This window comes from Roseovarius indicus (assembly GCF_008728195.1).
GTDB classification, from domain to species: domain Bacteria; phylum Pseudomonadota; class Alphaproteobacteria; order Rhodobacterales; family Rhodobacteraceae; genus Roseovarius; species Roseovarius indicus.
In genome coordinates, this window is the sequence record NZ_CP031598.1 from 4,025,529 (window position 1) to 4,080,194 (window position 54,666).

At 65.6% G+C, this 54,666-nt stretch carries 57 protein-coding genes (1 of these 57 cut by a window edge); 25 read left to right on the forward strand and 32 right to left on the reverse strand.

Annotated features, from left to right (window positions below):
* Position 1: 1 nt before the first annotated feature.
* The gene (locus RIdsm_RS19475; RefSeq protein WP_057818045.1) at positions 2–517 is read left to right on the forward strand and encodes an NADAR family protein; all 516 of its coding nucleotides are present in this window, start codon (positions 2–4) and stop codon (positions 515–517) included.
* A 12-nt stretch (positions 518–529) separates the two neighbouring features.
* Positions 530–2,731, forward strand: coding sequence for a 3-hydroxyacyl-CoA dehydrogenase NAD-binding domain-containing protein (locus tag RIdsm_RS19480; RefSeq protein ID WP_057818047.1), 2,202 nt, complete (start codon positions 530–532; stop codon positions 2,729–2,731).
* Between the two features lie 79 nt (positions 2,732–2,810).
* Here the strand turns inward: RIdsm_RS19480 and RIdsm_RS19485 are convergent, their stop codons facing one another.
* Both RIdsm_RS19485 and RIdsm_RS19490 read right to left on the reverse strand, forming a co-directional pair.
* Positions 2,811–3,485, reverse strand: coding sequence for a Hint domain-containing protein (locus RIdsm_RS19485; protein ID WP_057818049.1), 675 nt, complete (start codon positions 3,483–3,485; stop codon positions 2,811–2,813).
* Between the two features lie 174 nt (positions 3,486–3,659).
* The gene (locus RIdsm_RS19490; RefSeq protein WP_057818051.1) at positions 3,660–4,307 is read right to left on the reverse strand and encodes a sulfotransferase family protein; all 648 of its coding nucleotides are present in this window, start codon (positions 4,305–4,307) and stop codon (positions 3,660–3,662) included.
* Positions 4,308–4,495: 188 nt separating this feature from the next.
* Here RIdsm_RS19490 and RIdsm_RS19495 point away from each other — a divergent pair, with 188 nt between their 5' ends.
* Both RIdsm_RS19495 and RIdsm_RS19500 read left to right on the forward strand, forming a co-directional pair.
* Positions 4,496–6,133 (forward strand): AMP-binding protein, encoded by a 1,638-nt coding sequence (locus tag RIdsm_RS19495; RefSeq protein ID WP_057818053.1) that lies wholly within the window; start codon positions 4,496–4,498, stop codon positions 6,131–6,133.
* 411 nt (positions 6,134–6,544) lie between these two features.
* Positions 6,545–7,570 (forward strand): hypothetical protein, encoded by a 1,026-nt coding sequence (locus tag RIdsm_RS19500; protein ID WP_057818055.1) that lies wholly within the window; start codon positions 6,545–6,547, stop codon positions 7,568–7,570.
* 544 nt (positions 7,571–8,114) lie between these two features.
* Here RIdsm_RS19500 and RIdsm_RS30785 read toward each other — a convergent pair.
* From RIdsm_RS30785 to RIdsm_RS19525, 5 genes are all read right to left on the reverse strand, one after another.
* A complete protein-coding gene (locus RIdsm_RS30785) occupies positions 8,115–9,389 on the reverse strand; it encodes an SPOR domain-containing protein (protein ID WP_074940572.1) in 1,275 nt (424 codons plus the stop codon).
* Positions 9,390–9,452: 63 nt separating this feature from the next.
* A complete protein-coding gene (gene upp / locus RIdsm_RS19510; RefSeq protein WP_057818059.1) occupies positions 9,453–10,085 on the reverse strand; it encodes a uracil phosphoribosyltransferase in 633 nt (210 codons plus the stop codon).
* 74 nt (positions 10,086–10,159) lie between these two features.
* Positions 10,160–11,356, reverse strand: coding sequence for a phosphopentomutase (locus RIdsm_RS19515; RefSeq protein ID WP_057818061.1), 1,197 nt, complete (start codon positions 11,354–11,356; stop codon positions 10,160–10,162).
* Positions 11,356–12,660 carry a thymidine phosphorylase gene (locus RIdsm_RS19520; protein ID WP_057818063.1) on the reverse strand — a complete coding sequence of 435 codons (1,305 nt, stop codon included), beginning with the start codon at positions 12,658–12,660 and terminating at the stop codon, positions 11,356–11,358. The genes RIdsm_RS19515 and RIdsm_RS19520 overlap by 1 nt, the downstream gene beginning before the upstream one ends.
* Before the next feature lie 4 nt (positions 12,661–12,664).
* On the reverse strand, positions 12,665–13,057 hold the full coding sequence (locus RIdsm_RS19525; RefSeq protein ID WP_057818064.1) for a cytidine deaminase: 393 nt from the start codon (positions 13,055–13,057) through the stop codon (positions 12,665–12,667).
* Between the two features lie 155 nt (positions 13,058–13,212).
* Here RIdsm_RS19525 and RIdsm_RS19530 point away from each other — a divergent pair, with 155 nt between their 5' ends.
* Together RIdsm_RS19530 and RIdsm_RS19535 are read left to right on the forward strand one after the other, a co-directional pair.
* On the forward strand, positions 13,213–15,492 hold the full coding sequence (locus RIdsm_RS19530) for an NADP-dependent malic enzyme (RefSeq protein ID WP_057818066.1): 2,280 nt from the start codon (positions 13,213–13,215) through the stop codon (positions 15,490–15,492).
* A gap of 547 nt (positions 15,493–16,039) precedes the next feature.
* Positions 16,040–17,932 (forward strand): propionyl-CoA synthetase, encoded by a 1,893-nt coding sequence (locus RIdsm_RS19535; protein WP_057818068.1) that lies wholly within the window; start codon positions 16,040–16,042, stop codon positions 17,930–17,932.
* A 67-nt stretch (positions 17,933–17,999) separates the two neighbouring features.
* On the opposite strand, the gene RIdsm_RS19540 is transcribed toward RIdsm_RS19535, so the two are convergent.
* The 5 genes from RIdsm_RS19540 to RIdsm_RS19560 all read right to left on the reverse strand — a co-directional run bounded on the left by RIdsm_RS19540 (position 18,000) and on the right by RIdsm_RS19560 (position 20,819).
* Positions 18,000–18,197: a CsbD family protein gene (locus tag RIdsm_RS19540; protein ID WP_057818069.1), complete on the reverse strand. Its 198-nt coding sequence runs from the start codon at positions 18,195–18,197 to the stop codon at positions 18,000–18,002.
* 178 nt (positions 18,198–18,375) lie between these two features.
* Entirely contained in the window at positions 18,376–18,738 is a 363-nt protein-coding gene (locus RIdsm_RS19545) for a curlin repeat-containing protein (protein ID WP_057818071.1), read from the reverse strand.
* A gap of 46 nt (positions 18,739–18,784) precedes the next feature.
* Positions 18,785–19,198 carry a curli-like amyloid fiber formation chaperone CsgH gene (gene csgH, locus RIdsm_RS19550; protein ID WP_057818073.1) on the reverse strand — a complete coding sequence of 138 codons (414 nt, stop codon included), beginning with the start codon at positions 19,196–19,198 and terminating at the stop codon, positions 18,785–18,787.
* A 79-nt stretch (positions 19,199–19,277) separates the two neighbouring features.
* On the reverse strand, positions 19,278–19,784 hold the full coding sequence (locus RIdsm_RS19555) for a hypothetical protein (protein WP_057818075.1): 507 nt from the start codon (positions 19,782–19,784) through the stop codon (positions 19,278–19,280).
* Positions 19,785–20,051: 267 nt separating this feature from the next.
* Positions 20,052–20,819 (reverse strand): NAD kinase, encoded by a 768-nt coding sequence (locus RIdsm_RS19560; RefSeq protein WP_057818077.1) that lies wholly within the window; start codon positions 20,817–20,819, stop codon positions 20,052–20,054.
* A gap of 168 nt (positions 20,820–20,987) precedes the next feature.
* Here RIdsm_RS19560 and glyA point away from each other — a divergent pair, with 168 nt between their 5' ends.
* Together glyA and RIdsm_RS19570 are read left to right on the forward strand one after the other, a co-directional pair.
* Positions 20,988–22,295 (forward strand): serine hydroxymethyltransferase, encoded by a 1,308-nt coding sequence (gene glyA, locus RIdsm_RS19565; protein ID WP_057818079.1) that lies wholly within the window; start codon positions 20,988–20,990, stop codon positions 22,293–22,295.
* A gap of 69 nt (positions 22,296–22,364) precedes the next feature.
* Positions 22,365–23,255, forward strand: coding sequence for a DUF817 domain-containing protein (locus tag RIdsm_RS19570; protein ID WP_074940575.1), 891 nt, complete (start codon positions 22,365–22,367; stop codon positions 23,253–23,255).
* On the opposite strand, the gene RIdsm_RS19575 is transcribed toward RIdsm_RS19570, so the two are convergent.
* Positions 23,194–23,568 (reverse strand): hypothetical protein, encoded by a 375-nt coding sequence (locus tag RIdsm_RS19575; RefSeq protein ID WP_057818081.1) that lies wholly within the window; start codon positions 23,566–23,568, stop codon positions 23,194–23,196. The two genes, RIdsm_RS19570 and RIdsm_RS19575, sit on opposite strands and share 62 nt — an antisense overlap.
* A gap of 77 nt (positions 23,569–23,645) precedes the next feature.
* On the opposite strand from RIdsm_RS19575, the gene RIdsm_RS19580 reads away from it, so the two are divergent.
* Entirely contained in the window at positions 23,646–24,401 is a 756-nt protein-coding gene (locus RIdsm_RS19580) for an alpha/beta fold hydrolase (protein WP_057818083.1), read from the forward strand.
* A gap of 411 nt (positions 24,402–24,812) precedes the next feature.
* Here RIdsm_RS19580 and RIdsm_RS19585 read toward each other — a convergent pair whose 3' ends face one another.
* Positions 24,813–25,055 carry a hypothetical protein gene (locus tag RIdsm_RS19585; protein ID WP_057818085.1) on the reverse strand — a complete coding sequence of 81 codons (243 nt, stop codon included), beginning with the start codon at positions 25,053–25,055 and terminating at the stop codon, positions 24,813–24,815.
* Positions 25,056–25,954: 899 nt separating this feature from the next.
* On the reverse strand, positions 25,955–26,137 hold the full coding sequence (locus tag RIdsm_RS19590) for a hypothetical protein (protein WP_057818087.1): 183 nt from the start codon (positions 26,135–26,137) through the stop codon (positions 25,955–25,957).
* Between the two features lie 378 nt (positions 26,138–26,515).
* Here RIdsm_RS19590 and RIdsm_RS30230 point away from each other — a divergent pair, with 378 nt between their 5' ends.
* Positions 26,516–26,659 carry a hypothetical protein gene (locus tag RIdsm_RS30230; RefSeq protein WP_160325867.1) on the forward strand — a complete coding sequence of 48 codons (144 nt, stop codon included), beginning with the start codon at positions 26,516–26,518 and terminating at the stop codon, positions 26,657–26,659.
* Positions 26,660–26,748: 89 nt separating this feature from the next.
* On the opposite strand, the gene lepA is transcribed toward RIdsm_RS30230, so the two are convergent.
* Positions 26,749–28,548, reverse strand: a complete 1,800-nt coding sequence (gene lepA / locus RIdsm_RS19600; RefSeq protein WP_057818089.1) for a translation elongation factor 4 — start codon at positions 28,546–28,548, stop codon at positions 26,749–26,751.
* A 148-nt stretch (positions 28,549–28,696) separates the two neighbouring features.
* On the opposite strand from lepA, the gene RIdsm_RS19605 reads away from it, so the two are divergent.
* Both RIdsm_RS19605 and RIdsm_RS19610 read left to right on the forward strand, forming a co-directional pair.
* Positions 28,697–29,095 carry a DUF2177 family protein gene (locus tag RIdsm_RS19605; protein ID WP_057818090.1) on the forward strand — a complete coding sequence of 133 codons (399 nt, stop codon included), beginning with the start codon at positions 28,697–28,699 and terminating at the stop codon, positions 29,093–29,095.
* A gap of 68 nt (positions 29,096–29,163) precedes the next feature.
* The gene (locus RIdsm_RS19610; protein WP_057818093.1) at positions 29,164–29,442 is read left to right on the forward strand and encodes an acylphosphatase; all 279 of its coding nucleotides are present in this window, start codon (positions 29,164–29,166) and stop codon (positions 29,440–29,442) included.
* A gap of 27 nt (positions 29,443–29,469) precedes the next feature.
* Here RIdsm_RS19610 and RIdsm_RS19615 read toward each other — a convergent pair whose 3' ends face one another.
* Positions 29,470–30,375: a LysR family transcriptional regulator gene (locus tag RIdsm_RS19615; protein WP_057818095.1), complete on the reverse strand. Its 906-nt coding sequence runs from the start codon at positions 30,373–30,375 to the stop codon at positions 29,470–29,472.
* A gap of 126 nt (positions 30,376–30,501) precedes the next feature.
* On the opposite strand from RIdsm_RS19615, the gene RIdsm_RS19620 reads away from it, so the two are divergent.
* Positions 30,502–30,870: a hypothetical protein gene (locus tag RIdsm_RS19620; RefSeq protein WP_057818098.1), complete on the forward strand. Its 369-nt coding sequence runs from the start codon at positions 30,502–30,504 to the stop codon at positions 30,868–30,870.
* An 11-nt stretch (positions 30,871–30,881) separates the two neighbouring features.
* Entirely contained in the window at positions 30,882–31,529 is a 648-nt protein-coding gene (locus RIdsm_RS19625) for a class I SAM-dependent methyltransferase (protein ID WP_057818100.1), read from the forward strand.
* A gap of 22 nt (positions 31,530–31,551) precedes the next feature.
* Here RIdsm_RS19625 and RIdsm_RS19630 read toward each other — a convergent pair whose 3' ends face one another.
* Positions 31,552–32,007 carry an Lrp/AsnC family transcriptional regulator gene (locus tag RIdsm_RS19630; protein ID WP_057818102.1) on the reverse strand — a complete coding sequence of 152 codons (456 nt, stop codon included), beginning with the start codon at positions 32,005–32,007 and terminating at the stop codon, positions 31,552–31,554.
* Between the two features lie 126 nt (positions 32,008–32,133).
* Here RIdsm_RS19630 and RIdsm_RS19635 point away from each other — a divergent pair, with 126 nt between their 5' ends.
* From RIdsm_RS19635 to RIdsm_RS19650, 4 genes are all read left to right on the forward strand, one after another.
* Positions 32,134–33,183, forward strand: coding sequence for a Glu/Leu/Phe/Val family dehydrogenase (locus RIdsm_RS19635; protein WP_057818104.1), 1,050 nt, complete (start codon positions 32,134–32,136; stop codon positions 33,181–33,183).
* Between the two features lie 79 nt (positions 33,184–33,262).
* Entirely contained in the window at positions 33,263–33,829 is a 567-nt protein-coding gene (locus RIdsm_RS19640; protein ID WP_057818105.1) for a hypothetical protein, read from the forward strand.
* Between the two features lie 165 nt (positions 33,830–33,994).
* Positions 33,995–34,342 carry a hypothetical protein gene (locus RIdsm_RS19645; RefSeq protein WP_057818249.1) on the forward strand — a complete coding sequence of 116 codons (348 nt, stop codon included), beginning with the start codon at positions 33,995–33,997 and terminating at the stop codon, positions 34,340–34,342.
* Positions 34,343–34,358: 16 nt separating this feature from the next.
* Positions 34,359–35,072 (forward strand): class I SAM-dependent methyltransferase, encoded by a 714-nt coding sequence (locus tag RIdsm_RS19650; protein ID WP_057818107.1) that lies wholly within the window; start codon positions 34,359–34,361, stop codon positions 35,070–35,072.
* 3 nt (positions 35,073–35,075) lie between these two features.
* Here RIdsm_RS19650 and RIdsm_RS19655 read toward each other — a convergent pair whose 3' ends face one another.
* Entirely contained in the window at positions 35,076–35,861 is a 786-nt protein-coding gene (locus RIdsm_RS19655; RefSeq protein WP_057818251.1) for an ABC transporter permease, read from the reverse strand.
* Between the two features lie 148 nt (positions 35,862–36,009).
* Here RIdsm_RS19655 and RIdsm_RS19660 point away from each other — a divergent pair, with 148 nt between their 5' ends.
* Positions 36,010–36,606 carry a GcrA family cell cycle regulator gene (locus tag RIdsm_RS19660; RefSeq protein ID WP_057818109.1) on the forward strand — a complete coding sequence of 199 codons (597 nt, stop codon included), beginning with the start codon at positions 36,010–36,012 and terminating at the stop codon, positions 36,604–36,606.
* Between the two features lie 53 nt (positions 36,607–36,659).
* Here the strand turns inward: RIdsm_RS19660 and RIdsm_RS19665 are convergent, their stop codons facing one another.
* The 4 genes from RIdsm_RS19665 to RIdsm_RS19680 form a co-directional block, all read right to left on the reverse strand.
* Positions 36,660–37,484 carry an MBL fold metallo-hydrolase gene (locus RIdsm_RS19665; protein WP_057818111.1) on the reverse strand — a complete coding sequence of 275 codons (825 nt, stop codon included), beginning with the start codon at positions 37,482–37,484 and terminating at the stop codon, positions 36,660–36,662.
* Positions 37,485–37,598: 114 nt separating this feature from the next.
* A complete protein-coding gene (locus RIdsm_RS19670; protein ID WP_236553354.1) occupies positions 37,599–38,108 on the reverse strand; it encodes a YHS domain-containing (seleno)protein in 510 nt (169 codons plus the stop codon).
* Positions 38,109–38,161: 53 nt separating this feature from the next.
* Entirely contained in the window at positions 38,162–39,025 is an 864-nt protein-coding gene (locus tag RIdsm_RS19675) for a cysteine hydrolase family protein (protein ID WP_057818113.1), read from the reverse strand.
* A gap of 167 nt (positions 39,026–39,192) precedes the next feature.
* On the reverse strand, positions 39,193–39,657 hold the full coding sequence (locus RIdsm_RS19680) for a nuclear transport factor 2 family protein (protein WP_057818115.1): 465 nt from the start codon (positions 39,655–39,657) through the stop codon (positions 39,193–39,195).
* 266 nt (positions 39,658–39,923) lie between these two features.
* Here RIdsm_RS19680 and RIdsm_RS19685 point away from each other — a divergent pair, with 266 nt between their 5' ends.
* Entirely contained in the window at positions 39,924–40,487 is a 564-nt protein-coding gene (locus RIdsm_RS19685; RefSeq protein WP_057818117.1) for a TetR/AcrR family transcriptional regulator, read from the forward strand.
* Between the two features lie 102 nt (positions 40,488–40,589).
* Here RIdsm_RS19685 and RIdsm_RS19690 read toward each other — a convergent pair whose 3' ends face one another.
* The 9 genes from RIdsm_RS19690 to coxB form a co-directional block, all read right to left on the reverse strand.
* The gene (locus tag RIdsm_RS19690) at positions 40,590–41,174 is read right to left on the reverse strand and encodes a GNAT family N-acetyltransferase (protein ID WP_057818119.1); all 585 of its coding nucleotides are present in this window, start codon (positions 41,172–41,174) and stop codon (positions 40,590–40,592) included.
* Complete coding sequence (locus RIdsm_RS19695; protein WP_057818121.1) at positions 41,174–42,436, reverse strand: M16 family metallopeptidase; 1,263 nt, start codon at positions 42,434–42,436, stop codon at positions 41,174–41,176. The genes RIdsm_RS19690 and RIdsm_RS19695 overlap by 1 nt, the downstream gene beginning before the upstream one ends.
* Positions 42,433–43,821 (reverse strand): threonine synthase, encoded by a 1,389-nt coding sequence (thrC, locus tag RIdsm_RS19700; protein ID WP_057818123.1) that lies wholly within the window; start codon positions 43,819–43,821, stop codon positions 42,433–42,435. The genes RIdsm_RS19695 and thrC overlap by 4 nt, the downstream gene beginning before the upstream one ends.
* Positions 43,818–44,501: an SURF1 family protein gene (locus tag RIdsm_RS19705; protein ID WP_057818125.1), complete on the reverse strand. Its 684-nt coding sequence runs from the start codon at positions 44,499–44,501 to the stop codon at positions 43,818–43,820. The genes thrC and RIdsm_RS19705 overlap by 4 nt, the downstream gene beginning before the upstream one ends.
* A gap of 89 nt (positions 44,502–44,590) precedes the next feature.
* Positions 44,591–45,397 (reverse strand): cytochrome c oxidase subunit 3, encoded by an 807-nt coding sequence (locus RIdsm_RS19710; RefSeq protein WP_057818127.1) that lies wholly within the window; start codon positions 45,395–45,397, stop codon positions 44,591–44,593.
* 27 nt (positions 45,398–45,424) lie between these two features.
* A complete protein-coding gene (locus RIdsm_RS19715) occupies positions 45,425–46,006 on the reverse strand; it encodes a cytochrome c oxidase assembly protein (protein ID WP_057818129.1) in 582 nt (193 codons plus the stop codon).
* Entirely contained in the window at positions 46,006–46,167 is a 162-nt protein-coding gene (locus RIdsm_RS30235) for a hypothetical protein (RefSeq protein WP_057818131.1), read from the reverse strand. Before RIdsm_RS30235 ends, RIdsm_RS19715 begins: the two co-directional genes overlap by 1 nt.
* Entirely contained in the window at positions 46,167–47,108 is a 942-nt protein-coding gene (gene cyoE, locus RIdsm_RS19720; protein WP_057818132.1) for a heme o synthase, read from the reverse strand. The genes RIdsm_RS30235 and cyoE overlap by 1 nt, the downstream gene beginning before the upstream one ends.
* A 77-nt stretch (positions 47,109–47,185) precedes the next feature.
* Positions 47,186–48,031, reverse strand: coding sequence for a cytochrome c oxidase subunit II (gene coxB, locus RIdsm_RS19725; protein ID WP_057818134.1), 846 nt, complete (start codon positions 48,029–48,031; stop codon positions 47,186–47,188).
* A 189-nt stretch (positions 48,032–48,220) separates the two neighbouring features.
* Between coxB and tldD the strand changes: the two genes are divergently transcribed.
* The 5 genes from tldD to topA all read left to right on the forward strand — a co-directional run.
* Positions 48,221–49,642 (forward strand): metalloprotease TldD, encoded by a 1,422-nt coding sequence (gene tldD, locus RIdsm_RS19730; protein WP_057818135.1) that lies wholly within the window; start codon positions 48,221–48,223, stop codon positions 49,640–49,642.
* Between the two features lie 180 nt (positions 49,643–49,822).
* Entirely contained in the window at positions 49,823–50,644 is an 822-nt protein-coding gene (locus tag RIdsm_RS19735) for a class I SAM-dependent methyltransferase (RefSeq protein WP_057818254.1), read from the forward strand.
* Between the two features lie 138 nt (positions 50,645–50,782).
* A complete protein-coding gene (gene dprA, locus RIdsm_RS19740; RefSeq protein ID WP_074940578.1) occupies positions 50,783–52,000 on the forward strand; it encodes a DNA-processing protein DprA in 1,218 nt (405 codons plus the stop codon).
* A gap of 150 nt (positions 52,001–52,150) precedes the next feature.
* The gene (locus tag RIdsm_RS19745; RefSeq protein WP_057818137.1) at positions 52,151–54,130 is read left to right on the forward strand and encodes an acyltransferase family protein; all 1,980 of its coding nucleotides are present in this window, start codon (positions 52,151–52,153) and stop codon (positions 54,128–54,130) included.
* Between the two features lie 114 nt (positions 54,131–54,244).
* Positions 54,245–54,666 carry the beginning of a type I DNA topoisomerase gene (gene topA / locus RIdsm_RS19750; RefSeq protein ID WP_057818139.1) on the forward strand. 2,131 nt of this gene lie beyond the right edge of the window, so 422 of the gene's 2,553 nt are visible here — the first part of the coding sequence; it begins with the start codon at positions 54,245–54,247; its stop codon lies beyond the right edge, outside the window.

Here is a 54,666-nt window from a genome sequence, read left to right on the forward strand (position 1 = left end):
TTTGACCACCCCGCAGGGATATCACTTCTTCTGGTCAGGGCCGTTCAGCCAATGGCAGCCCTGCCGGATTTCCCTGTGGGAGGTCGAATTCAACTGCGCTGAACAGGCGATGATGTACGGCAAGGCCCTGATGTTCAATGACCGGGACACCGCGAGCCAGATTCTCGCCGCACAGGACCCGGGCAAGCAAAAGGCGCTCGGCCGCACGGTAAAGGGCTTTGACGAGGCGACATGGGCCAATGGCCGCTATGCCCTCGTCCGGGAGATCAACCTCGCCAAGTTCGACCAGAACAAGGGCCTCCGGCGCAAGCTCTTCCAGACCGCGCCGAAGCCCCTGGCCGAAGCCAGCCCGATGGACGTGATCTGGGGCATCGGCCTCGACGCCGACACCGCCGCGCAAACCCCCGTGGCCGACTGGCCCGGCCAGAACCTCTTGGGCCGGATCCTGACCGAGATCCGCGACGAACTTTCAACCCGGCACCCGGCCGAAGCAGCGGCCTGCATGGCTGGTGAATAGGAGACAGACCAAATGACTGATTTCACGATGGAAAAAGGCGCCGATGGCGTCGCCGTCATCACCTGGGACACCGAAGGCAAGTCCATGAACGTGATGACCATGGAAGCCTGGCCCGTGCTCGACGGGCTGATCGACGACGCGCTGGCCGATGACGCGGTCAAGGGCATCGTCATCACCTCGGGCAAGGACGGCACCTTTGCCGGCGGCATGGACCTCAACGTCATCTCGAAAATGAAGGACATGGCGGGCGACGAGCCGGCCAAGGGCCTCTTCGAGGGGCTGATGAACATGCACGGGATCCTGCGCAAGATCGAGCGCGCGGGGATGGACGACAAGAACAAGGGCGGCAAGCCCATCGCCGCCGCCCTCCCCGGCACGGCGCTCGGTATCGGCCTCGAAATCCCGCTTGCCTGCCACCGCATCTTCGCCGCCGACAACCCAAAGGCCAAGATCGGCCTGCCGGAGATCATGGTCGGCATCTTCCCCGGTGCGGGCGGCACCACGCGGCTGGTGCGGAAGCTGGGCGCGATGGCGGCGAGCCCGCTGTTGTTGCAGGGCAAGCTGAACGACCCCAAGAAAGCCAAATCCGCCGGCGTCGTCGACGAGGTCGTGGCCCCGGAGGAACTGCTCGACAAGGCCAAGGAATGGGTCCTCTCCGAGCCGCAGATCGTCAAGCCGTGGGACGAGAAGGGCTACAAAATGCCCGGCGGCGCCCCCTACCACCCGGCGGGCTTCATGACCTTCGTCGGCGCCTCGGCCATGGTGAACAAGGAAACGCAAGGCGCCTTCCCCGCCGCCAAGGCCCTCCTCTCCGCCGTCTATGAAGGCGCGCTCGTGCCCTTCGACACCGCTCTGAAGATCGAGGCGCGCTGGTTCACCAATGTCCTGATGAACCCGTCCTCCTCGGCCATGATCCGCTCGCTCTTCGTCAACAAGGAAGCGCTGGAAAAAGGCGCCAACCGCCCCGACGTGCCGGATCAGAAGGTCAAGAAGGTCGGCGTGCTCGGCGCCGGCATGATGGGCGCGGGCATCACCCTCGTCTCGGCCATGGCCGGCATGCAGGTCGTGCTGATCGACCAGAAACAGGAAGCGGCCGACAAGGGCAAATCCTACACCGCCGACTACATGGACAAGGGCATCAAGCGCGGCAAGGCGACCGAAGAGAAGAAGACCGCCGCCCTCGACCTCATCACCGCCACCACCGATTACGCGGCGCTCGACGGCTGCGACCTGATCATCGAGGCGGTGTTCGAAGATCCGAAGGTGAAGGCCGAGGTCACCAAGCAGGCGCTGGCCAACGTGGGCGAGGATTGCATCTTCGCCACTAACACCTCGACCCTGCCGATCACCGAGCTGGCCAAGGCGTCGGACACCCCCGACCAGTTCATCGGCATCCACTTCTTCTCGCCCGTCGAAAAGATGATGCTGGTCGAGATCATCAAGGGGAAAGAGACCGGCCCCCGTGCCGTGGCCAAGGCGCTCGACTATGTCCGCCAGATCCGCAAGACCCCGATCGCGGTGAACGATGCGCGCTTCTTCTACTGCAACCGCTGCATCATCCCCTACATCAACGAGGGCATCCGCATGGTGGCCGAGGGCGTCGCCCCCGCGCTCATCGACAACGCGGCGCGCCAGCTGGGCTTCCCCGTGGGGCCGCTGCAACTCGTCGATGAAACCTCCATCGACCTCGGCGCCAAGATCGCCCGCGCCACCAAGGCGGCGATGGGCGACGACTACCCCGACGAGGCCGTCGACGAGGTCATCTTCTGGATGGAAGGCGAAGGGCGCCTGGGCCGCAAATCCAAGGCGGGCTTCTACGACTACGACGAGAAGGGCAAACGCCAGGGCTACTGGCCCGGTCTGGCCGAGAAATACCCCCGCGCCGCCGAACAGCCCGACCTCATCGAGGTGCAGCATCGCCTGATGTTCGCCCAGGTGCTCGAAGCGGTCCGCGCGCTGGAGGAAGGCGTGCTGGAAGACATCCGCGAAGGCGATGTCGGCGCCATCCTCGCCTGGGGCTTCGCCCCCTGGTCGGGCGGCCCGTTCTCGTGGCTCGACATCATCGGGGCGCCTTACGCCGCCGAGCGTTGCGACCAGCTGACCGAGAAATTCGGCCCCCGCTTCACCACCCCCGACCTGCTGCGCGAGCTGGCCGAGAAGAACCAGACCTTCTACGCCCGCTTCGGCACCGCGTCGGAAGACGAAGCCGCCTGATCCGTCAGGCCACCCGAGACAACGAAAAACCGCGCAAGGCCCTCGCCTTGCGCGGTTTCTCTTGTCCGGCCCGAGAAACTCAGGCCGGCAGGCCCGCCATGCAACCCTCGGTCTCGGCTCCGGCGGCCTCCGCCGCCTCGGCCTCGATCCGTGTGGCAAGGAAACGCGCCTCGTCCAGTGGCAGGATCGCGTAAAGCGGATCCTGCGGCGCGTCCCAGACCGCCGTGACCATGTCGCGCGAGGACGGGCACAGGAACAGCAAGCCGTTCCGTGCAAACACCACCTGCTCGGTTGCAAAATGCAGGCGGACGACCTCGAAGCCATCCTGCGGGGGCACCCGGCGGCTCTCGGTCAACTCGTCCATCGCTTCGGCGGGAATGAGGGAGAACGGATCTCCGTAAAGGTCTTCGGCGGTATCGCTCTCCACCATGATCGTCTGTTGCGGCAGAAGGTGCATCACCTCGCGGTTGCCCAGCGCCCCTTCCGACACCTCGATCGGCCAGAAACATTCGGGGCACGGGCCCGCCTCCTGCCAGAACGGGTGCCGCGTCACCTGCGTCACCGCCTGCAGCCCGGCATCGAAGGTCAGAACCCTGTCGCCCGCAACCACCGCCTCCACCGGGCGCCAGCCCATCGCCGTGGCGACCGACGTGCCCGACACGAGGCCCGACATGACCGGCCCGGCCTCCTCTGTCCGCGGGGCGGTCGCCCCGGCCGTGCTTTCCTGATTGAGCGCAGTGATGCTTCCGAACATGTGCTTCTTCCAATCATGGTGCCGGTGGTTCGCCGGCTGCGGTGTCATGGTTAATGATCGGGCCACACCTGAGGCGCTCGTTTGCCGGAAATGGGGCGGAAATGAGGCATTGTCCCATCAGGCGCGACAATCGCCCGGCAACATGATCACAAGAACTTAAACAGAAACGATATTTCAGGAAAACGCGTAGCCGAACCGCGCGATATCCTCGCCACAGAGCTCTTCCACCAGCGCCGAATCAGCCGCCGAATAATACTCCTGGTACGCCTCGCCCCGCTCCGACGCATTGAAATGCGGCAACGCCAGCCGGAACCCGAGATGCGCCCACAAAGGCGCGGCATCCGCCTCGAACGCCTCCAGCCGGATGAACCGGTCACACCGCTCCCCGCCCTCCGGCACCTGCACGTAGCTCCCGTATGGGTTGGCCTTCAGGCTCGCCCGCGTCTGCGGATGGTTCAGGAACGCGCTGAACTCCAGCGCCTTCGCCAGCCCCACCGCCGGATGATCGAACGCCTGCCCCCGCAGCCAGTGATAATAGCTCACCACCCGGTCCCACGGGTTCCGGACCAGCGTCACGACAAAAGCCTCCGCGATGAACGCCCGGCTCACCAGCCCGTCGATATCCCGCAAGGTCGAGTGCTTCCAAAGCCGCCCGGCCGAGGCCACGCCCTTCACCCGCCCCCGCCGCTTCCTTGCCTTCGGCGTATCCCCGATCAACAGGTCATCCTTCATCGCCCGCCCCTCCAGCGCCAGCGCCAGAGAGGTGCCCCCGGTCTTGGGGATATGGACGAAGATGTAATTGCGCCCGGGCGAGATGATCATGCGCGATACGCTACCGAAGGCCGACCGACAGTGGAAGCCGAACGCTCCCCCGCCCGGCACAAAGCCGCGCCAACGGCGCGGCGCCGGGCAGCGCCCAAAGCCGGCTTCCCCAAACCAAACCCTTTGCTTTGCCGCCTCAAATCGGCAATATCCCTGGTCTGACACCTGCAGCGAAGGAGGAGCGCGCCATGGGATGGATGAAGGACGAAACCGGCCTCGAGAAGAACGCGGCGAACTTTGTGCCGCTCACACCGCTGTCGCACCTGCGCCGGGCCGCCCGTCTCTTCCCCGATGACGAGGCGCTCGTCTACAAGAGTTTCCGCAAGACCTATACCGAGTATTACGAGCGCTGCACCCGCCTCGCCTCGGCCCTGACCAAGCTGGGCGTCGAGCCGGGCGACGTCGTCGCCACCCTCCTGCCCAACATCCCCGCCCATGCCGAGGCGCATTTCGGCGTCCCGGCCTGCGGCGCCGTGCTCAACGCCATCAACACCCGGCTCGAATCCGACACCGTCTCCTACATCTTCGGCCATGGCGAGGCGAAGATCGCCCTCATCGACAGCGCCCTCATCCCCGTCGCCCTCGAAGCCATCGAGAAGATGGACGGCCCCGGCCCGAAGATCATCGAGGTCCCCGACCCTGTCGCCGGCATCCCCGCCAGCGGCGACCACATGACCTACGACGACCTCCTCGCCACCGGCGAACCCACCTTCGACTGGGTCATGCCGCAGGACGAATGGGAAAGCCTCGCGCTCAACTACACCTCCGGCACCACCGGCCGGCCCAAGGGCGTCGTCTACCACCACCGCGGCGCCTACCTCATGACCATGGGCACCGCCGTCAGCTGGCCCATCCCCCGCGGCGCCAAGTACCTCACCATCGTGCCGCTCTTCCATTGCAACAACTGGAACCACACCTGGGCCGCGCCCATGGTCGGCGGCACCGTCATCTGCTGCCGCGACATCACGGCGAAGAACATCTACGACGCCATCGCCGACGAAGGAGTCACCCATTTCGGCGCCGCGCCCATCGTGCTCAACACCATCGTCAATTCCAAACCCGCCGACCGGCGCGAGTTCGACCACATCGTCGAGGTCTTCACCGCCGGCGCCCCGCCCCCCGCCGCTACGCTGGCCGCGATCGAACCGCTGGGCTTCAACGTCACGCAGGTCTACGGCCTCACCGAAACCTACGGCCACGTCACCGAATGCGTCTGGCAAAACCGCTGGAACGACGAGCCCGACGAGGAACGCTACGCCATCAAGGCCCGCACCGGCGTGCTCATGCCGATGATGGAGGACATCACGGCGATGGAAGCCGAAAGCATGTCGCAAATCCCGATGGACGGCACGACCCAGGGCGAGATCATGATCCGCGGCAACTCGGTCATGAAAGGCTATCTCAAGAACCCCGAGGCCACCGGGGAATCCTTCCGCGGCGGCTATTTCCACTCCGGCGATATCGCCCTCCAGCACCCCGACGGCTACCTCCGCATCGCCGACCGCGCGAAAGACATCATCATCTCCGGCGGCGAGAACATCAGCTCGATCGAGGTCGAAGGCGTGCTGATGAAACACCCCGCCGTCCTCCTTTGCGCCGTCGTCGCCAAACCCGACGAGAAGTGGGGCGAAGTCCCCTGCGCCTTCGTCGAGGTCAAGGAAGACGCCACCGTCACCGAGGAAGACCTCATCGCCTTCACCCGCGAGCGGCTGGCCGGGTTCAAGACGCCCAAGAAGGTGATCTTCCGCGAACTGCCCAAAACCTCGACCGGCAAGATCCAGAAGTTTGAACTGCGGCAGGCGCTGAAGGAAGGGCTGGCGGAGTAGACCCGGCCCCTTCGGATCCCCGCCCGGAATAAAGTCGCGCCAAAGGTGCGCCATGGTTAGGCGGCACGCCTCTGGCGTGACGGGCACCGCCCGGCCGTTTCATCGCCCCGGCCCCTCCCACCGCCAGAGATCCCGGATCAAGCCCGGGACGCGGGGCATCCCGACACGCTGTTGCGCCCCACCCCACATCTTGCGCGTTGCGCACCGCGCGCCACATGAACCCGCACCCCCACGGACATCAATACCGACGCGATACCGACAAAATACCGACGTGATACCGACGTCGCATTCCCTTCAAATCCTCGCCGTTAACCATCGAATCACCGACACCGCCGATGTCAGCGGGCAATTGCCGCCCGCCATCCCCCCGTGCTAAGGTCTTCTGAAAAGGCAGAGCAGGCCCATAACGCCATGACGGCACTCAAGGAATACCAGCGGCTGGAAGCCTCGGGCCTGTGGCGCCCCACCCCCGATGCCCAGCGCACCGAGGTCATCGTCTCGATCGGCGATGCCACGCTGGTGATCAGCGACATGCAGGAACGCCCCCTGACCCACTGGTCGCTTGCCGCCGTCGAACGCGCCAACCCCGGAAAACGCCCCGCCATCTACCACCCCGATGGCGACCCGGGCGAAACCCTCGAACTCGCCGATGACGAGAAGGACATGATCGCCGCCATCGAAAAGCTCTGCACGGCGATCGAACGCCGCCGGCCCCATCCCGGCCGGCTGCGCCTCTTCATCTTCCTGGCGGTCCTCGCCGTGGTCGCGGCCGGCGCGGTCTTCTGGCTGCCACAGGCCGTGCGCCGGCATGCCGTCACCGTCGTGCCCCAGGTCAAGCGGGCCGAGATCGGCGCCGCCCTCTTCCGCCATATCCAGCAGGAAACCGGGCCGCCCTGTTCCACCCCCGAAGGCCGCGCCGCCCTCGATAACCTGGCCCGCCGCATCCCCGGGCCCAGGGGCCCCGGCCATCTCGAGGTCATGCGCGACGGCGTCGAGGGCACCGTCGACCTGCCCGGCTCCACCATCCTGATCGGCCGCCCGCTGGTCGAAAGCTACGACGAGCCCGATGTCGTCGCCGGCTACCTCGTCGCCGAACGGCTGCGGGCCCGCCAGACAGACCCGCTGGCCCAGCTGCTCGAGGCCAGCTCGGTCTGGGCCAGCTTCCGCCTTCTCACCACCGGCGAGATGGATGAGGGCACGCTGAAGGCCTATGCCGAGACGCTGCTCACCCGGCCCGACATGCCGCTCGACACCGAAACCCTGCTCGAGGGGTTCACCTCATGGTCGGTCCGCGCCACGCCCTATGCCTATGCGCGCGACAAGACCGGCGAGACGACCGTCGGCCTGATCGAGGCCGACCCCTTCGCCGCCGAAGCCCCGCCCGCCCTGCTGAGCGATTCCGACTGGCTCAGGCTGCAGGCGATCTGCGGCGGCTAGACCGAAGCCGCGGCCACGGTATCCGCGCGGAATGCAACCCGCCGCCAAAGCCCCCAGCCCTTTGCATCCCTTGGTGTAAACGAAAGGTTTTCAAGCGAGAAGCGCAGTGTCCGTTCCGAGCCCATTGCGGACATATCCGTGAAGCGCCTGCGCGGAATCAAGGGCGAAGCCCGCCGCGCATCGACGGGCCGTCCCGACGGCACGGCGATTTGGCGGTTGGAGCGCCACGTACGAAGGATGGATGTACTTGGCGGGTATAAAGCGGCAGCTGACAACGTTGGTTCGCCGCACCACGGCCCGTCGATGCGCGGCTTTTCACCGTCGGAACGCAATGACCACTGAGTCTCGCCGAGCCGACTGTCAAAGCAGAAGGCTCCCGAAGATCTCTTCGGAAGACGTCCCTGGACATACCGTCAAGCTCACAAGAAGTTCCTCCTCGACTTGCAACACGAAACGCAAAGGGATGGCCCGAGCCCTCATGGTCTCGACAAAAAAGGCGGCACCGTCTCCGGTACCGCCTTCCGATCTCTCAAAGACGTGGCGCTTACTTCCGCAGGCTCGCCTGCGAGAAGCCCATGCCGCGCACCCGCGCCAGGCCGCTGTCGAGCTGACCTTGCGTCTCGAACGGGCCGGCCATGACCAGCGTGTAGGTCTTGCCCTTGTGGGTCACCTTGCCCATCCGCGCCGGCAGGCCGGAATTGGCCAGCTTCTGCGCCGTCCGCTTGGCGTGGTCGGGGTCGCTGAAGTTGCCCAGTTCCACGTAGCGATGGCTCGCCGCGCGCGTCTCGACCTTGGGCGTCGCGGCGACGGTCGTCGCCGGTTTCGGCGCGGCCTTCGGCGTCTGCCCCCGGGTCGACACCGCTACCTTCGGCTTGGCCTGCTGCTGGGCAAAACTCATCGCCACCGGGTACTGGTACTGCACGGCGACATCCGCCTGCGTCACCACCGGCCCCACCTTCGGCTCGATCAGGCGGCGCGGCGTGGTCTTGGTCCAGCGCTGCTCCATCTGCGCCTTGCCGGCAAAGGTCTGATGCGCCCGGCGGGTGTTCAGCCGGTCATCCTCCCATACCGAGACATAACCCTCGGGCACATAGACCCCCTCGGTGCTGGCCTTCTGGTTGGCGTAGACATGTTTGGGCGCCACCCGCGTCGCGCCGGCATAGGTGCCGCCGGTGCGATAGGTCGCCGACACGTTCCCCGGCACGGCGCCCGGCTGATAGATCGTGGCATTGGCACTCGCCGTCGCCCGCTCGGTCACGTGCGGCGCGCTCTGCGGTCCGCAGCGGATCGTGTAGCGGGTCGTCGAGTTGATGTATTGCTGCGACATCGGGCTCATGTTGGCACAGTTCGAATCGACCACCCGCCGCGGCTTGGCCGCAGGCTTGGGCGCGGTCGCCACAACCGGCGCCGTGGCCGGCTTGGGCGCCACCGGCTGCGGCGGCGGGGCCGAGCGGTAGAGCGTCGTCGTCGTGCTCGCCGGGGCGGGCTTGCGCGCCGGCTGGGCCTTGGCCGCGGGGGCCGGTTGCGTCACCGGGGCGGTTGCCCGCGGCGCCTGCGCCGCAGCAATCTGTGTTCCCGACAACGTCGGTTGCATCCCGCAGACCTGTTGTCGTCCGCGCGTGACCCGTGGCACCCAGTTCACCGCGCCGTCAACGCCGGCCCGGATGAACACGCATCCGGTGCTGTCGACATATTGACGACCCGTGTAAGAGGCCGGCGGAAATTCCGCCGGAACCGATTTCTTGATCTGCGCCTGGGCGATGCCAGACCCGCAGGACACGACGATGGCAGCCGTCGCCAGCACACTTGCTAATCTCATATTACCCCCAGAGTAACTGGGTTGAGATTGCCTTACAAAACCGTGTTAGTAAACATCTTTCCCTTATTGCGTGCCGAACATGCGGTCGCCCGCATCCCCGAGCCCCGGCAGAATATACCCGTGCTCGTTCAGCCGCTCGTCCAGCGCGGCGGTCACGATCGGCACGTCCGGATGCGCCTCCTTCATCCGTGCAACCCCTTCCGGAGCGGCCAAAAGGCAAAGGAATCGGATGTCTTTGGCCCCGGCCTGCTTCACCAGGTCCACCGCGGCGGCCGAGGAATTGCCGGTCGCCAGCATCGGATCGACGACGATCGAAAGCCGCTCGCCCAGAAGTTCCGGCACCTTGAAATAATATTGAACGGGTTGCAGCGTTTCCTCATCGCGGTACAGCCCGACGAATCCGACCCTGGCCGAGGGAATCAGTTCCAGCATTCCGTCCAGCAGCCCGTTCCCGGCCCGCAGGATCGAGATCAGCGCCAGCTTGCGCCCGTCCAGCACCGGCGCGTCCATCTCCTCCAGCGGCGTCTCGATCCGCCGCGTCGTCATCGGCAGCTCATGCGTCACCTCGTAGGCCAGAAGCTGGCTGATCTCGCGCAGCAACTGCCGGAAGACAGCGGTCGAGGTGGTCTTCTCCCGCATCAGGGTCAGCTTGTGCTGCACAAGCGGGTGCGTCACGACGGTCAGGTGCTCTTTCATCTCCGGTCCCTCTCTGGCTGTCTGCGGGGCCTTTTCCCGCAATCTCGGCCCAAGGGCAACGCCAGATGCCGCCGTCAGGCCTTCGCCGGGGTCAGAAAACTCTGCCCCGGGCCGCACTCCTCCAGCCCCAGGTAGGTCGCCACGCTCGCCGCCACGTCGACGAACGCCACCTGCCCAAGCTCGCCCTTGCCCCGGCCCGCCACCATAACGGGCACCCGCTCGCGGGTGTGGTCCGTCCCGGCCCAGGTCGGGTCATTGCCATGATCGGCGGTGATCAGCATCACGTCGCCATCCCGCAGGGTCGGCAGCAGCGCCCCGATCTCCCCGTCGAACCATTCCAGCGCGGCGGCATAGCCGTCCACATCCCGCCGATGGCCGTAAAGCGCGTCGAACTCCACGAAATTGGCAAAGGTCAGGCTCCCCTCTTCCGCTTTCTCCAGCGCGCCTGCCAGATGCCCCATCAGCTCGGCATCCGTCCCGCGCACCACGTCGTCGATCCCCTGCATCGAGAAGATGTCGCCGATCTTGCCGATCGCATGCACCCGGCCCCCGGCATCCTTCACCCAGTCGCACAGCGTCCGCCCCGGCGGCGCCATCGCATAATCATGCCGGTTGCCCGTCCGCCGGAACCCCGTCTCCGCATTGCCCACGAAGGGCCGGGAAATCACCCGCCCCACTCGCATCTCGTGCAGCATCGGCGCGACCGCCTCGCACAGCGCCTGCAACCGCGCCAGCCCGAAATGCTCTTCATGCGCGGCGATCTGGAACACGCTGTCGGCCGAGGTATAGCAGATGGGCCAGCCCGTCCGCACATGCTCGGCGCCCAGCTCTTCCATGATCACGGTGCCCGACCCATGGCGATTACCCAGGATCCCTTCGGTGCCCGCCGCGCGCATCACTGCCGCGGTCACCTCCTCGGGAAAGGCCGGCTCCTCATCCGGGAAGTAATGCCAGTCGAACGGCACCGGCAGCCCCGCCAACTCCCAATGCCCCGAGGTCGTATCCTTCCCCTTCGACACCTCGCTCGCCGCGCCCCAAAGGCCCTGCGGCGCGGCCCCCAGCCCCGGCGCCATCGTGCCCGAGGCCAGCTCCACCGCCGCCCCCAGCCCCAGCGCATCCAGCGCGGGCATCTTCAGCCCCGACCTGGCCTGCGCGATATGGGCGACCGTGTTGGCCCCCGTATCCGGCGCGCCGGCGTTGAAGAAATCGCCCGCATCCGCCGCCCCGCCGATGCCGACGGAATCCATCACGATCAGGAACACCCGCGCCATCAGCCGACCCTCTCATGCACCAGCGGCGGCACCTCCGGCGCGCTCGCGCCGATGGTGATCGCCCGGCGCAGCATCGCCTCCGCCCGATCGGCATGTTCGGCCCGCGCGGCATGGATGCGCAGCACGGGCTGCCCCTCCGCCACCTCCGCGCCCAGCGGCAGGATATCCGACAGCCCCACGCTCGGCTCGATCACGTCGCTTTCCACCTGCCGCCCGCCGCCCAGCTCGATCACGGCAAGGCCCATCGTCTCGCCATCCATCGCGGCGATGTAGCCCGCCTGGTCTGCCTTGAACTCCCGGATCACAGTCGCCTCCGGCAAGAACCACGCCCAGCGCTCGACAAAGCCCAGCGGCCCGCCCATCGCGCCCACCATCTTCCCGAACCGCTCGGCCGCGCGTCCATCGGCCAGCACGGCGCGTATCTTCGCCTCGCCCGCCTCGGCATCCGTCGCCAGCCCAGCACCGGCCAGCGCCATGCCGCCCAGCACGGCGGTCAGCCGCCCCAGCGGCCCCTCCTCCTGCCCGGTCAGCACCCGCATCGCACAGGCCACTTCCAGCCCGTTGCCCAGCGCCGGGGCCAGCGGCTGGTTCATGTCGGAAATCACCGCGCTCGTCTGGCACCCGGCGGCGTTCGAGGTCTCCACCAGCGCCTCTGCCAGCGCGCGGCCGTCCTCTTTACGCTTCATAAAGGCGCCTGTGCCACACTTCACGTCAAGCACAAGGCCATCCAGCCCGGCGGCCAGCTTCTTCGACAGGATCGACGCGGTGATCAGGTCGAGACTTTCCACCGTCGCGGTCACGTCGCGGATGGCGTAAAGCCGGCGGTCCGCCGGGGCCACCTGCCCCGTCGCGCTGACAATCGCGCACCCCGCGGCGTTAACGATTTGGTAAAGTTGTGCCTCGCTCAGATCGGTGCGCAGCCCCGGTATCGCCTCCAGCTTGTCGAGCGTCCCGCCGGTATGGCCCAGCCCCCGGCCCGAGATCATCGGCACATAGCCCCCGCAAGCCGCCAGCGCCGGCGCCAATACCAGGCTCACGCAATCGCCCACCCCGCCGGTCGAGTGCTTGTCGATCACCGGCCCATCAAGCGCCCATTTCAACGTATCGCCACTGTCCCGCATCGCCAGCGTCAGCGCCGTCCGTTCCTCCGGCCTCAACCCCTTCAACAGCACCGCCATCGCAAACGCCCCGGCCTGCGCGTCGCTCACATGCCCGCTCGCCAAACCGTTGGCGAACCACGCCATCTCCTCCGCCGAGGCGCCCCGCCCGTCGCGCAGGGCCGCAATGATCGCACGTGCATCCAAGGGCTCAGTCTTTCGCCATGTGGCTCTGATCGAACGCCAGCGGCAGCAACTCCGCCAGCGTCACGGTCTTCTCGACCCCGGCCACCGTCGCCAGCGTCACCGGCACCTCCGCCCCGCCAAACTCCGCCAGCTTCTGCCGGCAGCCCCCGCAGGGCGTCACCGGCGCCGGGCTATCGGCGATCACCGCCACCTCGGCGATCTCGCCCTCGCCCGCCGCCACCATCGCGGCAATCGCGCCGGCCTCGGCGCATGTCCCCTCCGGATAGGCCACGTTCTCGACATTGCAGCCCACGAACACCTGCCCCGACCGGCTCCGAATGGCCGCCCCCACCTTGAACCCCGAATAGGGCGCATAGGCCCGTTCGCGCACCTTCGCGGCATCCTCGATCAATGACATCTGGCAACCTCTCCCATACCGCCGGCCAGATAAAGATTGCGCGCCATGAGCCCGATATGCAAGCTAGCCACGCGCAAATTGCCGCGTCGGAAGGCATCTTCTTGCACGCCGCAGAAAATGGTTTAGCACTAAACCAGATCGCGGGAGGGACCAGAATGACCGACACCCCCAAGGACACCCAGAACCAGGCGGCGCTCGCCTATCACCAGTTCCCCAAACCCGGCAAGCTGGAGATCCGCGCCACCAAGCCGCTGGCCAACGGCCGCGACCTGTCGCTGGCCTACTCCCCCGGCGTGGCCGAGGCCTGCCTCGAGATCAAGGCCGACGAGAAGGCCGCCAGCCTCTACACCGCCCGCGCCAACCTGGTCGGCGTGGTCTCCAACGGCACCGCCGTCCTCGGCCTCGGCAACATCGGCGCGCTCGCCTCCAAGCCGGTGATGGAAGGCAAGGCGGTCCTCTTCAAGAAATTCGCCAATATCGACTGCTTCGACATCGAGGTGAAAGAATCCGACCCCGAGCGCCTCGCCGAAATCGTCTGCGCCCTCGAACCGACCTTCGGCGCCATCAACCTCGAAGACATCAAGGCCCCCGACTGTTTCATCGTCGAGAAGATCTGCCGCGAGCGGATGAACATCCCCGTCTTCCACGACGACCAGCACGGCACCGCCATCGTCGTCGGCGCCGCCGCCCGCAACGCCCTCCATGTCGCCGGCAAATCCTTCGAGGAGATCAAGATCGTCTCCACCGGCGGCGGCGCGGCCGGCATTGCCTGCCTCAACCTCCTGCTCAAACTGGGGGTGAAACGCGAAAACGTCTGGCTCTGCGACATCCACGGCCTCGTCTACGAGGGCCGCGAAGAGGACATGAACCCGCAGAAGGCCGCCTTCGCCCAGCCCTCCAACCTGCGCACCCTCGACGACGTGATGGACGGCGCCGACCTCTTCCTCGGCCTCTCCGGCCCCAACGTGCTCAAGCCCGAGCATGTGGCGAAAATGGCCGACCGCCCGATCATCTTCGCGCTGGCCAACCCCACACCCGAGATCATGCCCGACGTCGCCCGCGAGGTCGCCCCCAAGGCCATCATCGCCACCGGCCGCAGCGACTTCCCCAACCAGGTCAACAACGTCCTCTGCTTCCCCTTCATCTTCCGCGGCGCGCTCGACGTGGGCGCAACCGAGATCAACGACGAGATGCAGATCGCCTGCGTCGAGGGCATCGCCGAACTTGCCCGCCACACCACCTCGGCCGAGGCCGCGGCGGCCTACAAGGGCGAGCAGCTCACCTTCGGCGCCGACTACCTGATCCCCAAACCCTTCGACCCGCGCCTCTCGGGCATCGTCTCCACCTCCGTCGCCCGCGCCGCGATGGAAACCGGCGTCGCCGCCCGCCCGCTCGACGATCTCGACGCCTACAAGCACCGGCTCGATGCCAGCGTCTACAAGTCCGCCCTGCTCATGCGCCCCGTGTTCGAGGCCGCCCGCACCGCTTCCCGCCGCATCGTCTTTGCCGAGGGTGAAGACGAGCGCGTCCTCCGCGCCGCCCAGGCCATCCTCGAGGAAACCACCGAACAGCCCATCCTCATCGGCCGCCCCGAGGTCATCACCACCCGCTGCGAACGCCTCGGCCTCGAAATCCGGCCCGAGCGTGACTTCAACATCGTCAACCCCGAGAACGACCCCCGCTACCGCGACTACTGGGGCAGCTACCACGCCATCATGAAACGCCGCGGCGTCTCGCCCGATCTCGCCAAGGCGATCATGCGCACCAACACCACCGCCATCGGCGCGGTCATGGTCCACCGGGAAGAGGCCGACAGCCTGATCTGCGGCACCTTCGGTGAATACCGCTGGCACCTGAACTACATCTCGCAGGTGCTCTGCTCCGATGGCTGCCGCCCGCAGGGCGCGCTGTCGATGATCATCATGGAAGACGGCCCGCTCTTCATCGCCGACACCCATGTCAACATCTTCCCCTCGCCCGAACAGCTGGCCGAAATCGCCCTCGGCGCCGCCCGCCATGTGCGGCGCTTCGGGATCGAGCCGAAAATCGCCTTCTGCTCGCAATCGCAATTCGGCAACCAGGGCAGCGATTCCGGCACCCGCCTGCGCGAGGCGCTCGACCTGCTCGACAGCAAGCCCCGCGATTTCGCCTATGAAGGCGAAATGAACGTCGACACCGCGCTCGACGCCGACCTGCGCGAACGCCTCCTGCCCGACAACCGGCTCGAAGGCGCGGCCAACATCCTGATCTTCTCGAATTCCGATGCCGCCTCGGGCGTGCGCAACATCCTGAAAGCCAAGGCCGGCGGGCTCGAGGTTGGCCCGATCCTCATGGGCGTCGGCAACCGCGCGCATATCGTCACCTCGGGCGTCACGGCGCGTGGTCTGCTCAACATGGCGGCCATCGCCGGCACGCCGGTGGCGCATTACGGATAAATCCCGAAAAACAAATGCCGCAGCGCAAGGGCTGCGCTGCGGCGTCGGGATGGGGAACTGGGGGTCTTACTTGTTGGTCGGTTTGGTGCCGGGTTTCGCCGGCTTTTGCTTCTTGTCGCCCATGGCAACAGCATCCTGTGATGATCGGTCCGGCACCACGCCGGGCCGTATCTGAACGATAGGCCCGCCCGCCCCCCGAATCTGAGATGTTTTCGACATGGCCCATGTCGGAAATCTCTCTGAGCGGAAAAGCTCCGTACGCTGTCCGCCCTTTCCCGCAACGGCACCCGCATCGTGGTAACTTGGTCCAACGCGGCGCCCCGTCCGCCGCCACATGATTCGCTGCCTCGATTCTGCAAATTTTTGCAAACATCATGCGAAAAGTCGGCCGGGTTGAAAATTTTTAAGACTTTGCAAAAGTTTGCAAACAATTTCGGCCGAAAACTGCAAATCCTGTGCGGTAATCTGCCACGTATCTCATCGTCACTCTTGCCGCAGCGGCAGCGTGTCCCTTAACACGGATACCAACGGAGCGGAGGAGAATACGATGGGATACAAAGAGGTCTATGACAGCTGGAAACAGGACCCCGAAGGGTTCTGGATGCAGGCCGCCGAAGGCATCGACTGGGAGGAGAAACCGTCGAAGGCACTCTTCGACGAGAACGCCCCGCTATACGAATGGTTCTGCGACGGCAAGGTCAACACCTGCTTCAACGCGCTCGACCGCCACGTCGCCGCCGGCAACGGCGACCGCACGGCGATCATCTATGACAGCCCGATCACCGACACCAAGGAAGAGATCAGCTACGCCCAGCTGCTCGACCGCGTCGCCTCGCTGGCCGGCGCCTTGCAGAAACAGGGCGTCGAAAAGGGCGACCGCGTCATCATCTACATGCCGATGGTGCCCCAGGCGCTCGAGGCGATGCTGGCCTGTGCCCGGCTTGGCGCCATCCACTCGGTCGTCTTCGGGGGCTTCGCCGCCAACGAGCTCGCCGTCCGCATCGACGATGCCAAGCCCAAGGCGATCATCGCCGCCTCCTGCGGGCTCGAGCCGGGCCGCGTGGTGCAGTACAAGCCTCTCTATGACGGCGCCATCGAGCTGGCCAAGCACAAGCCCGACTTCTGCGTCATCTACCAGCGCGAACAGAACCCGGTCGAACTGACCGAGGGCCGCGACCATGACTGGTACGGCTTCCAGGAAGGCGTCGAACCCGCCGACTGCGTGCCCGTAGAGGGCAACCACCCGGCCTATATCCTCTATACCTCCGGCACCACCGGCGCCCCCAAGGGCGTCGTCCGCCCCACCGGCGGGCACCTCGTGGCGCTGAACTGGACCATGAAGAACGTCTACAATGTCGACCCCGGCGACGTGTTCTGGGCCGCCTCCGACGTAGGCTGGGTCGTGGGCCACAGCTATATCTGCTACGCGCCCCTCGTCCACGGTAACACCACCATCGTCTTCGAGGGCAAACCCGTCGGCACCCCCGACGCCGGCACCTTCTGGCGGGTGATCTCCGAGCACAACGTGCGCAGCTTCTTCACCGCCCCCACCGCCTTCCGCGCCATCAAGCGCGACGATCCCAAGGGCGAATTCGTCAAGCAATACGACCTCAGCTGCCTGCGCGCGCTCTACCTCGCCGGCGAACGCGCCGACCCCGACACGCTCAACTGGGCGGCCGATCAACTGGGTGTGCCGGTCGTCGACCACTGGTGGCAAACCGAAACCGGCTGGCCCATCACCGGCATCCCCGTCGGCATCGAGAAGATGGAGATCAAGATCGGCTCCTCCGGCGTGCCCTTCCCGGGCTACGACATCGACATCCTCGACGAGACCGGCCAGCCCCAGGCGCCGGGCACCCTTGGCGCCGTGGCGATCAAGCTGCCGCTGCCCCCGGGCACCCTGCCGACCCTCTGGAACGCCGAGGACCGCTTCCGCAAGTCCTACCTCAATACCTACAAAGGGTATTACGAAACCGGCGATGCGGGGATGATCGACGAAGACGGCTATCTCTACATCATGGCCCGCACCGACGACGTCATCAACGTCGCGGGCCACCGCCTGTCGACCGGCGGCATGGAAGAGGTGCTGGCCAGCCACCCCGACGTGGCCGAATGCGCCGTGATCGGCGTCACCGACCAGCTCAAGGGCCAGCTTCCGGTGGGCTTCGTGTGCCTCACCAAGGGCGTGAACCGCCCGCACGAGGAAATCACCGCCGAATGCGTCAAGCTGGTCCGCGACCAGATCGGCCCGGTGGCGGCCTTCAAGCTGTGCGTGGTCGTGGATCGCCTGCCCAAGACCCGCTCGGGCAAGATCCTGCGTGCCACCATGGTGAAAATCGCCGACGGGCAGGAATTCAAGCTGCCCGCCACCATCGACGATCCGGCCATCCTCGACGAGATCAAGGATGCGCTCGGCACCATCGGCTACGCCAGGGCCTGAGACAAACAAAAGGCGGCCCCGCGGGGCCGCCGAAACTCGTAAAAGATACCTCTGTCGCGTCTGAAATTCAGACCTGCTTGGCGAACTCGTCCGCTTCGCGCTCGGCTTCTTCCTTGGCGTAGCCGTAACGCTCCTGAAGCTTGCCGACGAGCTGCTGACGCTGGCCAGCCGCTTCGTCGAGCTCGTCATTGGTCAGCTCGCCCCAGCGTTCCTGTGCCTGGCCTTTGAGCTGCTTCCAGTTACCTTCGATTTGATCCCAGTTCATGGCTTTCCTCCATTGCGTTGATGATCGCTGCGTCTTGAAGGCCAACGTCATCTCTGGCGGAAAGGTTCCGCCCGATCCGGGTCATTCCGGCGGCGCGCGGCGGCTTTCGGCGCAAAGGGCCCGGAAGGGTGCGAAACCGTACAGGAAATTCAGGGTTTCATCGGCAAGGCCAAGCCTTTCACCACGTCACGACAAGCGCGCCGCCCGGCCCTTCACCGTGCTGGTCGACCACCACGTCGGTGTCGTTGCCGCGCTGAATGACGGTCGCCCGCTTGTTGTTGCCCCGCTGCCGGACGGTCGCACCGTTGTTGTTGCCGGTCTGCGTGACATTGGCGCGGCTGCCCTGTGCCGTCCAGCGGCTGCCCGAGCTTTTCCCCCAGCCCGAGGCCTGGCCACTCTGCGCCCAGCCCGTGTTCTGGCGGGCCTGCCCGTACATCTGATTGTAGTTGGTGATCCCGACCGTGCGGTCGCTGGGGTCGGCGGTGGCGATGCCGGCGCAAAGCGCAAGACCGGCGGCGAGGGGAAGCATGAAACGGGGCATGGGGTATCTCCTGCTGGGTATCTGTTCGAGGGCCGTGGTATTCAGGTCAAAGCTCGGTCGCGTCCGCCGCCGGGCGGCAGCGCAGGCGCTGGCCGTTCACGGTCAGCTCCAGGTCGGCGGTGTAAGACTGGGCGGTGCCGCCCATCGTGGCCTCGCCGAGGGTGACAGTGCGGCCGGCCCCGACGGTGAACTCACCGCCCTGGTCGATCACCGACTGCCCGCCGCTGCTGGTCTGGCGGATGCTGAGGGCATATTCGCCCGACACGTCACGCTCTGCGGTGACCTTGCCGGTGATCTGAACCGTGTCGCCCAGGTCGCGGGTGACGACGGCGCATCTCAGGCCGTCGGCCGTGGCATAGGCGGTTTCGTGGGCCTCACCCTGTCCGACAAAGGCGCCGAAGGCAGTGGCCGATCCGGCGGCCAGTATGGCGAGGGCGGCTGTGGGAAGCTTGCGTTTCATCCTGTTGTTCCTTTCCGGGTTGGTGGGCCGGGCCCGCGCCGGGGAATGGCGCGCGCCCTGCCTTGTGTGACCTGAGGGGTCAGTCCTGAACGATCACCGAGACGTTGCCGCGGCCGGTCTGGCGCGAGGTCGCGTGGTTGCCGTTGCCGGTCTGGATCACGCCGACGGCGTTGCAGTTACCCGACTGGTCGACGTCCGCCGTGTGGTTGCGCCCGAACTGGGCGACGCCGGCGATGTTGCAACGGCCCGACTGGGTGGTGATGGAGTTGTTGTAACGCCCCTGCTGCCCGGTCACCGAGCGGTTGTTGCGCCCGATCTGGCCGGTCACCGCGTCGTTCATGCGGCCGGATTGTTCGACCGAAACGCTGTTCCGGCGACCGTCCTGCGTGTGGATCGACAGGTTGCTGCGGCCACGCTGGGTGACGCTCAGGCGGTTGTAGTTGCCGCCCTGCGATGCGCCGATGCTGTGGTCGCGGCCATACTGGCTGATCGACACGCGGTTGCTGTCCGCGAAGGAGGTCGTGGCCGCGCCGAGGCCGATCAGAAGGGCGAGAGCGGCGGTCTTGATTTGATATGCGTTGGTCATTGTCCGTGTCCTTTCAGACGAAGCGTTTGAATTTCTGGCGGGCCAGCGCTGTGCCGCGTTGGCCTGTGACAAACGATGGGGCCGGTGGGCCGAGACAGGCAATAACCGGGGGCGGACATGGGATAACCATGCCATTGCTATCCGATAACAATGGGTAAAATTCAGATTTTTCAGTGGGTTGCCGAAAGGCGCCGATTTGGCCGCCTCGGCAGAAAAAAGGGCGCGCCCCTTGCGGCCCGCCCCTGCCCACTCCGGTGAGGGCCGGAATTACTCGAACTGTTCGCGGATCAGGCGCTCTTCCAGCCCGTGACCGGGGTCGAAAAGGATTCGGTGCGCGATGCTCGGCTCCGACCGGATCACCACCCAGACCACGTTTTCCACCCAAAGGCTGTCGGCATCGGCCATCACCGGCCGCTTCTTGGCATCCAGCACGTCGAACCGCACTTCGGCCGACTTGGGCAGAAGCGCCCCGCGCCAGCGCCGCGGCCGGAATGCCGCCACCGCCGTCAGCGCCAGCACATCCGACCCGATCGGCAGAATCGGCCCGTGGGCGGAATAGTTGTAGGCGGTCGACCCCGCCGGCGTCGCCAGCAGCGCGCCGTCACAGACCAGCTCGGCCAGCCGCAGCCGCCCGTCGATGGTGATCTTCAGCTTCGCCGCCTGCGGCCCCGCCCGCAACAGCGAGACCTCGTTGATCGCCAGCGCCTTGTGCAGCTTGCCATCGACGGTCTTGGCGGTCATCGACAGCGGGTTTAGCACCTCTTCCTGCGCCTCCGCCAGCCGGCCCATCAGGTCACTCTCGCTGTATTCGTTCATCAGAAAGCCGACAGTCCCCCGGTTCATCCCGTAGACCGGCGCGTCGAGGTTCTGGGTCCGGTGCAGCGTGTGCAGCATGAACCCGTCCCCACCAAGCGCCACGATCACGTCGGCCTCGGCCTCGTCGGTCTGCCCGAACCGCTGGATCAGGGCCGCGCGCGCCGTCTGGGCGACCGGCACATCGCTGGCGACAAAGGCGATCTTGAAATCCTTGGCCATGAGATAGGTTTCCGATGCGCCTTTTTATTGGCTCTTACGATACGCGTGTCTCCGGTGTTGCGCGGAATATGCCGGTACTGCAAGGGGTTTTGTCGCTTTACCACCTTTCAACCAAACCCCGTTTCCGATAGGAAATCACGCCAAGTGCAATCGGACGGAGTCAACACCATGCCGCACGACGGAAACCAGCCCTTTGAGGGCAAAGACTTTTTCACCCAGTCCCTCGCCGAGCGCGACCCCGAGATCGCCAAGGCCATAGAATCGGAACTCGGCCGCCAGCGCGACGAGATCGAGCTGATCGCGTCCGAGAACATCGTTTCGGCCGCCGTGATGGAGGCGCAGGGCTCGGTCCTGACCAACAAATACGCCGAAGGCTACCCGGGCCGCCGCTACTATGGCGGTTGCCAGTATGTCGATATCGCCGAAAACCTAGCCATCGAACGGGCCAAGCAACTCTTCAACTGCGGCTTCGCCAACGTGCAGCCCAACTCCGGCTCCCAGGCCAACCAGGGCGTCAACCAGGCGCTGCTGCAGCCGGGCGACACCATCCTGGGCATGAACCTCGCCTCGGGCGGCCACCTCACCCACGGGGCGGCCCCCAACCAGTCGGGCAAATGGTTCAACGCCGTGCAATACGGCGTCCGCCAGCAGGACAATCTGATCGACTACGACCAGGTCGAGGAACTGGCGAAAGAGCACAAGCCGAAGATGATCATCGCCGGCGGCTCGGCCATCCCGCGGGTCATCGACTTCGCCCGCTTCCGCGAGATCGCCGACATGGTCGGCGCCTACCTGCATGTCGACATGGCCCACTTCGCCGGCCTCGTCGCCGCAGGCGAGCACCCCTCGCCCTTCCCGCATGCCCACATCGCCACCACGACCACGCACAAAACCCTGCGCGGCCCCCGTGGCGGCATGATCCTCACCAATGACGAGGACATCGCCAAGAAGGTCAACTCGGCCATCTTCCCCGGCATCCAGGGCGGCCCGCTGATGCACGTCATCGCCGCCAAGGCCGTGGCCTTCGGCGAGGCGCTCCAACCCGAGTTCAAGACCTACATCAAGCAGGTCCGCGCCAATGCCGACGCGCTGGCCGACCAGCTGATCAAGGGCGGTCTGGATATCGTCACCGGCGGCACCGACACCCACGTCATGCTCGTCGACCTGCGCCCCAAGAAAGTCACCGGCAACATCACCGATGCCGCGCTTGGCCGGGCCCATATCACCACCAACAAGAACGGCATCCCGTTCGATCCGGAAAAGCCCACCGTGACCAGCGGCATCCGCCTCGGCACCCCCGCCGGCACGACCCGCGGCTTCAAGGAGGACGAGTTCCGTCAGATCGCCGACTGGATCGTCGAAGTGGTCGACGGGCTGGCCGCCAACGGCCCTGACGGCAACGAGGCCGTCGAGGCGAAGGTGAAAGGCGAAGTCATGGCCATGTGCCAGCGCTTCCCGCTCTACCCCAACCTCTGATCCGGGTTTATCCCCGCTAACCGGGCCGCGGCGCTGGACATACCGGCGCCGCGGCCTTCTTATGTCGCCATGACGACAACCCGCCGGATAGAGCGCCATCTCGGCGACTGGATGCGCGCCCGCCTGCCCGGCTGGGCGGCCGAGCTTGTGATGTTCCTGCTCAAGATGGGCTGGTCCGGCCTCTTCGGCCTGTCGCTTCTGGTGGCGATCATCGGCACCAAGCTGATCTGGTCCGACGCCATCCCGCTCTTCCGCTACGATCTCCTCGTCATCGTGGCCCTCGGCCTTCAGGCCCTCTTCCTCGCCCTCAAGCTCGAAACATGGGAAGAGGCCCGCGTCATCGCCCTCTTCCACCTCACCGGCACGGCGATGGAGTTCTTCAAGGTCCACGCCGGATCATGGAGCTACCCGGAACCCGGTTTCTTCAAGATCCTCGGCGTGCCGCTCTTCTCGGGCTTCATGTATGCCAGCGTCGGCAGCTTCATGGCCCGCACGATCCGCGTCTTCGACATGCGCTTCGCCCCCTACCCGCCCTACTGGATGACCATGTGGCTCGCCGTGGGCATCTACGTGAATTTCTTCGCCCACCACTTCCTGCCCGATATCCGCGTCATCCTCTTTGTCGCAACCGTGGCTCTCTTCCTGCGCACGCGCATCTGGTACCGCATCGGCGACAACCTCTACTGGATGCCCCTGCCGCTGGCGGCGTTCCTGTCGGCAATCTTCCTGTGGGTGGCCGAGAATATCGGCACGATGACCGGCACATGGGTCTATTCCGGCCAGGCACGGCTCGAACTGGTCAGCTTCGGCAAGCTCGGCTCGTGGTACCTGCTCCTTTACGTGGCCTTCGTCACGGTCACGCTGGTCGTCCGCCGCCCGCTCTCGCCCGTTCCGCTGGTCAGAGAGGACCTTGCCACCGCACCAGAGCCACGACCAGCCCGCCCAGAAGCAGCAGGTTGAACACCACAACCGCCAGCCATGTCAGCAGCGCGTTGCGCCGCGCCTCGGCCCGGTCGAACCGTTTCAGATGCCCGGTGATGGTGTCGAAGGCCCGATCGGTTTCCACCGGGTCGGCCAGCCGCGCAAGCTTGGGATGACCAAGCAACCGCTCCGTCTCGATCAGCGTCTTGCCCGCCCGGCGCTGTGCTTTCGGCAACCGCCGCCCTGCACGCGAAAGCCGGGCCTTGAGGCTCTTGCCCCGCACGCCCAGCCGCGCCTGCAGCATCTCGCTAAGGCCCTCGGCCCGCTGGTGAAACTTTGCCGTATCGATCATCCGCAACGTCCTAGCGCAACCGCGCGACGCACTCAACAGGGCTGGCGAACGGCGCCCGTCTGCGCTATCGCTCGCCCATGCTGACCTATATCGAACACGGGCAACCGACCGACAAACCCGGCCTGCTGATCGCCCACGGCCTCTATGGCTCGGGCCGCAACTGGGGTGTCGTCGCCAAGCGGCTGGCCGACGAACGCAAGGTCGTCGCCGTCGACATGCGCAACCACGGCCAAAGCCACTGGTTCGAGAGCCACACCTACACCGACCTCGCCGAAGATCTGGCCGAGGTGATCGGTCATCTCGACGGACCCTATGACGTGCTCGGGCATTCCATGGGCGGCAAGGCGGCGATGACGCTGGCCTTGACCCAGCCGGACCTTGTGAACCGCCTGATCGTCGCCGATATCGCGCCGGTCAATTACAGCCACACGCAGGCGCATTACATCGACGCGATGAAGGCGGTCGACCTCTCGGCCATCGAGCGCCGCTCCGATGCCAAGGAACTTCTGGCGCCCCATGTCGACGACCCCGACCTCGTCTCGTTCTTCCTGCAATCGCTGGACGTGAAGAACAAGGAATGGCTCCTCAACCTCGACACGCTCGCCGCCGAGATGGGCCATATCATGAGCTTTCCCGACCTTTCGGGCAGCTACGAAGGTGACGCGCTGTTCCTGACGGGGGCCGAGTCCGACTATGTCGGTCCAGAGCACCGCGAGACGATCAAGGGCTTCTTCCCGAAGGCGCGTTTCGCCAAGATCCCCGGCGCCGGGCACTGGCTTCACGCCGAGAAACCACGCGAATTCGAGGCGGCCGTCCGCACCTGGCTGGGCTGAAGATAACGGGCCGGTAGGTCGGTTTTGTGAAAGCCTCGATACCCGTTTCGTGGAAAAACCACGCGACGTGATCACCAGGGCGCAGGGTCCTGTCCTCGACCGAAACATCCCGAGACATAAAATGGGCGGCGGTGGGCTCCTCCTCCACACCGCCACCCCTTGCCCTTCCGCAGAAGGGCGTCGTCACCCGGGTGTCCAGTATCGACGGGTGACACCAGGACCAAAGCACGCGGCACGATCCCGGCACGTTCATCTGCGAGCCGCCGGGCCGGGGGTCCCCACACCCGACCGTGGCATAAGCCCGCGACCTGAACGCCAGAAGCAACATGGCGGCCAATCAGTTCCTAGTAAGGTTAACCTTACCCAACGGAAACGACCACCACTTTGATCTAGGTCAGGTCATCGCGGAAATCATTCGATCCCGAGAATTTCCATCGCCTTGCCCAGCTCCTCGACCGAGGCGGCATGATCGCCGGCCTTGTGCAGTTCTTCACCTTCCGCGCGGAGGGCCTTCACTTCGGTCAGCTCCGCCTCGCTCAACTCGGTCCCGCTGGCAAGCGCCTCGTCGATCTTGGCCATATCGGCGGGGCAATGATTGGCCAGCGCCGGGGCCGCGGCCAGCATCAGGGCAGCAGCGAATGCAAAGGGTTTCATGGCAGTCTCCTCTCTCAGTGGGGTGACGCAACGGTAACCTGATTCCCGACATCCAGACACCGCCCGCGTGCCGAAGCGCGGAGTTCCGCCGTCCGACATGCGGAATTACCATAAGTTGGGAAATCCGCGTTCCACGCCGCCAGATGTTGTTGAATAGGCGCCACGCCCAGTGTATGTCTCGACCCACAGGTGCAACAGACGCGGTAGCATCAAGACGGCGGGACCCGATTGCCATATGGCTCGGGTCCCGTTTGCCTTGGGAGCACCAAGAAAATGAAAAGGCGTCAGGTGCTCAGACGCGGTCCTTGCATCGCGGTTCCGGTCGGATGACCTTCCCCGCACCCTGACGCCCGCTGGTCGTCGCGCCCCTAAGGGTCTGTCGGCCAGTTTGCCTCCGGCCTCGCGGCCATCAGCGTGCCTCCGGCGTTGCCGCCTTCGGCTGCCACGGCGACCAGCCCCTGGGGGCATCGCGGTCTGACGTGGCCTGCTCAGAACCCTGAAATGGTCACTGCGATCCGAACGGCTGCGAAGCTACTCATCTCGCTGCGGCCATGTCATGAACCCTTGCGAAGAGGCCGTTAAACCAAGGGCTCGCGCCCCAGTCTCGTCTCCCTCCGCGCCGGCTCCGGGGGGCCTTTGCGCGCCGTCCGGTCTCTGCTGATCCCGTCCGGTAATAAAACTGTTACGCGGGTCCGTGAGTCGCGCAAGAAAATAGCACTGCAGCATAGAAAAAAGCTGTGGATTAAACGGTTGATATCCTTGCAGGAAATCTGTGGATAACGGCGAATTTCCTTTATTCCCGGCTGGTTTGCGCGGGGATAAATTAACGCAGCGTCATGTTGATGCCACAGCGCACCATTCTGCACCTGCAAAGGGCATTCACACCGAATCCCAACGGTTCAGGACAATCCGCGCAACTGCTTTGCGACGAACCACGACACCGGGAAGGCCGCGACGAACCCGATGCCGGCGCCGACGAGAATGGGCACAAGCGTGTCATAGCCCATCGTCAGCGCCGCGATGACAACGCTGCCGGCAATGGTAGAACCGATGAAGAGGTGCAGGATGATAAACAGCCACATGGGGGTCTCCAATCAAAGCGCGGTCCCTTTATGCAAGCATAACCCGCCCCCGCACAAAGCGCCTTGACCTGGGTCAGGTGTGACCTTCGGCAGATCGCCGCGCACTGTCGGCGCTGAAGGGGCCGGACAGGTGTCTGACCCTCTCTATCGGCATTTCCCTGCCGACCGCACCCCGCCGATTTTGCAATCCAGCGCACCAGCTACATATCGCAGGGTCAAGATCGCAAGGAGGTTCGAGATGACACGACTGATGCTGGCCCTGCCCCTGATCGCCGCCCTCACCGGCTGCGCGACGACGGAAGGTTTCGTACAGGACGTCGAAGACGTGACCAACGCCGTGATCCGCTAACCGCCCCAATCCCCCGAAAGGAGCCCCCGATGACCCGCAAGTTCTGGACTGCCCTGGCAATCACCTGCACCCTGCCCGTTCTGTCAAGCTGTGCCCCCCTGATCGGCGCCGGCGCCGTCGTTGCCGCGGACGAGATTGCCGAACAGGAAAACAACGACGAAGGCCTTTTCTGAGCCCTCAACGACCGACCGCAAAACGTGGCGCCTTGAACGAGGCGCCACGCAGGCCGCATCCACCACTCACGTGCATTAAATTCTGACGCTCAGCCGTCCATTTTCAGCGCCGAGATGAACGCTTCCTGCGGAATCTCGACCTTGCCGAACTGGCGCATCTTCTTCTTCCCGGCCTTCTGCTTTTCCAGCAGCTTCTTCTTCCGGGTGATGTCGCCGCCGTAACACTTGGCCGTCACGTCCTTGCGCAGCGCCGACAGCGTTTCGCGGGCAATCACCTTGCCGCCGATCGCCGCCTGGATCGGGATCTTGAACATGTGGCGCGGGATCAGATCCTTGAGCTTTTCGCACATCGCCCGCCCGCGCATCTCGGCCCGGTCGCGGTGCACCATCATCGACAGCGCGTCGACCGGCTCGTCATTCACCAGCACCTGCATCTTCACGAGGTTGTCGGTGCGATACCCCTCGAGTTGGTAATCGAAAGAGGCATAACCCTTCGTCACCGATTTCAGCCGGTCATAGAAGTCGAAGACCACCTCGTTGAGCGGCAGGTCGTAGACCGCCATCGCCCGGCCGCCAACGTAAGTCAGGTCAAGCTGGATGCCCCGGCGGTCCTGGCAAAGCTTCAGCACGTCGCCCAGAAACTCGTCCGGCACCAGGATCGTCGCCTTGATGCGCGGCTCCTCGACGTGGTCGACATGGGTCATGTCCGGCATGTCGGCCGGGTTGTGCAGGTCGATCTGCGTGCCGTCCTTCATATAGACGTGGTAGATCACCGACGGCGCCGTGGTGATCAGCTCGATATCGTATTCGCGCTCGATCCGGTCGCGCACCACTTCGAGGTGCAAAAGCCCGAGGAACCCGCAGCGGAACCCGAAGCCCAAAGCGGCCGAGCTTTCCATCTCGTAGCTGAACGACGCATCGTTCAGCGCCAGCTTCTCGATCGCATCCCGCAGATCCTCGAACTCGGCCGAATCCACCGGGAAGAGGCCACAAAAAACCACCGGCACCGACGGGTTGAAGCCCGGCAGCGGCTTCTCGCAGCCCTTCTTCTCGGTCGTGATCGTGTCGCCCACCCGCGTGTCGCGCACCTGCTTGATCGACGCGGTGATGAACCCGATCTCGCCCGGGCCCAACTCGTCGACCACGGTCATCGCCGGGCGGAAAACGCCGATCCGTTCAACGTTGTAGACGGCGCCGGTCTGCATCATCTTGATCCGGTCGCCCTTCTTCATGACGCCGTCCATGATCCGCACCAGAACGACGACGCCCAAGTAAAGGTCGTATTTACTGTCGACCAGCATCGCCTTGAGCGGCGCGTCCCGGTCGCCCTTGGGCGGCGGCAGATCGCGGATGATCGCCTCCAGCACCTCACGGATGCCCTGCCCGGTCTTGGCCGACACCGGAATGGCCCCCGACGCGTCGATCCCGATCACGTCCTCGATCTGCTCGGCCACCCGGTCGATATCGCTCGCCGGCAGGTCGATCTTGTTCAGCACCGGGATCAACTCGTGATCGGCGTCGATCGCCTGGTACACGTTCGCCAGCGTCTGCGCCTCAACCCCTTGGGTACTGTCCACCACCAGAAGCGAGCCCTCGACCGCACGCATGCTCCGCGACACCTCGTAAGCAAAGTCCACGTGGCCGGGCGTGTCGATCAGGTTGAGCACGTATTGCTCGCCATTGTCGGCGGTATAGTCGATGCGAACCGTGTTGGCCTTGATGGTGATGCCGCGTTCCCGCTCGATATCCATCGAGTCGAGTAACTGCTCCTTCATGTCGCGTTCGGCCACCGTATCCGTCATCTGGATCAGGCGGTCGGCCAGCGTGGATTTCCCGTGGTCGATATGCGCCACGATAGAGAAATTGCGGATGTGCGAGAGCGGTGTCATGACGTTGGGATATGAGGCGGATTGCAGTTAGGGTCAAGGTGGGTTGAACGGGTTGCCCCCCTCCAGGCGCCGATTGACGCCACGCGCCCCCGGCCCACCATGGACCACCCGCAGCCTCGCCCTACCTCCTTGCCGAAAGGAGACCTCCATGCACGCCCTCTGGCTCTATCTCGTCACCGCCGTGATTTTCTTCGGGCTCGATTTCCTCGGCCTGCGCTACCTCGTGAAACCCGTCTTCGAACGCCACGCGGGTGAGCTTCTGGCCGAAAGCGTGCGCATCGGCCCCGCCTTCGCCTTCTACGCGGCCTATGTCGCGGGGCTTGTCTACCTTGTCTCTCTCCCCGCCCTGCGCGCGGGCCAGCCGGGCATGGCCCTGCTCAACGGCGCGGTCGTGGGGGCGCTGGCTTATGGCACCTACGAATTCACCAACCTCGCCACGCTCAAGCACTGGTCGTGGCAGATGGTGGCGACCGATCTCGCCTGGGGCACCGCGCTGACGGCGGTCTCGGCCTGGGCGGGCGTCTTGGCGGTCAGCCGCCTGTCGTGAATTTCCCTTGGGCGATTCCCGCCCCGCCCTGTGCTATACTTCCCTGAAAACCGCCAGGGAGGGCTGCCATGTCTGACACGAAAGCCATTCACGCCCGGATCGAAGGCCGGGTGCAGGGGGTCTCGTTCCGCGCCTGGACGCAGATCGAGGCCAAGACGCGGGGCCTGACCGGCTGGGTCAGGAACGAGGCCGACGGGGCGGTGACCACGCTGATGGCAGGCCCCGTGGCCTCTGTCGACGAGATGCTGCGCGAACTGAACCACGGCCCCCCGGCGGCGGTCGTCCGCTCGGTCGAGGTCAGCGAGGCCGACTGGCAGGGTGGAAACGGGTTCGAGATCCTGCGCTGAGGGCGACCCCATCGGGCGACGCGCAAGCTACCGCTCACCCCGCCCCAAACCCGCAAAGAACTCCGCCAGCAGGTCATAGACCAGCCTGATCCGCCGTGACGTGTGCAACTCCCGGTGGCTCACCAGCCAGACCGGAAACCGGATGGGCTCCATCTCCGGCAAAAGCGGCTCCAGCCCGGGCACACCCTGTGCGACGTCATCCGCCATGATCGCGATGCCGAAGCCCTGCCGCACCAGTTCCCACGCCACGACCCCGCTTTCCGAGCCGACCCGCATATTCGCCGCCGTTATCGGTATTCCCATAGGCGCAAGGAAGGCGATCATCTCGTCCGCGTTGCCGAAACTCACGAAATCATGCGAGGCCATGTCCGCCGGGCTGCGCGGCCGGCCCCGTGCCTCCAGATAGCTTGTCGCCGCATAAGGCCGCGCTGTCGCCTCCTGCACCAGCCGCGCGGTCAGGTCCGCCTGCTCGGGGCGCACGTGCCGCACGGCGATATCCGCCTCCCGGCGGAGCAGGTCGCGAATGTCGTTCGCGGCCACGAGATCCACCTCGATCCCCGGCGCCACCCTCCTGATCTGTGCCACCGCCGGGGGCAGCACGTGCAGGCACATGATATCGGTCGCGGTGATCCGCACCTGCCCCTCCACCGCCTGCGACGCGCCCGACGCGGTCAGCGAAATCCGCTGCGCCGCCGCCCCCATCTCTCGGCAATGTTCCAACAGATCCAGCCCCGCCTTGGTCGGCATCAGCGACCGGCCCGCCCGTTCGAACAGCGTCACCCCCAGGTCCGCCTCCAGCGCCGCAACCTGCCGGCCCAAGGTCGGTTGGGTCTGACCCAAAGCCCGCGCCGCGGCCGAGAACGACCCCTCCTCGGCCGTCGCCCAGAAGGCCCGGATCTGGTTCCAGTCAAATGAGATCGCCGCCCAATTCATGCATTTTTGCATATCATGGCTACGGATTTAGGCAATTCCTCTTTCACCAGCGCATGGGTATCTCGCCCTCATCCAGACAACAGGGCCCGGCACCACGCCCCGTCCGCAACGAAAAGAGAAACCAGAATGAATACTCTGAAAATTACCTGCCTCACCGCCCTCATCGCTCTCGGCACCGCCTGTTCCGGCACCGGCGCGCGCTACGCGCCCGTCGTAGACGGTACGCGCAACGCCAACTTCGCCACCGATCTCGGCGCCTGCCAGGGGCTTGCCCGCAGCCAGCCGGTGATGAATGGTGATACCGGCAACGCCGTGCTCGTGGGGGCCGGGCTGGGCGCGGCGCTCGGGGCCGCCGACGATGATGGCGACGCAGCCGGCGGCGCAGTGGCCGGAGCGCTGGGGGGAATGCTCGCCGACACCGTGAAGACCCCCGACGAGCGCAAGGCCATCGTCGTCAACTGCATGCGCCAGCGCGGCCACAAGGTCGTGGGGTAAGGGAGATGGAAATGATCGGATCGAAACCCTTCTGGGACAAGCAGGCCGCGCGCTATGCCAAAAGCCCCATCGCCGACGAAGGCGCCTATGCCGAAACGCTCGGCCGGGTGCGCAGCTACCTGCGCCCCGCCGACCGGGTGCTGGAGCTGGGCTGCGGCACGGGCACCACGGCGCTGAAACTGGCTGACGCGGTAGCTCATGTCACCGCCAGCGACATCTCGGGCGAAATGGTCCGCATCGGGCGCGACAAGGCCAGGCAGCAAGGCGTCACGAACGTTGATTTCGTCGCGGCAGAACCAGGCGATCCTGTGTTGCAAAAGGGCGGCCCCTACGACGTGGTGATGGCCTTCAACCTGCTCCACCTGATCGAGGACATGCCCGCCGTCTTGCGCGAGATGGCGGAACTGGTCCGCCCCGGCGGCCTCTTCATCTCCAAGACCTTCTGCCGCCCCGGCCCGGGCGAGGCGAATTTCGAATACCGGATGACCCGCCTCGCCCTGCCCCTCATGCAACTGGTGGGCAAGGCGCCCCACGTGGCCTTCATGCCCGTCCAGACCCTCGAATCCGAGATCGAGGCGGCCGGCCTGAAGATCATCGAAACCGGCAATTACCCAGCCCGCCCGCCCCGCCGCTTCATCGTGGCCCGCAAACCCGAGTAAGGCCCAAGCCGCAGGGCCCCCGTCAGCCCTGCGGCAGCGCTTCCCGCCGTATCATCGTGCGCAGCGCAAAGCTCGACCGCATCGACCGGATGTTCCCGGTCTGCATCAGCCCGTCTTCGAGAAACCGGTCGAACGCCGCCAGATCGGCCGCGACGACCCGAAGCAGGATGTCGCGCGTGCCCGTCATCAGGTAGCACTCCATCACCTCCTCGAACCGCCGCAGATCGCGCTCGAAGGCGGTGATGGCGTCGCGTGTCTGTTTCTCCAGTTCCACGAAGATGAACACATTGAGCGGTAGGCCCAGCTTGTCCTGGTCGATCCGCGCCGAATAGCCCGCGATCACGCCATCCCGCTCAAGCCGCGCGATGCGCCGCGCCAAAGGTGTGGGCGAAAGGCCGACCCGCTCGGACAGGTCGGCCAGCTTCTGCCGCCCGTCCCGTTGCAATGCGGCAATGATCTGGCGATCCGTCTTGTCCATTTTTCTCCAACTTTCCTGTCAATAATAGTGATTATCACCAAAATTACATCAAACTTGACTGATCTTTGCTGATTTTTTGCATCCGGCTTCAGCTATCCCCACCTTTATCGCAGGAGGGAAAACACCATGCTCACACGCCTTTCATCCGACACGCACGAAGACGTCTATCGCGTCGAGGATCCCGCAAGCGGTCTTCGGGGCTTCATCGCGCTCCATTCCACCGCCCGCGGCCCGGCCGCCGGCGGCCTGAGGATGCGCGTCTATGACAGCGACGAGGCAGCGCTCCGCGACGTGCTCAATCTTTCGGAAGGCATGAGCTACAAGAACGCCGCGGCCGACCTGCCGCTGGGCGGCGGCAAGGCGGTCATCATGGGCGACCCGGCCAAGGACAAGTCTCCGCAACTCCTGCGCGCCATGGGCCGCGCGGTCGAACAGCTCGACGGCCGCTACTGGACAGCCGAAGACATGGGGATGACACCCGAGGACATGGCGATCATGGCGGGCGTCACCCGCTTCGTCGCCGGCCGCGACGATGGCGCCCACGCCAGCGGCGACCCCTCTCCGGTCACGGCGCAGGGCGTACTCGGTGCCATGAAAGTCGGCGCCGCCCGGGTCTTCGGCACCCGCGACCTGTCTGGCAAGACCGTCGCCGTCCAAGGGCTCGGCCATGTCGGCTGGCACCTCTGCCGCCTGCTGCATGACGCCGGCGCCAGGCTCATCGTCGCCGACATGGATCCGGCCCGCACTGCCGCCACCGCCCGCGACTTCAATACCGCCGTGGGCGACCCGCGTACCATCCATGCGGCCGATGCCGACATCTTCGCCCCCTGCGCCATCGGCGGCATCCTCAACGCCGAGACCATCCCGCAGATCCGCGCCAAAATGGTGGCCGGGGCCGCCAACAACCAGCTCGCCACCGACGCCGATGCCGACCTCCTGCACGCCCGTGGCATCCTCTACCTGCCCGACTATGTCGCCAACGGCGGCGGCATCATCAACGTCTCGGCGGAAATCCTGCACATCGAGGACCCCGCGCCGTGGGTCGAGGACAAGCTGAAGGCCATCGAAACCACGGTCGAGCGCATCCTCGCCCGGGCCGAGGGCGAAAACGCCAGCCCCGCCCACCTTGCCGACCGCATCGTCGAGAACCGGATGCTCGCCACCAAGGCCGGCTGACGCTCGGATATCTCGCGCAATCCTTGCCGGACGGGCGCACAGGGCGTACCCTTCTTCAAACCCGTTGAAGGAGGCCCCGATGCGCCCGCTCCGCCTGATCGTTCCCCTCGCCCTTGCCCTGACCTGCTCCGCCGCCGCGGCGGGCAGCACGGTCAAGCTCGGCCCCTCGCCCGTTCTGGGTGGCGGCGAATACTCCACCGGCGGCGGCGTGACCGTCGCGGTCGAACTGCGCAACTGGGCCGGCAAGACCGGTCTCTGCGGTGTCTGGGCCGAAAGCGAGCGGCTCACCGCCTATGTCCGCCACAAGGGCAACGTGGTCCTGCGCAAGGGCTCCATCGCGCTCGGCAACGAGGTGCTCACCCACAACCTCAACTTTCTCGAACAGGTTGCCCCCAGCCAAAGCTATGCCGGTGCGCCGGCCGGCTGTGTCCGCCTCTCGCGCGACTGGCGCGCAGGCGACGCCAACCGCCGGCTCGAGGTGCGCATTCCTCGGCAGGAACTGCATTTCGACCGCAACGGCACCAAGGGCGGCGGCCTCCGCGTGACCTTCCGCGACAAGGGCAATCCCAACCCGGCGCTGACCTCCGGCTCGCTCATTCCGAAGAAATGGACGAGTTTCGGCTCGCTCAGCGGCAAGATCGAGTAACCCGCCCCGGCGGACCACGGCACCCCACCCGAAACGCGGGCCGAAATCGTATCTTGCCGATTGTAAATCCGGCCCGTTTGAGCGATGATCGCCCAAATCGACCGCGCGTACCTGACCGGGGGCCAACCCCGGCGGATAGCGGCTAGGCAGATACGGGCAACGATAATGAAGCGGGTAACATTCCTCGGACTGGCGGTATTTCTTGCAGGCTGCGGCGGCGGGCCGCGCGACCCTGATCGCGTGGTGACGATGCGCGCCACGCCGGTAGCCTACGGCCCCATCAGCAAGGCCTGCCTGCAATCCGGGCGCGAAGGTCGCTCACGAGAGCTGTGCGGCTGCATCCAGGCAGCGGCAGACAAGACCCTGAGCTCCTCGCAGCAGCGCCGCTCGATCGCGTTCTATTCCAACCCCCATCTGGCACAGGAAATCCGTCAGTCGGATCGCCCCGTCGACGAGCAATTCTGGGAAGCCTACGTCAATTACGGCAGGCTGGCCGAGCAACTGTGCAGCTGAACCGGAGGCAGGGCGCATGAGCGGTTTTTTCGATTTCCTCAAAGCTCTGCCGCCCTATGACGACAACGCCAACACCGTGCACCGACTGGATCAGCGCCATCGCCTGATCATCGACCCGTTCCAACCCCAGATCGCGGGCGCCCGCGTGCTCGATATCGCCGCCCATGACGGGCGCTGGTCCTACGCGCTGGCGCATGCCGGCGCGGAAGAAGTGGTGGGCGTCGAGGCCCGCGCCGACCTTGTCGCCCGCTTCGCGAAATTCCCCGACACACCCTACAAGCCGCGCGTCAAGCTTCACTGCAACGACCTCTTCGCCGAGATCGAGACACGCATCGCGGCGGGTGAGACCTTCGACGTGGTCGCCGTCTACGGCATCTTCTACCACATCATGGATCACTTCCGCCTGCTGTCGCTCATCCGCAAGCTCGGGCCGCAGTTGATCATCATCGACAGCGAGTTCATCAAGGCCGACAACGCCATGGTGCAGGTACTCAAGGAAGAGGTGTCGAACCCTCTGAACGCCGTCACCGATGTCGAGGGCCAGGCTCACACGGTCGTGGGCGTGCCAAGCCGCCGCGCCACCGAATTCATGGCCGAGGCCCTGGGAATGGAGCTGACCTGGGTCGATCACGCCCTACTGCTGGGCGATGACCGCACGGGCATGAAGGATTACTTCCGCGAGGGCCGCAAGATCCGCCTGACCTGCGCCCTCACCCCCGCCGGCGCCTGAGCCTTACGCCTTCAGGCGATAGCCCCGCGAGAACATCATCCACGCCAGTGCCGAGACGGCGAAGGTCGCCGACACCGCAATCGCAAGCCCCAGCACGGGCGAGCTGTCCGAGACCCCGATAACGCCGTACCGCACCCCGTCGATCAGGTAGAAGACCGGGTTGGCATGGGTGATCTCGCGCAGGCCCGGCGGCAGCGCCTCGACCGAATAGAACGTGCCCGACAGGAAGGCGAGCGGCGTGACGATGAAATTGGTGATCGCCGCCATCTGGTCGAACTTGTTGGCGAAAATCCCCGCCACCATGCCCATCGCCCCCAAAAGGGCCGAGCCCAGCACCACGAAGGTCAGCGCCCAAAGCGGATGCTGCGGCACGATCCCGAGGAATAACAGCAGCCCCAGCCCGATCGACAGCGCCACGAACGTGCCCCGCCCCACGGCCCCGGCAAGGTAGCCGATCACCATCTCCGCGGGGCTCAGCGGCGGCATCAGCGTATCCACGATATTCCCCTGCACCTTGCCGATCACGATCGACGACGACGTATTGGCGAACGCGTTCTGGATCACCGTCATCATCAGGATCCCCGGCGCGATGAACGTGGTGAAATCCACGCCCATCACCTCGCCCCGGCGCGGGCCGATCGCGATCGAGAAGATCATCATGAACAGCCCCGCCGTCACCAGCGGCGCCAGCACCGTCTGGGTCCAGACCGACATGAACCGCTGTATCTCGCGGGTGCATAGCGTATAGAGGCCCATCCAGTTGACCCGCCCGAACCGGCGGCTCCCCATCTGGAGCGTTGGTGTGACCGGGGCGCCGCCCGCTGCGATGTCGTGATTCGATGCCTTGTAACTCATGCTGCAGTGATTAGAATAGAAGGCTCTTGAAAGGAACCGGGCGGCCCGCGATTTGGCCGCCTTTTGACATAAGGGGTGGCTCATGTCCTGGAGCGACGAGCGTGTCGAGAAGCTGAAGAAAATGTGGGCCGAAGGCCAGTCTGCCAGCCAGATCGCCAAGGAACTGGGCGGCGTGACGCGCAATGCCGTGATTGGCAAGGTGCACCGGCTCGGCCTGTCGAACCGCAACGGCTCGGGCGGCGGCACCACGACCGAGGCGGCCCCGAAGCCGAAACCGGCCGCGGCCAAACCGCGCGGCAAGGCCAAACCTGCCGCCAAGCCGGCGCCCAAGCCCGAACCCAAACCCGAGCTCGCCGAAGAGGAAACGGTCGAGGCCGCATCGCCGCCCGCCAGCCGGGCCAAGGCGATCATCCCCGCCGGCCAGCCCCTGCCGCCGCAGCCCTCGGCCAACGAGATCGACCCCGAGGCGCTGGCCAAGGTCAGCGAAGTCGAGAAGAAGGCCAAGAAGCTGACGCTGATGGAATTGACCGAGCGCACCTGCAAATGGCCCGTCGGCGACCCGGCAACCGAGGATTTCTGGTTCTGCGGCCTGCCCGTGCAATCCGGCAAACCCTATTGCGAGGCCCATGTCGGCGTGGCCTTCCAACCGATGAGCTCGCGCCGCGACCGTAAAAGGTAACGTCTGACGTCAGCGGAAAACCAAACACAGCCCCGGCCCCGCGCCGGGGCTTTTCATTCGCCCTCCCGCAAGTAAGCCGGTCGCAACACCATCACCGTCGGCTGCGCTGGCAACCGCTCCAGCGACACGGTCAATTCGCTCCCTTCGGTCAGCACCACGTCGAACCGCTCCCGCATCCCGTCAAGAAAGGCGCCCAGCGTCCCGTCCCCGAACCAGTGCATCGGAATGACGATCGACGCCTTCAGCCGGTTCATTACCCGAAAGACCGCCGGAAGGTCCAGCGTCAGCCCCCCGTCCACCGCCACCATCACCACGTCCATACGCCCGATGGCGATGTATTGCTCGTCCGTCGGCTCGTGATGCAGGTGACCGAGGTGCCCGATACACAGGCCGGCCGCCTCGAAAACGAAAATCGAGTTCCCTTCCGGCTCCACCCCCTCGCCCCAGGCCGAGCGGATATCGGTCGAGACATTGCGGATCACCATCTCGCCCAGGTCGACATAATGGTCGATCCCGGCGCCGAACTCTTCGCCCCACCCAGGCAGCACATTGGGAATGGCCGGATCTGGATGCGCCGTCCAATGGGTGCTGTGCGCATGGTTCATGGTCACCACGTCGGGGATGAAATCGACATTCCCCAGGAACCCGGTGAAATCCGTCACCGCCGACAGCCCGCCCTCGGTCTGCAAAAGAAAGCTCGCATGCGTTATATATCGCAGCCTGACCGACTCTTCCGGCACCGGGTCGGTATAGGCAGCCCGGTGGACAAACTCGACGCCGGGCGTCGCATCGGCCACCGCAATGCAATGGCTCGGCTGGCGCTCCTGCGCCACGGCGGCAGAAGCGAGACAGGTCAGTAACAACGCAATACGGATCATCGGCAACACCTCCTTTACGCGAAGTTAGCACGGCCCACCCCGAAGTCACCGCCCGACACGGCAAGAGCCCCGGCACAACCGGGGCCCCACCACGCTTTGCACAAGGATTGCGCCTCAGAGCTCTTCGATCGGCGTCGCACGAATGCCCGGCCATTTCTCCTCGGCCCCGGCGATCACCGCGTCCTTGTCCTCGAGATACTTCTCGAAGATCGCCGCATTCACGAACAGGTACAGCTTCCCGTCCACGATATCGGCATAGCGCACATCCCCGTCGAGCTTCTTGCCGACATAGACGCCAAAGGCACAGAAGCCCCCGAATTGCGGCAGGTAATCCCCCGGCGCCGCGTCGAACTTGGCCTTGGCGTCGGCATCGGTGAAATAGTAATCCACCCCGTCATGTTCCGAGGTATGGACGGCATCGCCGATGGCCGGGCCATCCCCCTCGAACATCGCAACGGCGTCGAAGCCATGCAGGCCCAGCGGATTGCCGGTCAGCGTCAGGCCGTTGTTGACGTTGTACTCATCCGCGGCCAGCGCCCAGGTGGCAAAGGTGAAGGTGGCGACCGAGGCCAGGGTCAGCGTGCCGGCCCAGTGCAGGGTGTTTTTCAGAAGGTCGGAAGTCATTGGTATCTCCATTGGTTCAGGGTTGGGTAATTCCAGGAAAGCTGAGCGAGAGCTCAGACCGCCCGGCCGATCCGGGTAACGGCATCGTCCGTCCACCAGACGCCATTGGCGACCATGCGAAAGTTGATGATGGCGGCGAGGTAACCATCGCCCTCGGGCACCTTGGCCCCGGCGGTCGCGTCGCGCACCACGGCCACCTCGAAGCCCAGCTCCAACAGCTCGTAAAGATGCGCCTGCGTGCACAGGTTCGCCGACATGCCAGCCAGGATGACCTTGTCGACCCCCCGCTTGCGAAGCTGCAGGTTCAGGTCGTTCTGCGCCGGGCTGTAGACCTTGTGGGGCGAACAGATGACCGTCTCGCCATCCTCGATGTACGGCTTGTATTGCGGCATCCAGTCGGCGCCCGACCCGTGGAACCCGGTCAGGTCCAGCGGTCCGGGCCGGTCGAACATGCCGATCCCGTGCATGGTCGCCTCCAGCGTGCCCTCGAACTGCCACTTGTAGTCGTGCGGATAATAATAGTGGGGCGAGATGAACACCGGCATTCCGGCGGCCTTGGCGGCGATGAACAGCCGCTCGATATTGTCGACCGTGCCCTGCTCGGTCACGCTCTCGCCGACCACCCCCCAGGTCACGCCCTCCTCCGACAGGAAGTCGACCTGCGGGTCGGTCACCACCAGCGCCGTCCGCTTCAGGTCGATCTCCATGTCGATCTGCGGCAGGCCCGGTGTCTCGGGGTCGGCATAAGCGGCCCGCGCCGCTTCGGTGGCGGCGGCAGCACCCTGCCCGGCAAGGGCGGCAGCGCCCGCTACGGCCGCTCCAGCAGCCCCCGCCAGTACCCGGCGGCGGGCGTGGTCCACGTAGTCCGGCGTGATGCCGCAGCCACAGTCATGGTCGTGATCGTGTTTCTGTGTCATTGCAGTATTCCTTTGCTTGAAGTTGCGACGGCCCGGCCTTCTCCGGCACCGCCAGTCGGGCAGACCTCTCCCGCCCGCAGCCGACAGCCGGCCACGCCAAGATCAGTCCAAGTCCTTCGGAACCCGGCGCCGCTTGTCAGGCCGCGCCGGAAATCGTTTACCGGGCCTCAGAGTCCCAGTTCGCTCAGCCCCGGATGATCATCCGGTCGCCGTCCCTGCAGCCAGCGCATCAGGCGCTCGGCCTCAGAAATCGGCTGGTCGTTGATCGACGCGATCCGCCGCCGCATCAGACCGTCGCCGGCGAAATCCCAGTTTTCGTTCCCGTAGGAACGAAACCACCGCCCGCCCTCGTCGCGCCATTCATAGGCAAAGCGCACGGCAATCCGGGCGTCGCTGAAACTCCACAGCTCCTTGATCAACCGATACTCGTGCTCCCGCGCCCATTTCCGGCTCAGGAACCGCACGATCGCCGGGCGCCCCTCGAACATCTCGGCCCGGTTCCGCCATTGGCTGTCGGGCGTATAGGCCAGCGCCACTAACTCCGGCGCCCGGCTGTTCCAGGCATCCTCGGCCAAACGCACTTTCTCGGCGGCCGTCTCGCGGGTGAAGGGGGGAAGCGGGGGACGTGCCATTTATCGTCGTTCCTTGTCAGGGCACCCCGGCCGGCCAGGCAGGGAGGAGAGGATCAGGGCCGGCCGGAGCGCGATGGGTTAACCGATCGGTCAACTAAAGCCAATCTGTACCGATCTGTTAACCCTGTCAACAAAGTTTACGTGGCGTCTCTTCGCGCTTCCGTGAGGCCCTGAAAAATGCTATAATCTTGAGTATGTTACGCGCACCTCCTTGAAGCCACCGCGTCACCAGTCTAAAACAGATCAGTCAACCCTGGAGGCGAATCATGCAGCAGACGAAACGGGGCGAACTCGTTCGCAAGGCGCTCGACACCTTCTACCGAAACGGCTTCCACGCCACCGGGATGGACATGATCGCCTCCGAAACCGGCGTTTCAAAGACGTCGATCTACAAGCATTTCCGCACCAAGGAGGATCTCATCCTCGCCGTCCTCCGCCTGCGCGACGAGAACTTCCGCAACTGGCTCTTCCGCCGGATGGACGACCTCGCCTCCACACCCCAAGACCAGCTGCTCGCCATGTTCGACGCGCTGGAAGAATGGTTCAGACAGGACACCTACCGCGGCTGCATGTTCATCAAGGCCAGCGCCGAGTACCAGGAGCTCGACGACCCGATCCACGCCCAGTCGGCCGAACACAAGCGCCTGCTGCAGGACCACGTCGCGAACCTCTGCAAACAGGCCGGCGCCCCCGCCCCGCAGGACCTCGCCCGTCATCTTCTGCTGCTGAAGGAAGGTGCCATCATCATGGCGGTGCTCGGCCGCGGACCCGCCGCCGCGCAAGACGCGAAAACCGCCGCTCACACGCTCATCGACGCCGCCCTTCCCTGAGCCTGAGAAAGCACACCCGCCGCTTCTTCTTGGGTAAAATATCCCGGGGGAGACGTTGAAATTCCAAGGGAATTTCAACGGCGGGGGCAGCGCCCCGAAATCCTAACCGATCCCCGTCCGCCCCCGGCGATCAGCCCTGAGCGACGCATAAAGCACATGCGTCCGCCACCGACCGTTGATCTGAAGGTAGCTCTGCGCCACACCCTCGTACTTGAACCCGCATTTCTCCAAGAGCCGCCGAGACGCCTGGTTCTCCGGCAAACACGCCGCCTCCAGCCGCGACAGGTCGAGCCGCTCGAACGCGTGATGCACCATCCCCGCGATCGCCTCGCGCATATAGCCCTGACGCGCATAGGGCGCCCCGACCCAATAGCCCAGCGTCCCCGACTGCGCCGGCCCCCGCCGGATATTGTCCAGCGTGATCGCCCCCAGAAGAACCTCGTCCTCGCGCCTTACAAGGAAAAGCGGCACCGCCGAACCTGCCGAAATAGACCGCTGCGCCCAGTAAACCCGGTTCGTGAACCCCTTGCGCGACAGGTGATCGCTCGCCCATTGCGGCTCCCACGGCACCAGGAAGTCGGCGCTCTGCTCGCGCAGCGACGACCAGTCGCGATAATCGGAAAGCTGCGGCTGGCGCAGCGTCAGGCGTTCGGTTTCGATCCGCGTTTTTCGGCGCGGCATGAACATCAGGCCGCGCGCCTTTCCTGCAAGGCCTGCAGCGTCGGCGCCTCCTCGACCGGCCCGTAAAGCGCCATCGCGGCGGGGGCCTTGCTGATCGTCGTCTCGGCGATGTCGCGCACTTCCGGAAGAGTGACCGCGTCGATGCGCTCAACCACCTCGTCGATATCCGGCACCCGGCCCCAGATCTGGATCATCCGTGCCAGCCGCTCGGCCCGGTTCGACGGGCTTTCCAGCCCCATCAGCAGCCCGGCCTTCATCTGCGCCCGCGCCCGTTCCAGCTCGGCCGGGCTCAGATCCTCGGCCGCCCGTTTCATCTCGTCCACGGTAATCTGCGCGAGGTCCTGCATCTGCGCGCCCGCGGTACCGGCATAGATCGTCATCATGCCCGTATCCGCATAGGCCCCGGCCTGCGCGAAGATCGTGTAACACAGGCCCCGCCGCTCGCGGATCTCCTGGAAAAGCCGCGACGACATCGACCCGCCCAGAGCGCAGGAATAGATCTGCGAGGCATAAACCCCCGGATCGGTATAGTTCGGGCTCTCGAAGGCCAGGGCGAAATGCGCCTGCTCCAGCTGCTTGACCCGGCGGCTTTCACCGCCTTCGAACCGCGCACTCGGCGCCGGCCCTGCATTGTCGCCGCTCATGTCGCCAAAAAACCGCTCCGCATCGCGCACCAGCGCGTCATGGTCCACGGCCCCGGCGGCCGACAGGATCATCTGCCCGGGCCGATAATGCTGCTCCACGAACCCGGTCAGGTCCTCGCGGGAAAACCCCTTCACCCGCGCTTCTTCGCCAAGAATGGTCCGCCCCAGCGGATGATCCGGATACGCCTTCTCCTGCAGCCAGTCGAAGATGATGTCGTCGGGCGTGTCCAGCGCCTGCCCGATCTCCTGCAGGATGACCCCCCGCTCCACCTCGATCTCGCGCTGGTCGAAGACCGGCTGGCGCAGGATATCCGCCACCACGTCCAGCGCCAGCGACACGTCATCCTTCAACACACGGGCATAGAAGGCCGTCACCTCGCGCGAGGTATAGGCGTTGATATACCCGCCCACATCCTCGATCGCCTCGGCGATCTGAAGCGAGCTGCGCCGCTTTGTGCCCTTGAAGGCCATGTGCTCGAGGAAATGCGCGATGCCGTTCTGCGGCTCGGTTTCGTGGCGGGCCCCGGCCAGCACCCACACGCCAATGGCGGCCGATTGCAGGCCGGGCATGTATTCGGTGACGATGCGGAACCCGTTCGGGAGGGTCGTAAGATTAACGGTCAATGGCCGGTGCGGTCCTTGATGATGTCTTCGATTGCGGTGAGGTCGTTTTCAACCCGTGTCACACGCTCTGACCGGTCATACAGGTCGGCCATATGCGAGGGCAAGGGGGGACGAAGGCCACTGGCCTCTTCCACCGCGTCAGGGAACTTCGCGGGGTGGGCGGTGGCCAGCGTGATCATCGGCGTGCCGGGCGCATGATGCTCCTCGGCCACCTTCACGCCCACGGCCGAGTGCGGGCACAGCAATTCGCCCGTGCCATTCCACAGCCGCGCAATCGTCGCCCGCGTCTCCTCCTCCGAGCAATTGCCCGAGTCGAAACTCTCCCGCAGCGCCTCCAGCGCGCCCTGGCTCACCTTGAATCCGCCCGCCTTCAGCTCGTCCATCAGCTGGCCCACGGCATTGCCGTCCTCGCCATAGGCATAGTAGAGCGCCCGCTCGAAATTCGAGCTCACCTGTATATCCATAGACGGGCTGATAGACGGGATCACCCCGTCGGGCGTGTAATCCCCTTGGCTCAGGCAGCGGTGCAGAATGTCGTTCTGGTTGGTGGCCACCACCAGCCGGTCGATCGGCAGGCCCATACGTTTCGCGATGTAACCGGCAAAAATATCCCCGAAATTCCCCGTGGGAACGGTGAAACTCACACTTCTATGCGGAGCGCCCACAGAAACGGCCGAGGTGAAGTAATAGACGACCTGCGCCAGCACCCTTGCCCAGTTGATCGAGTTCACGCCCGCCAGCCCCACTGCGTCGCGGAAGGCGAAGTCGTTGAACATGTCCTTCACCCGCGCCTGGCAATCGTCGAAATGCCCGGTCACGGAAAGCGCGTGAACGTTGTCCTCCGACGGCGTGGTCATCTGGCGGCGCTGCACCTCGGACACCCGGCCATGCGGGAACAGGATGAAGACATCCACCGCCTCCAGCCCCCGGAACGCCTCGATCGCGGCACTGCCCGTGTCGCCGCTCGTGGCGCCAACGATGCACACCCGGTTCCCCGACCGCGTCAGCGACGCCTCGAAAAGCTGCCCGATCAGCTGCATCGCGAAATCCTTGAAGGCCAGCGTCGGCCCGTGGAACAGCTCCAGCAGGAAATGGCCCGAGCCGAGCTGCACCAGAGGCGCCCGCGCGTCATGGGCAAACCCGGCATAGGCCCGCTCGATGATCCCGCGGAACTCGTCCTCGGTGAACGCCCCGCCAAGGAAAGGCCACATAACCCGGAACGCGGCCTCCTCGTAACTCACCCCCTCAAGCGCGGCGATATCCGCCTTGCTCATCTGCGGAATGCTCTCGGGCAGGTAAAGCCCGCCATCCCGGGCCAGCCCGGTCAGCATGGCCTCCTCGAAGCTCAGAACAGGGGCGTTTCCCCGGGTCGAGATGTATTTCATGTCTCTGCCCCTTTCGCGGGTTGGCGCATGCGCCAGATAAGCAGGCCGGTCATCGCGGCCCACAGGACGGCCAGCGAAAACCACGTGATCGCATATTCGAGGTGATCGTTGGGAATTGCGCTCGTGTCTACCGGCAAAGGCGTCGCGCCCGTGTCTTCGGGCGACATTTCCCGCACGACCACCAGCAGCGGCTCGGTCTCGAACACCTCGGCCATCTGGCCGATATCCCGGGCGAACCACATGTTCTCCTCGAGGTCATTCTCGGGGGTCGAGGAATTCCGGTCATCCGGCCAGTGCAGGTTGCCGGTCACCTCGACCGGCCCGGTCGGTGGCGCGCGCATCTCGCCGTCGATCTTGATGAACCCCCGGTCGAGCAGCACCCGCCGCCCCTCCTCCGTCTCGAAGGGCGAGATGATGCGATAGCCTGCGCCCACATGCTTCTGGCTCACCAGCACCCGCAACAGCCCGGGCTGGAACCGCCCGGTCATCTCGACCGGCAGGTACTTGTCCGCCTCTTGCTCCGGGCTTTCCGGCAGCGCCACGGGCTCCGCCGCGATCTTCGCCTCGATCCTGGCCAGGATCTCTTCCTTCCACGCCAGCCGCTGCACCTGCCACACGCCGAGGCTGACAAGCACGGCGACACCGGCGATGCCGAAAAGCAGGGGAAGGATGAAGCGCACGTGCAGGTTCCTCAATTGAAAAGGGTGCGCTGGAAGCGCACCCTACGGGGTCTGGTGTAGGGTGCGCTTGAGCGCACCGTGCGTGGCCCTCAGCCGCCCCAGATATAGACGGCGGCGAACAGGAACAGCCACACCACGTCGACGAAGTGCCAGTACCACGCCGCGGCTTCGAAGCCCACGTGGTTCTCCGGGGTGAAATGCCCTTTCAGCACCCGCATCAGGCAGACGAACAGGAAGATCGTCCCGATGACCACGTGCGCCCCGTGGAAGCCCGTCGCCATGAAGAAGGTGGCACCATAGATGTTGCCCGAGAAGCCGAAAGCCGCGTGGCTGTATTCATACACCTGGAAGACGGTGAACAGCGCGCCCAGGGCGATGGAGATGATCAGGCCCCATTTCATGTCTTCGCGGTTGTTCTCGTGCACCAGCGCGTGGTGCGCCCACGTCGCGGCCGCGCCCGAGCACAGCAGGATCAGCGTGTTGATCAGCGGCAGGTGCCACGGGTCGAACGTCTCGATGCCCGCCGGCGGCCAGACACCCTCGACCAGCGGGCTCGCGCCGTCAGGGTCCATCGGGTACATGGCGTGCTTGAAGAAGGTCCAGAACCACGCCGAGAAGAACATCACCTCGGACATGATGAACAGGATGAACCCGTAGCGCAGGCCGATGCGCACGACGGGCGTGTGATCGCCCACGTGGTTCTCCTTGATGGTCTCGGCCCACCAGCCGAACATCGTGTAGGCCACGCCCACGGTCCCCATCAGAAGCACCCAGGGCCCGCTTCCGTGGAAATAGAGAACGGCGCCAAAGAGCATGACGAACCCTGCGACCGCGCCGATGAACGGGTAGGCCGAGGGGCTCAGGATGTGGTAGTCGTGATTTTTCTCATGTGCCATGGTGCGTATCCCTCGCCAAAGCGTGTCTTAATTCGTGGTTGTATCGGTTTCGCCGCCGGTCGCAAGCGCTGCCTGCTCTTCCGGCAGGTCGATTTCGTAGAACGTGTAGGACAGCGTGATCGTCTTGGTGTACTTCGCATCGCGGTCTGTCACGATGCCCGGGTCGACAAAGTAGGTCACCGGCATTTCCACCCGCTGTCCGGGCTGCAGCACCTGCTCGGTGAAGCAGAAACAGTCGACCTTGTTGAAGAACCCGCCCGCCTCGTAGGGCGTGACGTTATAGGCCGCCTGGCCGGCAATCGGGCGGTCGGTCGGATTGTAGGCCTCGAAGAAGGCCAACCCGGTTTCACCGATCTTGAGTTCGACCTCGCGCTGCATGGGCTTGAACTCCCACGGCATGCCGCGCTCCTTCGAGGCGGAAAAGCGCACCTTGATCGTTTCGTCGAGAATTTCCTGCGACCCGGCCGAATTGGTGCCCGGCGTTCCGCCAAAACCCGTCACCCGGCAGAACCAGTCATAGAACGGCACCGACGCCCAGGCGAGGCCGCCCATCACGACGACAACGCTCACAAGCTTGACCACGGTTTTGCTGTTGCCATCCATCGCCATCAGTCCGCCGCCTCGTTCATTGGCATTGTGAAATCGTCGGTCGACACCTTCGCCACGGTCAGCCCGAAGACCAGCGCCACGAAGGCGGCCAGCACCAGGCCGAGCCCGAGGTTGCGGGAAAACCGGCGCTTGTGCAGGTCATGCTGTTTCGACAGCGCCATCACCAGCCTCCCAGCCCGAGCGGCGCCATCGCGGTGTCGAGCGCGATCGCCCCGAAATGCGCGAAGAGATACAGCAGCGACAACTTGAAGAACGACCGCTCCGCCTTGTACTTGTCGGCCTCCGCCATCACCTCGTCCCGCCGCCAGATCGCCCAGGCCCCTTTCAGGAACAGCGCGTTCAGCACGACAGCGGTGGCCAGGTAGACCGGCCCGCCGATCGAGGTGAACCCCGCACCCACGGCCAGCGCGGCCAGTAGCAGCGTGTAGACCAGAATATGCGCCCGCGTCGCCCGGCGCCCGTGGGTCACCGTCAGCATCGGCACGCCGGCATCGTCGTAATCCGAGCGCATGAACAGCGCCAGCGCCCAGAAATGCGGCGGCGTCCACATGAAGATCAGCGCGAACATCAGTACCGATTCGAGGCTCACACCCCCTGTCACAGCGGCCCAGCCGATCATCGGCGGAAACGCCCCGGCAGCCCCGCCGATCACGATGTTCTGCGGCGTCCAGCGCTTCAGCCACATCGAGTAGATGACGACGTAGAAGAAAATGGTGAAGGCCAGCAGCGCGGCGGCAAAAAGGTTCGTCGCCAGCCCCAGCATGATCACGGCAAACCCGGCCAGCGTCATGCCGAACCCGAACGCCTCCGATCCGGTGATCCGCCCCGACGGGATCGGCCGGTTCCGGGTGCGCTTCATCACCCGGTCGATATCGGCATCCCACCACATGTTCAGCGCGCCCGAGGCCCCGCCGCCAACGGCGATGAACAGGATCGCGGCAAAGCCCACCACCGGATGCACGGCACCCGGCGCGGCGTAAAGGCCGACAAAGGCGGTAAACACCACCAGCGTCATCACCCGCGGCTTCAGCAGGGCGAAGTAATCCCCGAACCCGGCTTCGCCGGTCTGCGGGGTGCTGGCTGAAAGGCTTGCGTCGCTCATTTAACTCTCCGGCTGGCGGGTGTCGCCCACCCTACGCGCATTCCGTAGGGTGGGTGCCAACCCACCATTGCCTCATTTCACTCGGCGATCGACGCCACGTCCACATTGCGCGGCGTGCCGGCATATTCCTCGATCGCGCCGTCGAGCCACTCGTCATACTCTTCCTGGCTGACGACCTTGACGGTGATCGGCATATAGGCGTGGTCCTTGCCGCACAGTTCCGAACACTGGCCGAAATAGGTGCCTTCCTTCTCGGCCTTGAACCACAGGCGGGCGGTCCGGCCCGGCACCGCGTCCTGCTTCACGCCGAAGGCCGGGATGGTCCAGGAGTGGATCACGTCGGCGCCGGTCACGTGCATCACGATGGTCTTGTTCACGGGCACGACGACGGCCGTGTCGGTGGCCAGCAGGTACTCGTCCTCGCTGTAGCCGGCATCGGCCAGCTCCTCGCGCGGCAGCAGGAAGCTCTCGAAGCCGAAATCGTGGTCTTCGTACTCGTAGCCCCAGAACCACTGGTAGCCCGTCACCTTGATGTTGATGTCAGCCTCGGGAATCTCCTGCTGCTTGAACAGCACGGGCAGCGAGAATGCCCCGATGAAGACGAGAATCACGATCGGGATGATCGTCCACGCCACCTCGACGGGCGAGTTGTGGGTGAATTTCGCCGGCTCCGGGTTGGCCTTGCGGTTATACCGCAGGATGCAGATCGCCAGCAGGACACAGACGAAGATGACGATCGCCGTGATGATGATGTTGATCATCCCGTCCAGCCAGTGAATGTCGCGGGCCAGTTCGGTGGCGGCCACCTGGAACCCCATGGCCCCCTCGCGCGGCTTGCCGATATTCTCGGCCGCCTCCTGCGCAAAGGCGGGGAAAGCGGTCATCGCGGCCATGGCGGCCAGCAGGCTGGAAAGTCTTCGCATTTTGCACCCTGATCGGTTGAAGCGTTCGTCGTGTATTAGTAAATCTGTGGGCAGGCCGCACGGCAGCCCCTCGTTCGCTGTCGGTAAAAACCATATTCTGCCCCGGCAGACAAGAAAGAGCATTGCGGCAAACGGACGCTTTTTTGATTTAGATCAAGTTTTCGCGCTCCCGGTGACAAGGAAAAACAGATGAGTGACACCCCCTTCCGCCCGTTCGAGACCGCCCTCGACCGCGATCTCGCCCTCAAACGCCTGGGCGAGGCGACCGCCGGCGCCGACGATGGCGAGCTTTTCCTCGAACGCCGCCGGTCCGAGGCGCTGGTCTTCGACGACGGGCGCGTGAAATCGGCGTCCTACGATGCCTCCGAAGGCTTTGGTTTGCGGGCCGTGCGGGGTGAAGTGGCCGGCTACGCCCACTCCTCCGACATCTCCGAAGGGGCGCTCTCCCGCGCGGTCGAAACCGCCCGCCTCGCCGTGGGCGACGGCGGCGGCACCATGGCCGCGCCCCCCGCGCGAACCAACACGCACCTTTATACCGACGACGACCCGATCGCCGGGGCGAGCTTCCCGGTGAAACTGGAAACCCTGCGCGAAATCGACGCCTTCGCCCGCGACCTCGACCCGCGCGTCGTGCAGGTCAGCGCCACCATCGCCGCCTCGCACCAGGAGGTGGTGATTCTCCGCCCCGACGGCACCGAGGTCACCGATATCCGCCCCATGACCCGCCTGAACGTGGGCGTGATCGTCGAACAGGACGGCCGCCGCGAATCCGGCGGCGCCGGCGGCGGCGGGCGGTTGGGCCTCGACGGCCTGCTCGACCCGGCCGACTGGCAGGACAAGACGAAGGAGGCGCTCCGCATCGCCCTCGTCAACCTCCGCGCCGAAGCCGCCCCGGCGGGCGTCATGGACGTGGTGCTCGGCCCGGGCTGGCCCGGCATCCTGTTGCACGAGGCCATCGGTCACGGTCTTGAGGGCGACTTCAACCGCAAGGGCTCGTCGGCCTTCGCCGGCCTCATGGGCCAACGCATCGCCGCCCCCGGCGTCACCGTGCTCGACGACGGCACCATCCCCGACCGCCGCGGCTCGCTCACCGTCGATGACGAGGGCACGCCCAGCCGCCGCAACACCCTGATCGAGGACGGCATCCTTGTCGGCTTCATGCAGGACCGCCAGAACGCCCGCCTCATGGGGGTCGAGCCCACCGGCAACGGCCGTCGCGAATCCTACGCCCATGCGCCGATGCCGCGGATGACCAACACCTACATGCTGGGTGGCGAGTCCGACCCCGCCGACATCCTCGCCGATCTCAAGGACGGCATCTATGCCGTGGGCTTCGGCGGCGGGCAGGTCGACATCACCAACGGCAAGTTCGTCTTCTCCTGCACCGAGGCCTATCGCGTCGAGAACGGCAAGGTCGGCGCGCCCGTCAAGGGCGCCACGCTGATCGGCGACGGGGCGACCGCGCTCCAGAAGATCCGCGCCCTCGGCAACGACATGGCGCTCGATCCGGGCATGGGCAATTGCGGCAAGGCGGGCCAATGGGTGCCCGTGGGCGTGGGCCAGCCCACGGTGATGATCGGCGGGCTGACGGTTGGCGGCTCGGCGGCCTGAGCGGCCCCGTTTTCTTCGAAGAAAACGGCTCGGAAAATTCCAATTTTCCGGGTCACGCCCCCACCGCAGCAGCGCCACCCGTTTTCCGCCCGGAAAACGGGTGGGAAAATGCGCATTTTCCAACCCGGAATTTTCGAAAATTCCGGCACCACACCCGCCCAGCAAGGGAATACCCGCCCCATGACCGACGCGACCACCCCCAAAGGCCCCGACGCCCTCCGCGCCTTTGGCGACAACGTCGCCTTCGGCCGCACCGCCACCGATTACGCCACCCACCGTGCCGGCTTTCCGCAGTCGTTCTTCGACCTTGTCGCCACCCGTGGCTTTGCCACGGCCCCGGCACGCGCCCTCGATATCGGCACCGGCACGGGCACGCTCGCCCGCGGCCTCGCCCGCATCGGGCTCGACGTCACCGGCCTGGACCCCTCCGAAGAACTCATGGCGCAGGCAACCCGGCTCGACGCGGAAGAGGGTGTCAAAGCCACATATATAAAAGGTGCGGCCGAATCCCTCCCCGTCGGCGACGCCCAGTTCGACCTCGTCACCGCCGGCCAGTGCTGGCACTGGTTCGACCGGCCCCGCGCCGCCGCCGAGACCGCGCGTGTCCTCCGCCCCGGCGGCCGCTGCCTCATCGCCCATTTCGACTGGCTGCCGCTTCCCGGCAACGTCGTCGCCGCGACAGAGGCGCTCATCCTCGCGTACAACCCCGTCTGGGCCGGCGCCCACGGCACCGGTCTCTACCCCGACTGGCTGACCGACCTCGCGACAGCCGGCTTCACCGGCATCGAAACCGCTTCCTTCGACATATCCCAGCCCTACAGCCAAGACGCATGGCGCGGCCGCATCCGCGCCAGCGCCGGCGTCGCGGCCAGCCTCCCCGAGGCCGAGGTCGAGGCCTTCGATTCGGACCTCGCCGACCTGCTGGACAAGGACTTCCCGGAAGCACCGCTTCAGGTGCCGCATCGGGTCTGGCTGGCCACGGGCGTGAAAAAGGCCGCCTGACCGGCGCCTTGCCCGCACATCACCGAAAAAACCCGGAAAATCTGCGGATTTCCGGTTTTCGCCAAAATTTTTTTGTTTGGTTTACTCCGCGTTAACCCTGCGCACGTTACCCATGGTTTGCAAGCAGGCGGAGTCACGATGTCCGAGGATACACATCCTTCCACTCACCCCCCACTCCCACCCACCACGGAAGATGATCGGATATCGTGGCTCCGTTTGCTGCGTTCACGGCGGGTCGGCCCGTCGACCTTTTACCGCCTGATCGCCGAGAACGGCACGGTTTCCGCAGCGCTCGACGCCCTGCCCGAGCTCGCCCGCGCCTCCGGCGCCAAGGATTACGCTCCCTGTCCCGCCGGCGTGGCCGAGGCCGAACTGGCCGCCGCCCGCGCCGTGGGCGCCCGCATGGTCACGATCGGCGATGCCAGCTACCCCGCGCAGCTTGCCGAAACCGCCGACGCCCCGCCGCTCTTGTGGATGTTGGGCGACATCTCGGCCCTCTCCCGCCCGATGATCGCCCTTGTCGGCGCACGCAATGCCTCCTCTCTCGGCCTGCGCATGGCCCGTGCCCTCGCAAAAGAGCTCGCCGAGGCGGGCTACGTCGTCGTTTCCGGCCTTGCCCGCGGCATCGACACGGCCGCCCACACCGCGGCCTGCGAAACCGGCACGATTGCCGTACTGGCCAGCGGCGTCGACGTGATCTACCCGGCGGAAAACGCGCGCCTCGGCGATGACCTTCTCGCCAAAGGGCTGCGCCTCTCGGAGCAGCCGATGGGCCTCGTCCCGCAAGCCCGGCACTTTCCCTCCCGCAACCGCATCATCTCCGGCATGGCGCAGGCCGTCGTGGTGGTCGAGGCGGCGGCGAAATCCGGCTCCCTCATCACCGCCCGAACCGCCCTCGACCAGGGGCGTGAGGTGGTCGCCGTGCCCGGCCACCCGTTCGACGCCCGCGCCTCGGGCTGCAACATGCTGGTCCGCGACGGCGCCACGCTCGTTCGCAACGCGGCCGACGTGATCGAGGCGCTACCCGCCGCCACCCCACACCCGATCGAAGAAACCGCACCCGAACTGCCGCTCTCCAGCCACCCCGAGCCTCCCCAGCCTGATACCACCCAGCCTGACGCAACCCAGGCCGTGCCGCCGCCCGACACGCGCAGCCTGCGCGAAACCGCGAAACTTCACAGCCAGATCCTGCACCGCGACATCCTCCAACGCCTCGGCCCCACGCCATTGGCCGAGGATCAGCTGATCCGCGACCTGTCGGCGCCCGCGGCGGCGGTCGCCCCGGTTCTGACCGATCTCGAACTCGACGGTCGCATCATCCGTCATCCCGGCGGCCTCGTCTCGCGAAGTGCATGATCCTCGCGCGGCAGCCCGCAAGGGCTGACAAGCCCCGCTGCCCCACAAAACGAACCAGGGGCTTGATCCCCCATACCCGTTGAGGGCAAAAGGCGCCGACGAAACCCCGCGCCCGCCCACTTGAAGGGCCACCCGGGCAGGAGAGGCCGCTTGCATTATCGCCCCGACATCGACGGTCTGCGCACGGTCGCGGTGGTGCCGGTCATCGTCTTCCACGCCGGGCTGGGCCTTTCCGGCGGCTTCGTCGGCGTCGACGTCTTCTTCGTCATCTCCGGCTACCTGATCACGACGCTCCTGCTGGGCGAGCTTTACGAGAACCGCTTCTCCCTCGTCGATTTCTACGAACGCCGCGCCCGCCGCATCCTGCCGGCCCTCTTCGCCGTCATGGCGCTCACCACCGTCGCCGCGCTCCTCCTCATGACGCCCACCGACCTGGTGAACTACGCCAAGAGCGCCGCCTCCACCACGGCCTTCCTCGCCAATATCTGGTTCTACACGCAAGAGGGCTATTTCACCGAAGCGGCCGAGCTCAAGCCCCTCCTCCACACCTGGTCGCTCGGCGTGGAGGAGCAATACTACGTCCTCTTCCCGCCGCTCCTCTGGCTCGCCTTCCGCGTCGGGCGCAGCCTCCCCCCCGCCCTCCTCCTCACGCTCGCCGGCCTCCTCTCCTTCGCCCTCTCGGTCCACGCCACCGCCACCGCGCCCGAGGCCGCCTTCTACCTCCCCCAATACCGTATCTGGGAGCTACTCCTTGGCTCCAGCCTCGCGCTGATCGCCCGCCGCGGCTGGCTCGACCGCGCCGCCCGCAACCGCCTCCTGACCGGCCCGCTCGGGCTCATCGGCCTCGCGATGATCGCCACGGCGATCCTCGCCTACGGGCCCGAAACCCCCTTCCCCGGCACCGCGGCCCTCCTCCCCTGCCTCGGCGCCACCCTCGTCATCTGGTCCGGCACCGGCGGCCACACACCCTCGGCGCGCCTCCTATCCACCCCGCCGATGGTCTGGATCGGCAAGCTCTCCTATTCCCTCTACCTCTGGCACTGGCCGATCATCGCCTTCGCCGTCTACCGCAAGGGCGATGACCTCTCCGTCACCGAAGGCATCGCCTGCCTCGCCCTCGCCCTCCTCCTCTCGGCCCTCTCCTGGCGTTTCGTCGAACAGCCCTTCCGCGATCGCAAACGCCTCTCCCGCCGGGCCATCTTCACCAGTTCCGCCGCCGCGGCCGCCGTCGTGGCCGTCATGGCCACCTACGTCACCCAGCGCGATGGCCTGCCCGCCCGCATGCCGCAATCCTTCCTCGACCTCACCGATACCGGCCCGCTCATGCAACCCCTTGCCGACTGCCACTTCGTCACCCCGGCCCGGGCGCACACAGGCGATGTCTGCCTGCGCGGCGCCCCCGATACACCGGCCAGCTTCGTCTTCATCGGCGACAGCCACGCCTTCGCCCTCACCCCGGCCATCTTCACCGCCGCCGAAACCCTGGGCCTTGCCGGCTACCAGTATACCTACCCCGGCTTCCGCCCCCTCGCCGGCGTCGACAAACCCGGCTACCCGGAATTCCGCCAACAGGTCGACGCCCTCATCGCCTTCCTCGAGGCCCGCCCCGAGGTCGAAACCCTCTACGTCACCGCCTTCTGGCAGCACCAGATGACCGGCTACACCTACCGCACCGAGGGCGACATCTGGACAGACGGCGGCTACGAAGGCCAGGGCACCGCCTACAACCCCACCGCCACCCTCAATGGCCTCACCCGCCTCGCCCAACGCCTGCCCGACCGCCGCATCGTCCTCCTCGACGACGTCCCCGCCGGAGATGCGCTCCACCTCCCGACCCAGGCCCGCCGCCTGCTTTTCGGCCATGACGTCACCCTCGGCCTGCCCCGCGCCACCGCCGACGCACAGCGCGCCACCTACGCCCCCGCCTTCGAACGCCTCGCACAAGAGAACGACCAGATCCTCTTCGAGCCCCTCCTCGCCTCTCTCTGCGGCCCCGAGATCTGCCCGCTCTTCGACGGCGAGACCCTGCTTTTCCGCGACGGCGACCATCTCAGCCACCAGGGCGCCCTTCGCCTCACCGGCGCGGCCCGGGAGCTTCTGCAACGCACCCTCAAGGCCCCGAACGGCTGACTCGACGGCACGCGCACCCCACCGGGCATGTCATTTCAGGCCTCATTGACATTCCCGCTTGCCAGCCCACATGTTGCCCCGCCATAAGCGACCCCCGAGTCGAAAGGAGTTTTCATGCCAGTTGTCGTCGTTGAATCCCCGGCCAAGGCCAAGACCATCAACAAGTACCTGGGATCCGACTACACGGTTCTGGCCTCCTACGGCCATGTGCGCGACCTGCCCGCCAAGGACGGCTCGGTCGACACCGAAAACGGCTTCGACATGACCTGGGAGATCGGCGCCGACAGCCGCAAACACGTCAAGGCCATCGCCGACGCGCTGAAGGATGACAACGCGCTCATTCTCGCCACCGACCCCGACCGCGAAGGCGAGGCGATCAGCTGGCACCTCGAGGAAGCCCTGCGCAAGCGCAAGGCCCTCAAGAAAGATACGCCCGTCAGCCGCGTGGTCTTCAACGCCATCACCAAATCCGCCGTCACCGAGGCGATGAAGAACCCGCGCGAGGTCGACGCGCCGCTGGTCGAGGCCTATCTCGC

What these genes read in the sequence shown, in the direction of transcription:
- lepA (WP_057818089.1), bottom strand. Translation starts at nt 28,548, where the DNA reads ATGACACCGCTCTCGCACATCCGCAATTTCTCTATCGTGGCGCATATC.
- RIdsm_RS19715 (WP_057818129.1), bottom strand. Translation starts at nt 46,006, where the DNA reads ATGGCGATGGATGGCAACAGCAAAACCGTGGTCAAGCTTGTGAGCGTT.
- RIdsm_RS19645 (WP_057818249.1), top strand. Translation starts at nt 33,995, where the DNA reads ATGAAGCGGGTAACATTCCTCGGACTGGCGGTATTTCTTGCAGGCTGC.
- RIdsm_RS30230 (WP_160325867.1), top strand. Translation starts at nt 26,516, where the DNA reads ATGACCCGCAAGTTCTGGACTGCCCTGGCAATCACCTGCACCCTGCCC.
- RIdsm_RS19640 (WP_057818105.1), top strand. Translation starts at nt 33,263, where the DNA reads ATGCGCCCGCTCCGCCTGATCGTTCCCCTCGCCCTTGCCCTGACCTGC.
- RIdsm_RS19655 (WP_057818251.1), bottom strand. Translation starts at nt 35,861, where the DNA reads ATGGGGAGCCGCCGGTTCGGGCGGGTCAACTGGATGGGCCTCTATACG.
- RIdsm_RS19625 (WP_057818100.1), top strand. Translation starts at nt 30,882, where the DNA reads ATGATCGGATCGAAACCCTTCTGGGACAAGCAGGCCGCGCGCTATGCC.
- RIdsm_RS19735 (WP_057818254.1), top strand. Translation starts at nt 49,823, where the DNA reads ATGACCGACGCGACCACCCCCAAAGGCCCCGACGCCCTCCGCGCCTTT.
- RIdsm_RS30235 (WP_057818131.1), bottom strand. Translation starts at nt 46,167, where the DNA reads ATGGCGCTGTCGAAACAGCATGACCTGCACAAGCGCCGGTTTTCCCGC.
- RIdsm_RS19525 (WP_057818064.1), bottom strand. Translation starts at nt 13,057, where the DNA reads ATGTCATTGATCGAGGATGCCGCGAAGGTGCGCGAACGGGCCTATGCG.
- RIdsm_RS19490 (WP_057818051.1), bottom strand. Translation starts at nt 4,307, where the DNA reads ATGATCATCTCGCCCGGGCGCAATTACATCTTCGTCCATATCCCCAAG.
- RIdsm_RS19480 (WP_057818047.1), top strand. Translation starts at nt 530, where the DNA reads ATGACTGATTTCACGATGGAAAAAGGCGCCGATGGCGTCGCCGTCATC.
- RIdsm_RS19585 (WP_057818085.1), bottom strand. Translation starts at nt 25,055, where the DNA reads ATGAAACCCTTTGCATTCGCTGCTGCCCTGATGCTGGCCGCGGCCCCG.
- RIdsm_RS19665 (WP_057818111.1), bottom strand. Translation starts at nt 37,484, where the DNA reads ATGATCCGTATTGCGTTGTTACTGACCTGTCTCGCTTCTGCCGCCGTG.
- RIdsm_RS19670 (WP_236553354.1), bottom strand. Translation starts at nt 38,108, where the DNA reads ATGACTTCCGACCTTCTGAAAAACACCCTGCACTGGGCCGGCACGCTG.
- RIdsm_RS19555 (WP_057818075.1), bottom strand. Translation starts at nt 19,784, where the DNA reads ATGACCAACGCATATCAAATCAAGACCGCCGCTCTCGCCCTTCTGATC.
- tldD (WP_057818135.1), top strand. Translation starts at nt 48,221, where the DNA reads ATGAGTGACACCCCCTTCCGCCCGTTCGAGACCGCCCTCGACCGCGAT.
- dprA (WP_074940578.1), top strand. Translation starts at nt 50,783, where the DNA reads ATGTCCGAGGATACACATCCTTCCACTCACCCCCCACTCCCACCCACC.
- RIdsm_RS19560 (WP_057818077.1), bottom strand. Translation starts at nt 20,819, where the DNA reads ATGGCCAAGGATTTCAAGATCGCCTTTGTCGCCAGCGATGTGCCGGTC.
- RIdsm_RS19630 (WP_057818102.1), bottom strand. Translation starts at nt 32,007, where the DNA reads ATGGACAAGACGGATCGCCAGATCATTGCCGCATTGCAACGGGACGGG.
- csgH (WP_057818073.1), bottom strand. Translation starts at nt 19,198, where the DNA reads ATGAAACGCAAGCTTCCCACAGCCGCCCTCGCCATACTGGCCGCCGGA.
- RIdsm_RS19590 (WP_057818087.1), bottom strand. Translation starts at nt 26,137, where the DNA reads ATGTGGCTGTTTATCATCCTGCACCTCTTCATCGGTTCTACCATTGCC.
- RIdsm_RS19615 (WP_057818095.1), bottom strand. Translation starts at nt 30,375, where the DNA reads ATGAATTGGGCGGCGATCTCATTTGACTGGAACCAGATCCGGGCCTTC.
- RIdsm_RS19680 (WP_057818115.1), bottom strand. Translation starts at nt 39,657, where the DNA reads ATGGCACGTCCCCCGCTTCCCCCCTTCACCCGCGAGACGGCCGCCGAG.
- RIdsm_RS19535 (WP_057818068.1), top strand. Translation starts at nt 16,040, where the DNA reads ATGGGATACAAAGAGGTCTATGACAGCTGGAAACAGGACCCCGAAGGG.
- RIdsm_RS19515 (WP_057818061.1), bottom strand. Translation starts at nt 11,356, where the DNA reads ATGGCGCGGGTGTTCCTGATCGTGATGGATTCCGTCGGCATCGGCGGG.
- RIdsm_RS19635 (WP_057818104.1), top strand. Translation starts at nt 32,134, where the DNA reads ATGCTCACACGCCTTTCATCCGACACGCACGAAGACGTCTATCGCGTC.
- RIdsm_RS19660 (WP_057818109.1), top strand. Translation starts at nt 36,010, where the DNA reads ATGTCCTGGAGCGACGAGCGTGTCGAGAAGCTGAAGAAAATGTGGGCC.
- RIdsm_RS19545 (WP_057818071.1), bottom strand. Translation starts at nt 18,738, where the DNA reads ATGCCCCGTTTCATGCTTCCCCTCGCCGCCGGTCTTGCGCTTTGCGCC.
- RIdsm_RS19710 (WP_057818127.1), bottom strand. Translation starts at nt 45,397, where the DNA reads ATGGCACATGAGAAAAATCACGACTACCACATCCTGAGCCCCTCGGCC.
- RIdsm_RS19650 (WP_057818107.1), top strand. Translation starts at nt 34,359, where the DNA reads ATGAGCGGTTTTTTCGATTTCCTCAAAGCTCTGCCGCCCTATGACGAC.
- RIdsm_RS19620 (WP_057818098.1), top strand. Translation starts at nt 30,502, where the DNA reads ATGAATACTCTGAAAATTACCTGCCTCACCGCCCTCATCGCTCTCGGC.
- RIdsm_RS19690 (WP_057818119.1), bottom strand. Translation starts at nt 41,174, where the DNA reads ATGTTCATGCCGCGCCGAAAAACGCGGATCGAAACCGAACGCCTGACG.
- RIdsm_RS19485 (WP_057818049.1), bottom strand. Translation starts at nt 3,485, where the DNA reads ATGTTCGGAAGCATCACTGCGCTCAATCAGGAAAGCACGGCCGGGGCG.
- RIdsm_RS19570 (WP_074940575.1), top strand. Translation starts at nt 22,365, where the DNA reads ATGACGACAACCCGCCGGATAGAGCGCCATCTCGGCGACTGGATGCGC.
- RIdsm_RS19495 (WP_057818053.1), top strand. Translation starts at nt 4,496, where the DNA reads ATGGGATGGATGAAGGACGAAACCGGCCTCGAGAAGAACGCGGCGAAC.
- RIdsm_RS19530 (WP_057818066.1), top strand. Translation starts at nt 13,213, where the DNA reads ATGACCGACACCCCCAAGGACACCCAGAACCAGGCGGCGCTCGCCTAT.
- RIdsm_RS19605 (WP_057818090.1), top strand. Translation starts at nt 28,697, where the DNA reads ATGCACGCCCTCTGGCTCTATCTCGTCACCGCCGTGATTTTCTTCGGG.
- RIdsm_RS19575 (WP_057818081.1), bottom strand. Translation starts at nt 23,568, where the DNA reads ATGATCGATACGGCAAAGTTTCACCAGCGGGCCGAGGGCCTTAGCGAG.
- RIdsm_RS19540 (WP_057818069.1), bottom strand. Translation starts at nt 18,197, where the DNA reads ATGAACTGGGATCAAATCGAAGGTAACTGGAAGCAGCTCAAAGGCCAG.
- RIdsm_RS19610 (WP_057818093.1), top strand. Translation starts at nt 29,164, where the DNA reads ATGTCTGACACGAAAGCCATTCACGCCCGGATCGAAGGCCGGGTGCAG.
- RIdsm_RS19675 (WP_057818113.1), bottom strand. Translation starts at nt 39,025, where the DNA reads ATGACACAGAAACACGATCACGACCATGACTGTGGCTGCGGCATCACG.
- RIdsm_RS19500 (WP_057818055.1), top strand. Translation starts at nt 6,545, where the DNA reads ATGACGGCACTCAAGGAATACCAGCGGCTGGAAGCCTCGGGCCTGTGG.
- RIdsm_RS19685 (WP_057818117.1), top strand. Translation starts at nt 39,924, where the DNA reads ATGCAGCAGACGAAACGGGGCGAACTCGTTCGCAAGGCGCTCGACACC.
- upp (WP_057818059.1), bottom strand. Translation starts at nt 10,085, where the DNA reads ATGAAAGAGCACCTGACCGTCGTGACGCACCCGCTTGTGCAGCACAAG.
- RIdsm_RS30785 (WP_074940572.1), bottom strand. Translation starts at nt 9,389, where the DNA reads ATGAGATTAGCAAGTGTGCTGGCGACGGCTGCCATCGTCGTGTCCTGC.
- coxB (WP_057818134.1), bottom strand. Translation starts at nt 48,031, where the DNA reads ATGCGAAGACTTTCCAGCCTGCTGGCCGCCATGGCCGCGATGACCGCT.
- RIdsm_RS19580 (WP_057818083.1), top strand. Translation starts at nt 23,646, where the DNA reads ATGCTGACCTATATCGAACACGGGCAACCGACCGACAAACCCGGCCTG.
- cyoE (WP_057818132.1), bottom strand. Translation starts at nt 47,108, where the DNA reads ATGAGCGACGCAAGCCTTTCAGCCAGCACCCCGCAGACCGGCGAAGCC.
- glyA (WP_057818079.1), top strand. Translation starts at nt 20,988, where the DNA reads ATGCCGCACGACGGAAACCAGCCCTTTGAGGGCAAAGACTTTTTCACC.
- thrC (WP_057818123.1), bottom strand. Translation starts at nt 43,821, where the DNA reads ATGAAATACATCTCGACCCGGGGAAACGCCCCTGTTCTGAGCTTCGAG.